Source organism: Izhakiella australiensis (genome assembly GCF_002006995.1).
Lineage (GTDB): Bacteria > Pseudomonadota > Gammaproteobacteria > Enterobacterales > Enterobacteriaceae > Izhakiella > Izhakiella australiensis.
Genome location: NZ_MRUL01000001.1, coordinates 115344 through 172098 on the forward strand (window position 1 = coordinate 115344; position 56755 = coordinate 172098).

The 56755-nt window shown below is 55.6% G+C and carries 53 protein-coding genes (2 of these 53 only partly in view); 35 read left to right on the forward strand and 18 right to left on the reverse strand.

Annotation, left to right across the window (positions count from 1 at the left end; all coding sequences use genetic code 11):
* Positions 1-6: the 3' portion of a Na+/H+ antiporter gene (locus BTJ39_RS00510; RefSeq protein ID WP_078000707.1), read on the forward strand. 1650 nt of this gene lie to the left of the window's left edge; 6 of the gene's 1656 nt are visible here — the last part of the coding sequence; the start codon falls outside the window, past its left edge; its stop codon occupies positions 4-6.
* A gap of 93 nt (positions 7-99) precedes the next feature.
* Here the strand turns inward: BTJ39_RS00510 and BTJ39_RS00515 are convergent, their stop codons facing one another.
* Complete coding sequence (locus tag BTJ39_RS00515) at positions 100-1002, reverse strand: LysR family transcriptional regulator (RefSeq protein WP_078000708.1); 903 nt, start codon at positions 1000-1002, stop codon at positions 100-102.
* A gap of 99 nt (positions 1003-1101) precedes the next feature.
* Between BTJ39_RS00515 and BTJ39_RS00520 the strand changes: the two genes are divergently transcribed.
* The 3 genes from BTJ39_RS00520 (at position 1102) to BTJ39_RS00530 (ending at position 2884) form a co-directional block, all read left to right on the forward strand.
* Complete coding sequence (locus BTJ39_RS00520) at positions 1102-1530, forward strand: CidA/LrgA family protein (protein ID WP_078000709.1); 429 nt, start codon at positions 1102-1104, stop codon at positions 1528-1530.
* Complete coding sequence (locus tag BTJ39_RS00525; protein WP_078000710.1) at positions 1523-2221, forward strand: LrgB family protein; 699 nt, start codon at positions 1523-1525, stop codon at positions 2219-2221. Before BTJ39_RS00520 ends, BTJ39_RS00525 begins: the two co-directional genes overlap by 8 nt.
* Before the next feature lie 117 nt (positions 2222-2338).
* A complete protein-coding gene (locus BTJ39_RS00530; protein WP_078000711.1) occupies positions 2339-2884 on the forward strand; it encodes a YfaZ family outer membrane protein in 546 nt (181 codons plus the stop codon).
* A gap of 39 nt (positions 2885-2923) precedes the next feature.
* On the opposite strand, the gene BTJ39_RS00535 is transcribed toward BTJ39_RS00530, so the two are convergent.
* The 3 genes from BTJ39_RS00535 to acs form a co-directional block, all read right to left on the reverse strand.
* Positions 2924-4573: a cation acetate symporter gene (locus BTJ39_RS00535; RefSeq protein ID WP_078000712.1), complete on the reverse strand. Its 1650-nt coding sequence runs from the start codon at positions 4571-4573 to the stop codon at positions 2924-2926.
* Positions 4570-4881: a DUF485 domain-containing protein gene (locus BTJ39_RS00540; RefSeq protein WP_078000713.1), complete on the reverse strand. Its 312-nt coding sequence runs from the start codon at positions 4879-4881 to the stop codon at positions 4570-4572. Before BTJ39_RS00540 ends, BTJ39_RS00535 begins: the two co-directional genes overlap by 4 nt.
* A 224-nt stretch (positions 4882-5105) precedes the next feature.
* Positions 5106-7061: an acetate--CoA ligase gene (acs, locus tag BTJ39_RS00545; RefSeq protein ID WP_078000714.1), complete on the reverse strand. Its 1956-nt coding sequence runs from the start codon at positions 7059-7061 to the stop codon at positions 5106-5108.
* 517 nt (positions 7062-7578) lie between these two features.
* Between acs and gltP the strand changes: the two genes are divergently transcribed.
* On the forward strand, positions 7579-8883 hold the full coding sequence (gltP, locus tag BTJ39_RS00550; protein WP_078000715.1) for a glutamate/aspartate:proton symporter GltP: 1305 nt from the start codon (positions 7579-7581) through the stop codon (positions 8881-8883).
* Between the two features lie 208 nt (positions 8884-9091).
* A complete protein-coding gene (locus BTJ39_RS00555) occupies positions 9092-10738 on the forward strand; it encodes a dihydroxyacetone kinase subunit DhaK (protein WP_078000716.1) in 1647 nt (548 codons plus the stop codon).
* A gap of 36 nt (positions 10739-10774) precedes the next feature.
* On the opposite strand, the gene sbmA is transcribed toward BTJ39_RS00555, so the two are convergent.
* Positions 10775-12007, reverse strand: coding sequence for a peptide antibiotic transporter SbmA (gene sbmA, locus BTJ39_RS00560; RefSeq protein WP_078000717.1), 1233 nt, complete (start codon positions 12005-12007; stop codon positions 10775-10777).
* A 438-nt stretch (positions 12008-12445) separates the two neighbouring features.
* On the opposite strand from sbmA, the gene BTJ39_RS00565 reads away from it, so the two are divergent.
* Entirely contained in the window at positions 12446-14905 is a 2460-nt protein-coding gene (locus BTJ39_RS00565; RefSeq protein ID WP_078000718.1) for a sensor domain-containing protein, read from the forward strand.
* A gap of 182 nt (positions 14906-15087) precedes the next feature.
* Positions 15088-15618, forward strand: coding sequence for a GNAT family N-acetyltransferase (locus tag BTJ39_RS00570; RefSeq protein WP_078000719.1), 531 nt, complete (start codon positions 15088-15090; stop codon positions 15616-15618).
* A 121-nt stretch (positions 15619-15739) separates the two neighbouring features.
* Here the strand turns inward: BTJ39_RS00570 and BTJ39_RS00575 are convergent, their stop codons facing one another.
* The 4 genes from BTJ39_RS00575 to BTJ39_RS00590 form a co-directional block, all read right to left on the reverse strand.
* On the reverse strand, positions 15740-17152 hold the full coding sequence (locus BTJ39_RS00575; RefSeq protein ID WP_078000720.1) for an MFS transporter: 1413 nt from the start codon (positions 17150-17152) through the stop codon (positions 15740-15742).
* A 307-nt stretch (positions 17153-17459) separates the two neighbouring features.
* A complete protein-coding gene (gene hcr, locus BTJ39_RS00580; protein ID WP_078000721.1) occupies positions 17460-18428 on the reverse strand; it encodes an NADH oxidoreductase in 969 nt (322 codons plus the stop codon).
* A 10-nt stretch (positions 18429-18438) separates the two neighbouring features.
* Positions 18439-20091, reverse strand: coding sequence for a hydroxylamine reductase (gene hcp, locus BTJ39_RS00585; RefSeq protein ID WP_078001230.1), 1653 nt, complete (start codon positions 20089-20091; stop codon positions 18439-18441).
* A gap of 175 nt (positions 20092-20266) precedes the next feature.
* On the reverse strand, positions 20267-20806 hold the full coding sequence (locus tag BTJ39_RS00590) for a GNAT family N-acetyltransferase (protein WP_078000722.1): 540 nt from the start codon (positions 20804-20806) through the stop codon (positions 20267-20269).
* Between the two features lie 375 nt (positions 20807-21181).
* Here BTJ39_RS00590 and BTJ39_RS00595 point away from each other — a divergent pair, with 375 nt between their 5' ends.
* The gene (locus BTJ39_RS00595; protein WP_078000723.1) at positions 21182-22012 is read left to right on the forward strand and encodes an SDR family oxidoreductase; all 831 of its coding nucleotides are present in this window, start codon (positions 21182-21184) and stop codon (positions 22010-22012) included.
* 30 nt (positions 22013-22042) lie between these two features.
* Here the strand turns inward: BTJ39_RS00595 and BTJ39_RS00600 are convergent, their stop codons facing one another.
* Positions 22043-23053 carry a zinc-binding alcohol dehydrogenase family protein gene (locus tag BTJ39_RS00600; protein ID WP_078000724.1) on the reverse strand — a complete coding sequence of 337 codons (1011 nt, stop codon included), beginning with the start codon at positions 23051-23053 and terminating at the stop codon, positions 22043-22045.
* Between the two features lie 104 nt (positions 23054-23157).
* Here BTJ39_RS00600 and BTJ39_RS00605 point away from each other — a divergent pair, with 104 nt between their 5' ends.
* Both BTJ39_RS00605 and BTJ39_RS00610 read left to right on the forward strand, forming a co-directional pair.
* A complete protein-coding gene (locus BTJ39_RS00605) occupies positions 23158-24075 on the forward strand; it encodes a LysR family transcriptional regulator (RefSeq protein ID WP_198412924.1) in 918 nt (305 codons plus the stop codon).
* Between the two features lie 13 nt (positions 24076-24088).
* Positions 24089-25000: a DMT family transporter gene (locus BTJ39_RS00610; protein ID WP_078000726.1), complete on the forward strand. Its 912-nt coding sequence runs from the start codon at positions 24089-24091 to the stop codon at positions 24998-25000.
* A gap of 38 nt (positions 25001-25038) precedes the next feature.
* Here BTJ39_RS00610 and tspO read toward each other — a convergent pair whose 3' ends face one another.
* Positions 25039-25491, reverse strand: coding sequence for a tryptophan-rich sensory protein TspO (tspO, locus tag BTJ39_RS00615; RefSeq protein ID WP_078000727.1), 453 nt, complete (start codon positions 25489-25491; stop codon positions 25039-25041).
* Positions 25492-25710: 219 nt separating this feature from the next.
* Between tspO and BTJ39_RS00620 the strand changes: the two genes are divergently transcribed.
* Positions 25711-25932 (forward strand): hypothetical protein, encoded by a 222-nt coding sequence (locus BTJ39_RS00620; RefSeq protein ID WP_078000728.1) that lies wholly within the window; start codon positions 25711-25713, stop codon positions 25930-25932.
* A gap of 70 nt (positions 25933-26002) precedes the next feature.
* Entirely contained in the window at positions 26003-26548 is a 546-nt protein-coding gene (locus tag BTJ39_RS00625) for an immunity 42 family protein (protein ID WP_078000729.1), read from the forward strand.
* A 300-nt stretch (positions 26549-26848) separates the two neighbouring features.
* On the opposite strand, the gene BTJ39_RS00630 is transcribed toward BTJ39_RS00625, so the two are convergent.
* From BTJ39_RS00630 to BTJ39_RS00640, 3 genes are all read right to left on the reverse strand, one after another.
* Positions 26849-27604 carry a hypothetical protein gene (locus BTJ39_RS00630; RefSeq protein WP_078000730.1) on the reverse strand — a complete coding sequence of 252 codons (756 nt, stop codon included), beginning with the start codon at positions 27602-27604 and terminating at the stop codon, positions 26849-26851.
* Entirely contained in the window at positions 27604-27792 is a 189-nt protein-coding gene (locus tag BTJ39_RS00635) for a hypothetical protein (RefSeq protein WP_078000731.1), read from the reverse strand. The genes BTJ39_RS00630 and BTJ39_RS00635 overlap by 1 nt, the downstream gene beginning before the upstream one ends.
* A 119-nt stretch (positions 27793-27911) precedes the next feature.
* Positions 27912-28808: an AraC family transcriptional regulator gene (locus BTJ39_RS00640; protein WP_078000732.1), complete on the reverse strand. Its 897-nt coding sequence runs from the start codon at positions 28806-28808 to the stop codon at positions 27912-27914.
* Between the two features lie 225 nt (positions 28809-29033).
* On the opposite strand from BTJ39_RS00640, the gene BTJ39_RS00645 reads away from it, so the two are divergent.
* Positions 29034-29792, forward strand: a complete 759-nt coding sequence (locus tag BTJ39_RS00645) for an SDR family NAD(P)-dependent oxidoreductase (RefSeq protein WP_176110190.1) — start codon at positions 29034-29036, stop codon at positions 29790-29792.
* A gap of 21 nt (positions 29793-29813) precedes the next feature.
* On the opposite strand, the gene BTJ39_RS00650 is transcribed toward BTJ39_RS00645, so the two are convergent.
* The 3 genes from BTJ39_RS00650 to BTJ39_RS00660 form a co-directional block, all read right to left on the reverse strand.
* Positions 29814-32006, reverse strand: a complete 2193-nt coding sequence (locus tag BTJ39_RS00650) for a putative bifunctional diguanylate cyclase/phosphodiesterase (protein ID WP_078000734.1) — start codon at positions 32004-32006, stop codon at positions 29814-29816.
* A gap of 85 nt (positions 32007-32091) precedes the next feature.
* Positions 32092-32910, reverse strand: coding sequence for a Cof-type HAD-IIB family hydrolase (locus BTJ39_RS00655; RefSeq protein ID WP_078000735.1), 819 nt, complete (start codon positions 32908-32910; stop codon positions 32092-32094).
* A 106-nt stretch (positions 32911-33016) separates the two neighbouring features.
* Entirely contained in the window at positions 33017-34138 is a 1122-nt protein-coding gene (locus BTJ39_RS00660) for a GntR family transcriptional regulator (protein WP_078000736.1), read from the reverse strand.
* A gap of 416 nt (positions 34139-34554) precedes the next feature.
* Between BTJ39_RS00660 and BTJ39_RS00665 the strand changes: the two genes are divergently transcribed.
* The 14 genes from BTJ39_RS00665 (at position 34555) to BTJ39_RS00730 (ending at position 49700) form a co-directional block, all read left to right on the forward strand.
* Positions 34555-35127, forward strand: a complete 573-nt coding sequence (locus BTJ39_RS00665) for an SIS domain-containing protein (RefSeq protein ID WP_078000737.1) — start codon at positions 34555-34557, stop codon at positions 35125-35127.
* A 10-nt stretch (positions 35128-35137) separates the two neighbouring features.
* Positions 35138-35611 (forward strand): VOC family protein, encoded by a 474-nt coding sequence (locus tag BTJ39_RS00670; protein WP_078000738.1) that lies wholly within the window; start codon positions 35138-35140, stop codon positions 35609-35611.
* Between the two features lie 30 nt (positions 35612-35641).
* Positions 35642-36628, forward strand: a complete 987-nt coding sequence (locus BTJ39_RS00675; RefSeq protein WP_078000739.1) for an autoinducer 2 ABC transporter substrate-binding protein — start codon at positions 35642-35644, stop codon at positions 36626-36628.
* 57 nt (positions 36629-36685) lie between these two features.
* Positions 36686-38167 (forward strand): sugar ABC transporter ATP-binding protein, encoded by a 1482-nt coding sequence (locus BTJ39_RS00680; protein ID WP_078000740.1) that lies wholly within the window; start codon positions 36686-36688, stop codon positions 38165-38167.
* A gap of 23 nt (positions 38168-38190) precedes the next feature.
* A complete protein-coding gene (locus BTJ39_RS00685; protein WP_078000741.1) occupies positions 38191-39198 on the forward strand; it encodes an ABC transporter permease in 1008 nt (335 codons plus the stop codon).
* 11 nt (positions 39199-39209) lie between these two features.
* The gene (locus BTJ39_RS00690) at positions 39210-40232 is read left to right on the forward strand and encodes an ABC transporter permease (protein ID WP_078000742.1); all 1023 of its coding nucleotides are present in this window, start codon (positions 39210-39212) and stop codon (positions 40230-40232) included.
* On the forward strand, positions 40229-41140 hold the full coding sequence (gene mak / locus BTJ39_RS00695) for a fructokinase (RefSeq protein ID WP_078000743.1): 912 nt from the start codon (positions 40229-40231) through the stop codon (positions 41138-41140). The genes BTJ39_RS00690 and mak overlap by 4 nt, the downstream gene beginning before the upstream one ends.
* A gap of 104 nt (positions 41141-41244) precedes the next feature.
* Complete coding sequence (locus tag BTJ39_RS00700) at positions 41245-42243, forward strand: aldo/keto reductase (RefSeq protein ID WP_078000744.1); 999 nt, start codon at positions 41245-41247, stop codon at positions 42241-42243.
* A gap of 70 nt (positions 42244-42313) precedes the next feature.
* Complete coding sequence (locus BTJ39_RS00705) at positions 42314-43222, forward strand: LysR family transcriptional regulator (protein ID WP_078000745.1); 909 nt, start codon at positions 42314-42316, stop codon at positions 43220-43222.
* A gap of 141 nt (positions 43223-43363) precedes the next feature.
* Positions 43364-45514, forward strand: a complete 2151-nt coding sequence (locus tag BTJ39_RS00710; protein ID WP_078000746.1) for a TonB-dependent receptor plug domain-containing protein — start codon at positions 43364-43366, stop codon at positions 45512-45514.
* A gap of 2 nt (positions 45515-45516) precedes the next feature.
* The gene (locus tag BTJ39_RS00715) at positions 45517-46365 is read left to right on the forward strand and encodes a heme/hemin ABC transporter substrate-binding protein (RefSeq protein ID WP_096777664.1); all 849 of its coding nucleotides are present in this window, start codon (positions 45517-45519) and stop codon (positions 46363-46365) included.
* Positions 46365-47702, forward strand: coding sequence for a heme anaerobic degradation radical SAM methyltransferase ChuW/HutW (gene hutW, locus BTJ39_RS00720; protein ID WP_078000747.1), 1338 nt, complete (start codon positions 46365-46367; stop codon positions 47700-47702). Before BTJ39_RS00715 ends, hutW begins: the two co-directional genes overlap by 1 nt.
* Positions 47703-47775: 73 nt before the next feature.
* Positions 47776-48399, forward strand: coding sequence for an NAD(P)H-binding protein (locus BTJ39_RS00725; RefSeq protein WP_078000748.1), 624 nt, complete (start codon positions 47776-47778; stop codon positions 48397-48399).
* A gap of 203 nt (positions 48400-48602) precedes the next feature.
* Complete coding sequence (locus BTJ39_RS00730) at positions 48603-49700, forward strand: YncE family protein (RefSeq protein WP_078000749.1); 1098 nt, start codon at positions 48603-48605, stop codon at positions 49698-49700.
* A 151-nt stretch (positions 49701-49851) separates the two neighbouring features.
* Here BTJ39_RS00730 and BTJ39_RS00735 read toward each other — a convergent pair whose 3' ends face one another.
* Positions 49852-50664 (reverse strand): DeoR family transcriptional regulator, encoded by an 813-nt coding sequence (locus BTJ39_RS00735; RefSeq protein WP_078000750.1) that lies wholly within the window; start codon positions 50662-50664, stop codon positions 49852-49854.
* A 278-nt stretch (positions 50665-50942) separates the two neighbouring features.
* Between BTJ39_RS00735 and agaV the strand changes: the two genes are divergently transcribed.
* The 7 genes from agaV to BTJ39_RS00770 all read left to right on the forward strand — a co-directional run.
* Positions 50943-51416, forward strand: coding sequence for a PTS N-acetylgalactosamine transporter subunit IIB (gene agaV, locus BTJ39_RS00740; protein WP_078000751.1), 474 nt, complete (start codon positions 50943-50945; stop codon positions 51414-51416).
* 10 nt (positions 51417-51426) lie between these two features.
* Positions 51427-52206 carry a PTS N-acetylgalactosamine transporter subunit IIC gene (gene agaW / locus BTJ39_RS00745; RefSeq protein WP_078000752.1) on the forward strand — a complete coding sequence of 260 codons (780 nt, stop codon included), beginning with the start codon at positions 51427-51429 and terminating at the stop codon, positions 52204-52206.
* Positions 52196-53074 (forward strand): PTS N-acetylgalactosamine transporter subunit IID, encoded by an 879-nt coding sequence (gene agaE / locus BTJ39_RS00750; RefSeq protein ID WP_078000753.1) that lies wholly within the window; start codon positions 52196-52198, stop codon positions 53072-53074. The genes agaW and agaE overlap by 11 nt, the downstream gene beginning before the upstream one ends.
* Before the next feature lie 13 nt (positions 53075-53087).
* A complete protein-coding gene (gene agaF, locus BTJ39_RS00755; RefSeq protein WP_078000754.1) occupies positions 53088-53522 on the forward strand; it encodes a PTS galactosamine/N-acetylgalactosamine transporter subunit IIA in 435 nt (144 codons plus the stop codon).
* 425 nt (positions 53523-53947) lie between these two features.
* Positions 53948-55096, forward strand: a complete 1149-nt coding sequence (locus tag BTJ39_RS00760; protein WP_078000755.1) for an SIS domain-containing protein — start codon at positions 53948-53950, stop codon at positions 55094-55096.
* Positions 55097-55109: 13 nt separating this feature from the next.
* The gene (kbaY, locus tag BTJ39_RS00765; protein WP_078000756.1) at positions 55110-55967 is read left to right on the forward strand and encodes a tagatose-bisphosphate aldolase subunit KbaY; all 858 of its coding nucleotides are present in this window, start codon (positions 55110-55112) and stop codon (positions 55965-55967) included.
* 275 nt (positions 55968-56242) lie between these two features.
* On the forward strand, positions 56243-56755 hold the 5' portion of the coding sequence (locus BTJ39_RS00770) for a PTS transporter subunit EIIC (protein ID WP_078000757.1). Its footprint extends 849 nt past the window's final position; only the first 513 of its 1362 coding nucleotides appear in the window; its start codon is at positions 56243-56245; its stop codon lies off the right edge, out of view.

The window sequence follows — 56755 nt, forward strand, 5'->3', positions numbered from 1 at the left end:
CACTAACCCACTAAAGGGCTGGCGCCAGCAGTGCTAAAAACGGGGCGCCAGGTGCCGCCAGGCTGCGCGCGCTATCTGGCGTTCCGTATGGCGGGTTGCCTATAGCGAAAGGCGCGGCGCCTCTCCCGGCCAGAACTCACGGCAGCAGGCGATCCAGGCCTGGGCGCTGCGCGACAGATAGCTGCCTTCACGCCATATCAAACCCAGGCGCCAGACCAAATCCGATTCCAGCGGCAGCCACAGCAGCTGGTTTTTATCCAGCCGCTGGCAAATAGGCTCTGGCATAATCGCCACGCCCATGCCCGCCTGCACCATCGCTGCCAGGAAGTCCCACTGTCCGCTGCGCACCGCAATTTGCGGGGTGAATCCGGCCGCCTGAAAGGCACGCATCAGCTGGCGGTTAAGGGAAAACTCTTCGTTGTATATCAGTATCGGATGGTTGGCCAGTTCGGCCAGCGGTATCAGACTGCGGCGCAGCCATTCATCGGTACGTGGCACCAGCACGCACAGCGGGTGAGTCATCAGCGGCAGGGCATTCAGCGCAAACTCCTCTGCCAGCGGCAGGGCGGTCATGGCAATATCCAGGCTGCCGTTCATCACCGCCTGCTGCACCGTCAGGCCGCCGAATTCGGCAATCTTCAGCTCCACGCCGGGATAGCGCTGGCGAAAGGCGGAAATAGAACCGGCTATTTGCATGCCGACCATCGGCGGTATCCCTAAGCGCAGCTCGCCGGTTTTCAGCTCGGTTAAATCGCTTAGCTCGGCCTCCAGCTGCTTAAATTCCTGCAGAATGGTCAGGCCGCGCTGATACACCGCCTGCCCGGTATCGGTCAGGTGCAGCTTGCGCCCTTCGCGTAGTAGCAGGGTGCAGCTCAGCTCATCTTCCAGCTGCTTTAACATTTTGCTGATGGTGGGCTGAGTGACATACAGCTGTTCGGCAGCACGGGTGAAGCTCTGCTGGCGGACGACTTCGACAAAATAACGTAACGCGCGAACATCCATAATCATTCCTGAACGGCATAGTTTAAATAATATTAAGTCATTTTTTTCACGGTTTGTCCCTCCGTTATACTATCTGCATCACAAAACGAGGGAGAAATAATGTCACTCGCCTTGCATTCACCACGCCCGCAGTGGAAACAACGGTTCCAGGTGCCGGTACAGGTTGCGCTATATATCGGTTTGTTTGCGGCCGTCAGCCAGCTGGTCAGCTGGCTGAACCTGCCCTTACCGGCGAATATCGTCGGCATGCTGCTGCTGCTGGCGTTGATTTCCCTGCGCATCCTGCCGCTACGCTGGGTGAAAGCCGGTGCCGCCTGGCTGCTGGCGGAGATGCTGTTGTTTTTCGTTCCGGCAGTGGTTGCGGTGGTGAATTATGCCGACCTGCTGAAGGTAGAAGGCTGGCGCATCGTGCTGGTTATTGTCCTCAGTACCTTGCTGGTGCTGGCCTCAACGGCGCTGGTGGTTGAACGCGTCAGCCGCTTTGAACGCTGGCTGGCAACGCGCAAACGAGCGAAACGCCATGAGTGATTTCTTCATCAGCCTGAGCTGCCTGCTGGCGACGCTGGTTATCTACTATCTCAACAAAAAGCTTTATCGCCGTTGGCATACCTTGCTGCTGATGCCGCTGGTGATGACGCCGCTGATCCTGGTGGCGCTATTGCTGCTCACCCATATCAGCTGGCAGAGCTATATTGGCGACAGTCACTGGCTGCTGTGGCTGCTGGGGCCGGCAACGCTGGCCTTTGCCGTTCCGGTTTACGAAAATCTACCGCTTATCCGCCGACATTGGCTATCGCTGACCGCCGGGGTGATCACCGCGACGCTGGTGGCGGTGTTAAGCTCGGTCTGGCTGGCGCGGCTGCTGACGCTGCCGGAACAAATTCAGCGCAGCCTGGCGGTACGCTCAATTACCACTCCCTTCGCCCTCGCCGCCGCAAAACAGATTGGCGGTCAGCCTGATTTAGTGGCGCTGTTTGTGGTGATCACCGGCGTGTTTGGCATGGCTATCGGCGACGTGTTATTCCTGCGCCTGGCGATCAAACAGGGCATGGCGAAAGGGGCCGGGTTCGGCGCGGCATCCCACGGCGCCGGTACGGCCCGCGCCTACGAACTGGGCCAGCAGGAAGGGGTGGTTTCCAGCCTGGTGATGATGCTGTCCGGTATCGTCACGGTGGTCATTGCGCCTTTTATCAGCCATCTGCTCTGGACTAGCGTGTAAAAAAGCGTCAATACCCGGCGCCAGTTTGTTGCATTTGTTAGCAATCGTCTGATTGAGCTGCGACTCTGCGCCGTTTATTCTTGCGCCGCAAAGGATCATGAATCAGTGGAGAGAAAAATGAAAAAAGTGGTGGCATTAACCGGTGGTCTGGTACTGCTGGCGGCGGCGACTTCTGCTCAGGCGATCGATGGCAGTGTGACAGTAGGCAAAAAATACACCAACATTAACGCCGGGCTCGGCACCAGCACTCCAGGCCTGTTTTTGAACGGTAACTGGATGCGCAGTAATGATGATGGCAATCTGGTTGGCTTGGGATTGGGCTATAACTTTGCTTACGATGGATTGATGCTGTCGCCCGGCGTGAGAACAATGTACGTTAACCCGCGCGATAGCAAAGATGGCTATGCCAATGCCATCGGTCTTGGCGCCAGGTACGCATTTAATAGTCAGTTTGGCGTTTATGGCAGCTACTACTGGGCGCCGGAGTCATTCTCGCATAACATCGACTCTTACCAGGATATTCAGGGCGGCGTGTCCTTTAGCCCGATTTCGATGTTAACCCTCAATGCCGGCTATCAGTATCTGGTGCTAAACGGCGAACACAATAATAAAAATAACGTACTGGCCGACGGTCCCTATATCGGTGCGTCCCTGCACTTCTGATGCCTTAATCCAGCCAGCCTGACGGCTGGCTGGATTTTCTCAGTGTTTCCCCTGTTGAATGCCGATGCCGGTCTGCGAACGGACGAACTGCACGCGGAAGCGGGCGCGTTCAGCGGCGGCGTTTTCCGAATGGTCGGTGATGGAAAATAGCCAGGTTGCGACGAAAGCCACCAGCATGGAAAACAACGCCGGATATTCATAAGGGTAGATCGGCTTGGCGTGGCCCAGCACCTGCACCCAGATCGTAGGGCCGAGGATCATCAGGATCACCGCCGTCAGCAGCCCCAGCCAGCCACCGATCATCGCTCCGCGCGTGGTCAGCTTCGACCAGTACATCGACAGCAGAAGGATCGGGAAGTTACAGCTGGCGGCTATCGAGAACGCCAGTCCCACCATAAACGCAATGTTCTGTTTCTCAAACAGAACGCCCAGCGCAATGGCGACAAAGCCAAGCAGCACCACGGTAATTTTGGATACCCGCAGTTCTTCAAGCTCGGTGGCTTCTCCTTTGCGGATCACGCTGGCATACAGATCGTGGGAGACGGCGGAGGCGCCTGCCAGCGTCAGCCCGGCAACCACCGCCAGGATGGTGGCAAAAGCCACCGCTGAAATAAAGCCAAGGAACAGATTCCCGCCCACGGCGTCGGCCAGATGAACCGCCGCCATATTGGTTCCGCCGATCAGCTGGCCGCTGGCATCTTTAAATGCCGGATTCGCGCCGACCAGCACGATGGCGCCAAAGCCGATAATAAAGGTAAGAAAGTAGAAATAGCCCATAAAGCCGGTGGCATAGAACACGCTTTTACGCGCTTCGCGCGCGTCGCTGACGGTAAAAAAGCGCATCAGGATATGGGGTAAACCGGCGGTACCAAACATCAGCCCCAGACCCAGCGAAAGTGCGGAAATCGGATCGTGTACCAGCCCGCCGGGTCGCATAATCGCCGCGCCTTTGGCATGGACGGACATCGCCTCGCTAAACAGCGAACTGAAGCTAAAGCCGACCACTTTCATCACCATGACCGCCATAAAGGTCGCGCCAAACAGCAGCAGGACCGCTTTGATAATCTGTACCCAGGTGGTTGCCAGCATGCCGCCAAACAGGACGTACAGCACCATCAGGATGCCAACCAGCACCACCGCGACCAGGTAGTCGAGACCGAACAGCAGTTGAATCAGCTTGCCAGCGCCGACCATCTGGGCAATCAGGTACAGCGCCACCACCACCAGCGAGCCGCAGGCGGACAGGGTGCGAATTGGCTTCTGTTTCAGGCGATAGGAGGCGACGTCGGCAAAGGTGTAGCGGCCAAGGTTACGCAGTCGTTCGGCGATCAGAAACAGAATAATCGGCCAGCCGACCAGAAAGCCCAAAGAATAGATCAGTCCGTCATAGCCCGAGGTATAGACCAGCGCGGAAATGCCGAGAAAGGAGGCGGCAGACATAAAATCGCCGGCAATGGCCAGGCCGTTTTGCAAACCGGTAATATTGCCGCCGGCGGTGTAATAATCGCTGCGCGATCGGGTTCGTTTCGATGCCCACCAGGTAATAAACAGGGTGGCGGTGACAAAAATCACAAACATCACGATAGCTTCAACATTAGTGCTGCGCTGCTGGACGGCGCCGCTGATGCTGTCGGCGCCCCAGGCGATGCCAGGCAGCAGCAGCGCCGGAAGAATGGCTGATTTTTTCATTCTTTCACCTCGCTCAGCAACTGCCTGGTCAGACGATCAAACTCGCCGTTGGCGCGCCATACATACACGCCGGTCAGCAAAAAAGAGATAACGATCAGCCCGACGCCGATCGGAATGCCGCGGGTTACGCTGGTACCGGCATGCAGCGGCGTTCCCAGCCAGCCGGGGGCGAAAGCGATCAGTAAAATAAAGCCGATGTAGAGCACCAGCATAATAAGTGACAGCAACAGGGCGAAAGACTGGCGCTTGCGCACCAGCGTCTGAAAGCGCGCAGAGCGCTCTATCCGCTGACAGAGGATATCGTTCATTCATGGTCTCCAGAAGTAAGTTGGGTTTTCACCACAACCGGAGCAACGTTCCCAACGAACGTAACTGCGCACCGGAGGACATCGGCTGTTGTTATCGCTTTTTTTTAAATTCGGACGAGGATCGGGGAGTGGCAGATGTTCAGCTGTCTGCGAAATTCCCGGCGGGCCTCGTTACAACATTCAGCGAACAGTAAAAAGCCCCCTCCAGCAGGAGGGGGATGAAATCAGGGCATTTTAATCGCTTGTTTCTCTTCCAGCAGTTTTTCAACCACGCCAGGATCGGCCAGGGTTGAGGTATCGCCGAGATTGCTGGAATCACCGGAGGCAATCTTGCGCAGAATGCGGCGCATGATTTTGCCTGAGCGGGTTTTCGGCAGCGAGTCGGTCCAGTGCAGGATGTCCGGGGTTGCAATCGGGCCGATCTCTTTACGCACCCATGCGCGGACCTCGGCGTACAGCTCCGACGATGGCTCTTCACCGTGATTCAGCGTGACGTAAGCATAAATTGCCTGGCCTTTAATGGCGTGAGGGATGCCCACCACAGCCGCTTCGGCAATTTTCGGATGCGATACCAGCGCAGACTCAATCTCTGCCGTTCCCAGACGGTGACCGGAAACGTTCAGCACGTCATCCACGCGTCCGGTGATCCAGTAGTAGCCATCTTCATCGCGGCGGGCGCCGTCGCCGCTGAAATAGCGGTTAGGGAAGGTAGAAAAATAGGTTTGTTCGAAGCGTTCGTGGTCGCCAAACAGCGTGCGCGCCTGGCCCGGCCAGGAGTCGTTAATCACCAGGTTGCCCTCACAGGCGCCCTGCTGCGCATTACCTTCATTATCCACCAGCGCAGGCTGCACGCCGAAGAAAGGGAAGGTCGCGGAGCCGGCTTTTAACGCCGTTGCACCCGGCAATGGCGTGATCATAAAGCCGCCGGTTTCAGTCTGCCACCAGGTATCGGAAATCGGGCAGCGCCCGTTACCAATTTTATTGTGAAACCACTCCCAGGCCTCAGGGTTAATCGGCTCGCCGACCGAACCGAGAATACGCAGACTATTGCGTGAGGTTCCCTCAATCGCTTTGTCGCCTTCGGCCATCAGTGCGCGAATAGCGGTCGGGGCGGTGTACAGGATGGTAACCTTGTGCTTATCAACCACTTCCGCCATACGGCTTGGCTGTGGCCAGTTGGGAACGCCTTCAAACAGCAGCGAGGTGGCGCCGCAGGCCAGCGGGCCGTACAGCAGATAGCTGTGGCCGGTTATCCAGCCGACGTCGGCAGTACACCAGTAGATATCATCAGGGTGGTAATCGAAGACATATTTAAAGGTTGTTGCCGCATACACCAGGTAGCCGCCGGTGGTATGCAGTACCCCTTTTGGTTTACCCGTGGAGCCGGAGGTATACAGGATAAATAACGGGTCTTCGGCGTTTATCTCCGCCGGCTGGTGGCTGTCGCTGGCCTTAGCCATCAGATCGTGCCACCACAGGTCGCGCCCCTGCTGCCAGTCGACTTCGCCGCCGGTGCGACGGAAAACGATGGTTTTGCCGACCGAAGTGACATTAGGATTGGCCAGCGCGCTATCGACGTTTTTCTTCAGGGGGATTTTACGGCCGGCGCGGATGCCTTCATCGGCGGTAATCACCAGGCGCGCGCTGGAGTCGACGATGCGTCCGGCGATCGCTTCCGGCGAAAAGCCGCCGAAAATCACCGAGTGGATAGCCCCGATGCGGGCACAGGCCAGCATTGCTACCGCCGCTTCCGGCACCATCGGCATATAGATAGCAACCACATCGCCTTTTTTAATGCCCTGTTCGCTTAACACGTTGGCAAAACGACAAACATCGCGATGCAGCTCGCGATAGGTCACGGTTTTACTTTCTTTGGCGTCATCGCCTTCCCAGATCAGGGCCGGGTGATCGCCACGGGTTGCCAGATGACGGTCGAGGCAGTTAGCCGCCAGGTTCAGGGTGCCGTCTTCATACCAACGAATATTAATATTTCCCGGGGCGAATGAGGTGTTTTTCACCCGGGTATAAGGCTTGATCCAGTCAAGTATTTTGCCCTGCTCGCCCCAGAATGCCTCCGGGTCCTGTACCGACTGCTGATACATCGACTGGTACTGCTCTGCATTAATCAGGGTGTCAGCCGCGATAGCGGGCGGCACCGGATATTTTTTAATCAGGCTCATGACTGGCTCTCCTTGTGAATGTTAATAGTATGTCAATGGAGTGCGAAGGGAAGCGACAGAATAAAGCTTTGTTTATTTTTGAGTATTGGATCACGACATGTATGCGGTATGACATTTTTCTTGCTGAAAACTATCCGCCTGCCGGATGTCCCGCCGGGTCTGACAGACGACAGCGTTGCGCAGAAAAACAGCGAACAGATTGCAGCGGGATTATCTGCCGATCGGTGTTTTGCACAATTATGCGTATAAATATTTTTTTTATTACCATTTATAACAAAGGGTTAGTAAGTTAAATTTACATTTAGCTTATTCTGCTGTCATTTCGTGCTGAAAATGCCCTTTTATCCGGGGTTGCATTTCTGTTAGGGGAGGTGGTACTTATCAGGGCCCTAATTTTTAGGGGCAGTTATCCATTTTACCCACGGGCCAGTTTGGTTTTAGTTCATCTTACCAGGGGTGTAATTTCCTCCGCATACGCTACGTGGAGGTTGGGTTTTGTTAAGGAAGTAAATGCATTATGAAAACTGTAAAAGTTAGTCTTGCCTGGCAAATTCTCATTGCGCTGGTGCTGGGCGTCATCGTGGGCGCCGTTTTGCATAATCAGCCGGAAAATCGTGACTGGTTGGTCGCTAACATCCTCAAGCCTGCCGGCGATATTTTTATCCACCTGATCAAAATGATCGTTGTGCCTATCGTGATATCGACGCTGATCGTCGGCATTGCCGGCATGGGCGACGCGAAAAAACTTGGCCGTATTGGGGTAAAAACCATCGTTTATTTTGAGGTGATTACCACCATCGCCATCGTGGTGGGCATCACGCTGGCAAACGTGTTCAAACCCGGCATCGGCATTGATATGTCAGCCCTGACGACGGTTGATATCTCGCAGTATAAAGCCACCACTGAACAGGTCGAAAACGCGCCGCACAGTCTGGTTACTACCATTCTGTCGCTGATCCCGCAAAACATATTCGCGGCCATCGTTAAAGGCGACATGCTGCCGATTATCTTCTTCTCCGTGCTGTTCGGCCTGGGCATGTCATCGCTGCCTTCTGAACACCGTGAGCCGCTGGTGCAGGTGTTTCGTTCTGTCTCCGAAACGATGTTTAAAGTGACTCATATGATCATGCGTTACGCGCCGGTCGGGGTGTTCGCGCTGATTGCGGTAACCGTCGCCAGCTTTGGCTTTGCCTCGCTGTGGCCGCTGGCGAAGCTGGTTATCCTGGTGTACGCCGCCATCCTGTTTTTTGCCTTTGTTATTCTTGGCGGTGTGGCCCGGCTGTGTAATCTGCGTGTGACGACGCTGATGCGTATTTTGAAAGATGAGCTGATTCTGGCCTATTCCACCTCCAGCTCGGAAACGGTACTGCCGCGTATTATGGAAAAGATGGAAGCCTATGGCGCGCCGAAAGCCATCACCGGCTTCGTGGTGCCTACCGGCTATTCATTCAATCTTGATGGTTCCACGCTCTATCAAAGCATCGCCGCCATTTTTATCGCCCAGATGTACGGCATTGATTTATCAATAGGCCAGGAGATCATCCTGGTTCTGACCCTGATGGTGACGTCCAAAGGGATCGCCGGCGTGCCGGGGGTTTCCTTCGTGGTACTGCTGGCAACCCTTGGCAGCGTCGGTATTCCGCTGGAAGGGCTGGCATTTATTGCCGGCGTGGATCGGATTATGGATATGGCGCGAACCGCGCTAAACGTCATTGGCAACGCGCTGGCGGTTCTGGTGATCGCCAAGTGGGAAAACCAGTTCGATAAGCAACAGGCGCTGGCTTATGAGGCCAGGCTCAAGCATATCACCTCTCCATCCTGACCGACGGCGGCGCTGGCGCTTGCCCCACCAGCGCCGCCGGTTTCAGCATCGGCGCGCTGATTCAGTCCTGTGCGCCGTCATCCTCTTGTTATCTGCTTTTGTCAAAAATGCCACGGCGTTCCCCTTTAGCATGCGCTAAATCAACTATCCTTAAGCCTTTCACACTGTTAGCGCCATTTGCGCCATAACCCACACCAGGAGACCTGTAATGAGTCATTTTTTCATGAACGATAAAAATCATCTGGTCAACGAGGCAATTGAAGGCCTTATCCAGAGCGCCCCTTATCACAACATCAGCCGCCTTGACGTCGGCGATGATATCCGCGTTGTGGTGCGTCGTGACTGGGACAAAAGCAACGTTGCGCTGATCTCCGGCGGCGGCTCCGGTCATGAGCCGGCTCATGCCGGGTTCGTAGGTAAGGGGATGCTTACGGCGGCGGTGTGCGGCGATATATTTGCCTCGCCAAGCGTTGATGCCGTGCTCAGCGCCATTGTGAACGTTACCGGCGAAGCGGGCTGCCTGCTGATTATTAAAAATTACACCGGCGATCGGCTTAACTTCGGTCTGGCGGCGGAAAAGGCGCGGGCGATGGGCTTTAAGGTCAATATGGTGATTGTGCGTGACGACATTGCCCTGCCGGATAACCCCCAGCCGCGTGGTATTGCGGGTACCGTGCTGGTACATAAGGTGGCAGGCTATGCGGCAGAGCAGGGGCAAAATCTGGATCGGGTGACGACGCTGGCGCAGCAAACCATTGATGCCACGGCCAGCATTGGCCTGGCGTTCGCCACCTGCCATCTGCCGGGTGAGGATCGTGATGAGCGCGTCAGCGCTGGCGAGAGCGAGCTGGGCATGGGCATACACGGCGAGCCTGGCGTAACTACCCTTGCCACCCAGAATAGCCGTGAGATCGTCGCGGCCATGACCGAAAAGCTACTGCAGAAGATCCCCCAGGGCCAGCGAGTGGTGCTGCTGCTGAATAATCTCGGCGGTTTCTCGATGCTGGAAATGGCGCTGTTGGCAAAAGAAACGCTGGCCTCTGCGTTGGGCAAACAGGTCTCCCATTTAATTGGTCCGGCGACGCTGGTTAGCGCGCTGGATATGAAAGGCTTTTCTCTGACAACCCTTGTGCTGACCTCCGAACTGGAAGAAGCGCTCTGCGCTCCGGTGGAAACCAGCGGCTGGCAGCCGATGTATAAATATCAGGCTCAGCAGTCGCTGCAAGGTAAAAAGGTCAGCGTGCAGTCGGCGTTTACGCCGTCGGAAAATCAGCAACATGCCGCGATGCTACGTACCATTTGCGACACCCTAGTGTCGCTGGAGAATCAGCTTAACCAGCTGGATGCTAAAGTCGGCGATGGCGATACCGGTTCCACCTTTGCCGCGGGTGCCGGCAGGCTGCTTAGCGCGCTGGATAACGGTAAGTTGCCGCTCAACGAGACCGATAAGCTGTTGATTCACGTCGGCGAGCAGCTGGCGGTAGTGATGGGCGGCTCCAGCGGAGTACTGATGTCGATTCTGTTTACCTCCGCCGGGCAGAAGCTGTCCGAGGGCGCCGACTTCGCCGCGGCGCTGGCATACGGCCTGGAGCGCATGCAGCATTATGGCGGCGCGCGTCCGGGCCATCGCACCATGATCGATGCGCTTGATCCGGCCTTTAAGGCGCTGCAGCAAGGGGCTTCAATCGGTGAGGTCGCGCAGGCGGCACGCAAGGGCGCGGAAAGTACGGCGTCCATGCAGAGCGCCAAAGCAGGCCGTTCATCCTATCTGAATGCGCAGAGTCTGGATGGCGTTAAAGACCCCGGCGCCAGCGCGGTTGAAAGCGTCTTTGCCGCACTGGCGAAGCAAGCCTGAGGAGATGTCGCGGGGCGCGGCGATGCGCCCCGCCGATTACTTCAGTACGCCCTCACTAAGATGCGTCTCGCTGTCGTTCAGCACCTTCTCAAAGCTGCGCAGACGTTTATAGATAGACATCAGTTCCACCAGCGTCGGCCATGAGTTAACCAGATACTGGAAAGAGCTTCTTACCTGATCGAACACGTTGGTGATCTGCTGCATCAGGCCGAGGGTGATGGCCCCGGCGGCAATAGTCGGAAACAGCACGACCAGCCCAAACAGGTTGTCTGCCTGCAAATAGAGGTAGCGGGCAACGTTGAAGTAGAGGTAGTGGAAATAGAGGCGGAAATAGTTTTTACGCACGTTATAAAACAGCGTACGTAACGTGGGCGGCTGCGCGCGGCTGTGGTCATCTTCGCCGTAAACCAGCTCTTTACGATAGGCGGCTTCGACGCGCTGGTTAATAAATGACAGACCCGGCAGCTTGATGCCCACCATGCCCAGAAGCACGGTGCCGAACAGCGACCAGAAAACCGCCGCCCATACCAGACCATAAGGAATCTCACCCAGTATCGGAATGGATTTTACGTGACTGGATAGCTGAACCAGCAGCGGCAGAAACGCGATCAGCGTCATAACCGAGCTGATCAGGCTGACGCCAAGTCCTTCAAGGGTTGAGGCAAAGCGCATGGTGTCTTCCTGCACACGCTGCGCGGCACCCTCGATCTCGCGCAGGCGCGGCCAGTAGTGGACGTAATAATTGTTCATCGCGGTACGCCAGCGGAACACGTAGTGGCTGACGAAAAAGGCGTTGCCGACGCCGATTACAATCGCCATCGTGGCAATCGACAGGAAGACCAGCGCGCCGTCATACAGCTGGGTAATCTCAACGCTATTGGGCTTGGAAAGCGCCTGCTGGATTAAATCGTAAAAGGGGTTGTACCAGGCGTTGATAGCGACGCTTACCTCAACGGAGTACCAGACGAGAAAGATAATCAGCGCTGAGCCAAAAATCGACCAGCGCTGCCAGGGATGCGGCGACAAGATTGCCCAGAAGACGTAAAACAGCAGCACCCACCCCCAGTACCAAGCATAAAACCATAGCATTTGCGGCGCCAGAAAGCGCATGGCGCTAACCGGTAACGGCTTTCCCGTGCTGCCAGCCATGCCGGGAAACAGATTGATCAAGGTGCTGGCACCAAAAAACCATAGCAAGATTGCCAGCGCAAAAAAGACAACCACACTGCTGAAGAACAGCATCGGCCTCGGAAAAAACGATTTAAACATGAGCACTCCGCTGCAAATAAATGGGCATGTAACGCCATTTTATGTAAAGCATCTGAATAGCATTGTTTCTATTAATTACAAGCCTCATCAGGCTTATTTTCACGTTATGAAATTTCATTAAGTTGGCTTTTATTTTTATATTATTCGCATATTTGGTTGCTGCAAGGTATTCATCTGACTACTTGAACAACAAATAAACAAAATTATTGCTGAATGTTTGTAATCCGCTGCCGATAAGCTAACTGAAGAACACCGCCAGCTTAGGATTTTTCTTGTGTTACGGGCCATTTTCAGTTTATAGCTACTGCTGCTAGCAGGACATTATAAAAAAATAACATTCCAGTCAGCCCAGCGGCTAATAATATTTATTCGCGTTTGATTACGCGCGGCAATAAACCTTTTCGTCTTCCGGATGAAAAGTGACCAGGCGAAAGAACAATGAGTGAAACGTCAGACGTTACCTATAGGCTATTAGTTCAAAGTATCGTGAACTATGCCATTTATCTGTTAGATACCGATGGCAATGTGGTGAACTGGAACTTCGGCGCACAGCGGGCCACGGGATATCAGGCTGGGGAAGTTATCGGTAAGCACTTCTCTTTGTTTTACAACGAGCAGGACCGCATGGCGCAACTGGCTGACGAGCAGCTGAAAGTCGCCCGTGCCCGTGGTCATTCCGAAGATGAAGGCTGGCGCTTGCGTAAGGATGGCAGCGCCTACTGGGCTCATGCTTCGATCGATGCGGTGCAAAACGATCAGGGCTTGCTCATCGGCTTTGTCAAAATTACCCGCGACTACACTGAACGTCAGCGTCTTCAGCGTGAGCAGGATCTGCGCTTCCGGCTGCTGGTGGAAAGCGTCACTGACTATGCTATCTATATGCTGGATCCGCAGGGTCGGGTGGTTAACTGGAATGCAGGTGCGCACCGGGCAAAAGGTTACCTCAGTGAGGAGATTGTTGGTAAACACTTTTCCATTTTCTACAGTGCCCAGGATCGGCTGGCGCGGGTGCCGGAAACCAATCTCACCATCGCCCGCGTTCAGGGACGATTTGAAGATAAAAACTGGCGTTACCGTAAAGACGGCAGTGCGTTCTGGGCTCACGTGGCAATTGATGCGGTGCATGACGATCGGGGCCAGCTGATCGGCTTTGTTAAAATCACCCGTGACTGCACGGAAATGCGCGAGTATGAGCAGCAAATACTGCGCGCCAAAGCGTTAGCTGAGCAAAACAGTGAAAAAGCGGCCGCGATGTCGAAATTTCTCGATTCGATCATCACCAATATCCCTTCATGCGTTATCGTCGAGGATGTGGTCTCCGGCGAGGTTCTGCTGGCAAACAGCCGGGCTGAAGGATTACTGGGCCTTTCTACGCATCTGCCTGATGGCAGTAAGATGAAAGATCTGGTGGCGGACGAGATGTTCAACTTCTTTGCCGCACTCTCAAATGCTGTTCAGCGCAGCGGCGGCGTACACCGCAATGAACAGCTGATGGCGACCAGCGCCGGCGATCGCATTATCAGCTGCAGCGCGTCGATGATTCACGGGAATGACGCCCATACCAACTATGCGCTGATGATTGCTGAGGATGTCACCGAGCAGCGTGCCGCCGATGCACGCATTCGCCATATGGCGCATCACGATAACCTGACCAGTCTGCCAAACCGCATCCTGTTTAATCAGCGGCTGAAAGAGGCGCTGCACCGCGATCGCGAAGCGGGCAAAATCACGGCGGTGCTTGGGCTGGATCTGGATAATTTTAAAAACGTCAACGATGCGCTGGGCCATCAGGTGGGCGATGACCTGCTGCGCGCCGTGGCGGGGCGTTTACGCGGCGTGCTGCGCGTGCAGGATACCCTGGCGCGTAACGGCGGCGATGAGTTCTCTATCGTGCTGCCCGGCCTCAGCCAGGCGAGCGATGCGGATGAAGTCGCCCGACGGCTGATTGAGACCGTTCGCCCCAGCTTCAGCGTTGATGGCCACAACCTGACGGTTGGCGTGAGCATTGGTATTGCGGTTAACAGCGACGAACCGCTGCCCACGGATACCCTGCTGCGCCACGCCGACATGGCGCTGTATGTCGCTAAGCGCAACGGGCGCGATCGCTATGAGCATTTCTCGCCAGAAATGGATGAAGCAGCACGCAAGCGTTGCCTGGTCGAAATGGATCTGCGTGAGGCTATCACCCAGCACCAGCTCCGGCTCTATTATCAGCCGATTACCCAGGGCAGTCAGGGGGAAATCGTCGGCTATGAAGCGCTGATGCGCTGGCACCATCCGGTTAAGGGCCTGATCATGCCGCTGGATTTCATTCCCGTTGCTGAGGAAACCGGCCTGATCCATAGCCTGGGCGCCTATGCGCTGCACGAAGCCTGTCGCGAGGCGGCCAGCTGGCCCCATGACCAGAGCGTGGCGGTTAACCTGTCGCCGATGCAGTTTAAGAACAGCGCGCTGGTAACCACCGTTGAGGCCGCGCTAAAAGAGAGCGGGCTGGCGCCGCACCGCCTTGAGGTGGAGATAACGGAATCGGTGCTGCTGGATAACAACATGACCAATATCCACACGCTACAAAAGCTGAAAAACCTCGGCGTGCGTATTGCGCTGGACGACTTTGGTACCGGTTATTCGTCTCTGAGCTATCTGCGTTCGTTCCCGTTCGATAAAATTAAAATCGACAAATCGTTTATCAGCGATATGCAAGACAGCCGCGAATCGCTGGCGATTATCCGTGCTATCACCGGGATGAGCCGTAGCCTGGATATTCAAATCACCGCAGAAGGGGTGGAAAATGTTGAGCAGTTTAAGCGCCTGCAGGAAGAAGGGTGCTCACTGTTTCAGGGCTACTATTTTGGCCGCCCCCAGCCGTCGGAGCTGCTGCTAAGAAGGGATGCCCCTTAGGCGCCCGCTTAGCCTTTGCGCGCGGGATCCCGGCGCTATTGCAATACTGTGACCGGCAGACGCATTCGCGCCTGCCGTTTTTCTGTTGCGCAATGCCAGGCAAGAAGAGACATTGCAACCTACGCCGGCATCACTTAAAAAGGATAAAGGGTAAATTATTTCTTCGGCATAAAGGCGATATGATGAGTTTTCTTATTGAAACAGAACGTCTCAGGCTGGAACCCTTTAATAAAAGCCATATCAACGGCTTACGTGCTATGGATAGCGACCCGGAAATCCTGCGCTATATCAGCAACGGCGTGACGAAAAGCCATGATGAGACCATGGAAACCATACAGCGGGTGCAGACGCGTTGGCAACAGTACGGTTTTTCATGGTGGGCGATGTGTGACAAGCAGAGCGGCGAGGTCGCTGGCGCCGCCTGTTTGCAACACCTTGCCAATCAGGATGGCGCGCCGCTCGAAATTGGCTGGCGTCTGCGCAAAGAGTTTCACGGTAAAGGATTGGCCACTGAAGCGGCAAAAGCGATCGTCGATTTTGCCGTTGAGCGGGTTGGCGTAACCTATCTTGTTGCCGTTGCCCACCCGGATAATCTGGCTTCCCAGCGCGTGATGCAGCGCCTTGGAATGATCTATAAAGGCATTGAGGTACACTACGATGAGCCATGCGTAGTGTACGAACTGAAGGGGCTGACAAACGCGACCGAAAAATAATCAAAGCGGCGACGCTGCCTGGGTTGCGGATAAACGGCGTTAGCGGTTATCTGCTGATATTCAGGTAGCGTCGCCGCGTGCCTTTTCAGCTATCGGCTGGGCAGTAAGGCGCCAAAAATCATCAAATCTGTTCCAGCTCCAGCCCGCGGGTTTTCGGCCCGAAAACCCCGATGGTGAACATCACAATCAGCATGCTGACCACGATAAAGGTGATGACGGCGCCGGCGCCGGCATATTGCAAAATCAGCCCGATAAGTATGCTGCTGAACACCGTGGAAAGTCGGCTGAACGAGTAGCAGAAACCGACGGCGCGCGCCCGGATATGGGTCGGGAACACCTCAGTCTGGTAGGCGTGGTAGCTGTAGGTTAGCCAGGCGTTCGACCAGGTGATGCAAAAGCCGCAGAAAATCAGCATCAGCGGGTTATTTTGCAGCGCAAACAGCGTGCCGAATATCACGGTCATCAGGCAGGACAGTACGATTTGCCATTTGTTTTCCATGCGATCGGCAAAGCGACTGCAAATCAATGAACCCAGCGGATAGGCCAGCGTGATAAATACGGCGTACAGCAGGCTGTGCGTAATGCTGGCGCCCTTACCGGAAAGCAGCGCTGGCAGCCAGTTGCCGAAGCCAAAAAAGCCGATCGCCTGAAAGAAGTTCATCACCACCAGCATCAGCGTACGCTGGCGGTATTCCGGGCGCCAGATATCGCGAAAGCGGCCCAGTGACTGGCGGCTTTGCAAATGGGCCTTCTCGGCGTCAATCGACAGCGCCGCGGTAGCGGTGAGCCCGCAGCGCCGCTCCATGCCGTTGACCACCTGATGCGCCTCGTCGAAACGCCCTTGCTGCGCCAGCCAGCGCGGCGATTCGGGGAGGTTCTTCCTGATAAACCAGATAATCAGCGAGCAGACGGCGCCGGCAATCACCACGTACCGCCAGCCGGTTAATCCGAAGATCGTCTGCGGTACCAGCCACCAGGACATCAGCGCCACGGCGGGTACCGATAGAAACTGGACAAAAAAAGCGAAGGCAAAGGCGCGGCTGCGCATATGGCGCGGCACGCATTCGGTGAGGTAGGTGTCGATGGTTACCAGCTCTACGCCGAGGCCGATCCCGACCAGAAAGCGGAAGAAGATCACCCCTTCGGCATGACTTTGAAACGCCATGCATAGCGACAGTAAACCGTAGCCAATCAGCGCATACATGAAGGTCATGCGCCGTCCCAGGCGGTCAGCGAAAGGCGCCAGCAGGCTGGCGCCGATAAACAGGCCGAGAAAGGTGGCTGAAGCGAAGGCGGCCTGGTCAGATATGCCAAATACGCCGGCGCTGCCAGTATGAAATATATCTTCTGCCAGTAAACCCGAACTAATATATCCCGTCTGGAATAGATCGTAGAGTTCAAAGAAACCGCCCAGCGATAATAAAGTAATAAATCGCCACAGGCCGCCGGAGGCGGGCAGGGAGTCAATTCTTTGCGATAAGGTTTTGTTTACAGAGCTATTATTTGAATTCTGGCTTGCAGGTGGTGTTTGCATTTCTGGTAATCAGCCTCGGGGGTAGCAGAATTAATTATGGCTTCCGGGTTTATATTTCCCCAGTTTAACGTTCTTCTGATTATCCTAAAGCTTTAAAGCAGGATTTAAATTTTGAATTGTGGAAGATTTTGCCAAATTAAAGCACAAAATAATGGAATTGTTGGCTATCAGTCATTTGTCTGCCGTGATGACCGGGAGCATCCGGGCTGGCAGAGCGGGAGCGTGAACGGCGCGTTGTTTGGCGCACGGGCGGGATAATTCCAGCAGCAGCGGGATTGAATCCTCGCCGCTGCTGGCGAAGCGGGCGCTAACCCAGAACCAAATCGCCTTGCGGATAACAGCAGCAGGACAGCACATAGCCTTGCTCAATTTCCTGTTCGCTCAGCGTCATGGTGCTGGTTACCTGGTAATCCCCGGCGGCAACTTTGGTTTTGCAGCAGCCGCAGACGCCGGCCCGGCAGGCCGTATTTACCGCTACCTGATTACTTTCCATCGCCTCCAGCAGCGTACTGCCGACGGTGGCAAAAAATTCGCGGGCAGGGCGCAGGCTGGTAATCTTCAGACCGCTGGCTGCGGCTTTGGCGACCGGCGTGAAGAATTTCTCTTTGAATAGTCGGTTGACCCCAAGGGATTTCGTCAGACTTTCGACCTGTTCCATGTAAGGCGCCGGACCGCAGGTCATCACGGTGCGCGAGGCAATGTCAGGTACGGTTTCCAGCAGCTCGCGCGTCAGGCGGCCGCTGACAAAGCCTGAAGTCGCATCATTTTCCGCCACCAGCGTTACCGGATACTGGCGCCACTCATCGGAAAAAATAACCTCCCGGGGTGAACGAACGCTAAAAATCACCCGTACGTCCGACTGCGGTCGGTACTTAGCCAGCCAGCGGCACATCGACATAATCGGCGTTACGCCACAGCCCGCGGCCAGCAGCAAAAAGCGATCGTTGCGTTGGTCATCGCAGGTGAAGTCGCCCTGGGCGTCTGACAGCCAGATGTAATCGCCGCGTTTCACTGCGCGGGTCAGCCACTGCGAACCCGCTCCCCCTTCAATCTGGCGCACGGTGAGGGTGATGTACTCACTGACGCCAGGCGTTGAGGAGAGCGTATAAGCGCGCAGCGTTTCGGCGCCATCGCCGATGCTCACTAACGCATACTGGCCCGCGCGATAAGGGTAATAATCGTGACACAGCAGTGACAGCGTCCAGACGTCCGGGGTTTCCTGAACGATATGATGAACCTGCATGCGCCACGGGCATTGTGAAGCGAGTATCGACATGCTTTGCTCCTTATGCGTGCAGCAGCAGCTGCATATCCTGCGCGACGTTGGTTACCTGACGCAGACCAAATTTTTCGTTAAGCACGGCCAGCAGGTCCGGGGTTAAAAAGCCCGGCGCGGTGGGACCGGTAACGATATTGGTCACGCCCAGCGATAGCAGCGTCAGCAGAATAACGATGGCTTTTTGCTCAAACCAGGAAAGCACCAGCGACAGCGGGAGATCGTTGACGCCACAGCCCAATTTTTCAGCCAGGGTGACGGCGAGAATTATCGCGGAATAAGCATCATTACACTGGCCGGCATCCACCAGCCTTGGCAGGCCTTCAATATTGCCGAAGTCGAGCTTGTTAAAGCGGTATTTACCACAGGCCAGCGTCAGGATCAGGCAGTCATTCGGTACGCTGGTGGCGAAGTCGGTGAAGTAGTTACGCTCGCCGCGCGCGCCGTCGCAGCCGCCGATAAGAAAGATGTGGCGCAGCTTCTCGCGGCTGACCAGATCAATCAGGGTATCAGCGGCGCCCAGCAGCGTCTGGCGGCCAAAACCGACGGTAATTAAATGTTCAATTTCGCTGTACGGGAAGCCAGCCAGCTGCTGCGCCTGATCGATCACCGGCGTGAAATCATCGCCTTCAAGATGGCTGACGCCGGGCCAGCCGACGATGCTACGAGTCCAGATACGCTTGTCATATTCGCCAACCGTCGGATCGATAATGCAGTTAGACGTCATGACGATTGGGCCCGGGAAGCGGGCGAATTCAACCTGCTGGTTTTGCCAGCCGCTGCCGTAATTGCCGACCAGGTGTTTAAATTTGCGCAGCTCAGGATAACCGTGCGCCGGTAGCATTTCGCCATGGGTAAAGACGTTGACGCCGGTGCCTTCAGTTTGCTTTAACAGATTAAACAGATCTTTCAGATCGTGGCCTGAAATCAGAATGCATTTACCGGCGACAGCCTTCACGTTGACCTGAGTGGGGGTCGGATGCCCGTATGCGTTGGTTTCGCCCGCGTCCAGAATGCTCATCACGCTGAAGTTCATCTGGCCGATTTCCATCGCGCATTCCAGTAAGGCATTCATGTCTGACGGCCAGCTGCCGAGCCAGGCCATAATCTTGTGGTAGCGGGCGTAAATATCATCGTCGTACTGGCCCAGTACGTGCGCGTGCTCCATATAGGCCGCCGCCCCCTTCAGGCCGTACAGGCAGAGCAGGCGCAGGCCGAGTATATTTTCACCAATCGCCGCTTTATCCTTATTAGGCGTAAAGGCGGCGGCCTGGCGCTGTAGCTCGCCGAGGTCACTGCTGACCAGACGCAGATCTGCCATTGGGTTGCTCACTGCTGCGGTGGGATCTTTCATCAGGCACATCGCCTTCAGCGCTTCGCGCATTGCCACGGCTTCACGGGCATAGGCGATGATTCGCGGTGAATCAAAGTTTACGTTAGTCAGGGTTGAGAAAAAGGCGCGCGGGGCAAAGCTGTCAATCTCATGATTAATAAAGCCATACTCACGCGCTTTCACCGCCCAGGCGGACAGACCCTGCAAGGTTGCGATCAGCAGGTCCTGCAAATCAGAGGTTTCGGCGGTTTTCCCGCACATCCCCTGCGACCAGGCGCAGCCGTTGCCGGCCGGCGTTCTTATCGTTTGCTCACATTGCACACAAAACATGGTCATACCTTTAAAGTTGTATTTATTATGCATGTTTAAGGTTACGCTTTAGCCTGAGCCGCTCAAATACATTTTTAATACAACTTAAGGGTAAATTGATTTAGCGCAAATTCAGCTAACAGGAAGACCAACGAAGAGCAAAGCTTGTCCTATTGAATTAGCGGGTAAGGGCACCTCAGGCCGCGCTGCGTGCGCGCATCTTCAGATAATCTTCGCGCAGCATACCGTAAATCAGCGTATCCCAGCGCTGTCCATCACTCGCCTGAACGTTGGCGCGCCTGATGCCTTCATACACAAAGCCAAGCTTCTTGTAGGTGCGGATTGCCGCGCTGTTAAAGCTGTATACCGAAAGTTCAAGCCGCTGCATGTTGATATCGGCAAAGAAAAAATCCACCACTGGTTTTAGTAGCGGCCAGGCCATCCCTTTGCCGCGCCACGCCGGATTGATGACCACCCGGGCCAGCACCGCCATGCGCTGATTGCGGTGAAAATGCAGCTGCGCCGAGCCGACTAACTCGCCCTGAACGCGGCCGGCAAAGGTGATGTCCGGCGCGCCCTCGGGCGACATACTGTCCCCGTTGGTGAGCGAATGCAGGAACGCCTCGCTGAAAGGAAAAGCCAGTTCGGGACCGCCAAATTGCAGCGCCTCATCCGCGTGGGTAAACCAGCGGTTGAACGCTGGCAGGTCAGTTTCGCTAAAAAGGTCAACGTCCATAGCAGTGTCTTCGGATCTAAAACCGTTGAGTGTCAGCGGATATGGATAACTTCGCCACAGAAAAATCCGCAGCGGGGCAGATTTCAGACTATTACCAGGCCCGTCGGCGCTGAAATCGCCAGCTTAGCCGCAGGGTATGCCGCGATGATGCGGGTTTGCTAAACAAAGCGGAAGTTAAATAATTTACTGAGGCGGATGAATAATTTTTGTCAGAGCCTGGCTGCTTTGCTGTGGAGGCGCAGTGCATCATGCCATTGCCAATCGCAAACGCTGATTACTGCCTTTTTTTCACTAACTCATGCAATATTGGTGGGATAGTTAAGATAATCCCGTCGCGTTAGCCTGTTAAGACACCCTAACAAAAGGCATTATGCAATGGCGACGACAAACTGGTTTATAACCGGAACCTCCACCGGCCTCGGCCGCCTGATGGTCGAACAATTACTGGCACGCGGCGACCGCGTAGCCGCAACGCTGCGTAACCCCGCGCAGCTTGATGATTTGCGCAGTCAGTATGGCGATCGGCTGTGGGTTGCGGCGCTGGACGTCACTGATCATCAGGCCATCCGGCGCGTTATCGCTGACGCGCATCAGGCGCTGGGACGACTGGACGTGGTGGTCAGCAACGCGGGGTTTGGCGTGCTGGGCGCCGCCGAAGAGGCGAGCGATGAGCAGATTGATCAGATTATCGCCACCAATCTCACCGGCTCTATCCAACTGATACGCGCCGCGCTGCCGCTGCTGCGCGGCCAGGGCGGCGGCCATATTATTCAGGTCTCCTCCGAAGGCGGCCAGATGAGCTATCCCGGCTTCAGCCTCTACCATGCCACTAAGTGGGGCATTGAGGGCTTCGTCGATTCGGTCGCCCAGGAAGTTGCCCCGTTTAATATTCGCTTTACCCTGGCTGAACCGGGACCAACCGCCACGCAGTTTGGCGCCAGCCTGGTGATGCCGCAGCCGATGGCCGAGTATGTCACCACGCCCGCAGGCATCATCCGTGATGCCATAAACGCGGGGAAAATCGCGATTCGCGGCGATGCGCAGAAGGTCGCCAGCGCGATGATAAGCGCTGCCGATAGCCCTAATCCACCGCTGCGGCTTGCGCTGGGTGAGACGGCGTTTACGTCGGTGAGCAATGGGCTCAGCGCCCGCCTGGCAATGGTGCAGGCGGGGCGTGAAATCAGCCTGTCCACCGACATTGATTAACGCCTCGGTGGCCGGGCAATCTGCGGCGGGTTAGCGTGTCAGCACCACTTTGCCCAGCATGTCGCCTTTCTCGACCAGAGCATGGGCTTTTTTCAGGGTTTCGAGGTTAATCCCCTGCAACTTTTCCGTCAGGGTTGGCCGGATGCGCCCCTGATCGACCAGCAGCGCCAGCTTGTTCAGTAGCTGGTGCTGCTTCACCTGTGAATCGGTCTGGAAAATAGAGCGGGTAAACATCAGCTCCCAGTGAACCGACAGCGATTTCAACTTAAATGGCGCAATATCCAGGGTTTTCGGATCGTCAATCAGCGCAAATTGCCCTTCCGGACGCAGGATATCAACGATTTGCGTCAGGTAAGCCTGGCTGTTATTCAGCCCGACAACGTGCGTTACCTCGTTAATGCCGAGCGCTTCCAGCTGCGGGCGCAGCGGTTCGGCGTGGCTAATGACGTGATGGGCGCCGCGCTCGCGCACCCACTGCTGCGAGGCCGGACGTGAGGCGGTGCCGATAACGGTCAGCCCGGTAAGCTCGCGCGCCAGCTGCAGCAGCACCGAGCCAACGCCACCGGCGGCGCCTAATATCAGCAGGACGCCAGCTTCTACCGGATCGCAGTGCTGAACCTGCAGGCGGTCAAACAGCAGCTCCCAGGCGGTAATGGCAGTCAGGGGCAGCGAAGCGGCCTCGGCAAAATCCAGCGTTTGTGGCATGGCGCCGACCAGCCGCTCATCCACCAGCTGCTGTGGACTGTAGCTGCCGTGACGGCGCATGGCGCCGGCATACCAGACGCGATCGCCTGGCTTAAAGCGGCTGACCTTGCTGCCGGTGGCTAAAACAATGCCCGCCGCATCCCAGCCGGGAATGCGATACTCGCCGGCGGCGGGCTGCGAATTGGCGCGCACTTTTACATCCACCGGATTGATCGCAATAGCTTTAACATCAATTAGCAGGTCGTGTTCGCCCGGCTGCTGGTCCGGCATGTCGATCTCCACCAGTGAATCAGCGTGATCCAGCGGCAGAGCCTGATAAAAACCATATGTCTTCATGTGAATATCTCGCAGATTAAACAGTACCGTCCTACTTTGCCCTGTTCAGCAGGGAAGAAAAACGCGCTACACTCACTAACACTTTCGTCAAAATCGCGAAAATCATGCGCCTTGAAGATCTGCAGCTTTTTGTTCAGGCTGCCGACGCGGGAAACTTCTCTCGCGTCGCGCGTCAGCTCAATATCACCCCGGCCTTCGTCAGCGGCGCGATTCTGCGGCTGGAGAAATCCCTTGGGGTACGGCTGTTTATCCGCAATACCCGCAATCAACGCTTGTCCGATGAAGGCGCCCGCTATTTACCCCATGCCCGGCTGATGATTACCGCGATGCAGCAAGGCGAGCAGTCGCTGCGCGCCGCAGAAAGCAGCCTGCGCGGCACGCTGCGCCTTTCCGCTCCCTCTGATTTTGGTCGTAATTTGCTGTTGCCCTGGCTGGATGAGTTCCTGGCGCAGCACCCGCAGCTGACCGTACAGTTACGTATTAGCGATCGCTCGGTCGACCTGGTCAGCGAGCCGCTGGACGTGGCGATTCGCTATGGTCAGCTCAGCGATTCGTCGCTGGTGGCCTGGGCGCTGGCGCCGGAGATCCGGCGTACGCTTTGTGCGGCGCCCGACTGGCTGCTTCGCCATACGCCGCCGCGCAATCCCGAAGATCTGATGGAACATAACTGCCTGGGCTACGTCTGGCGTGAACAGGCCTATCAGCGCTGGCGGTTTTTGCTGCCTGACGGAGAAAAAGTGGTCAGCGTACGCGGCGATCGCTTCAGCGATGATGCCGACGTGGTGCGGCGCTGGGCGCTGTCCGGTCAGGGGCTGGTCTATAAGTCGCGTCTCGACCTGCTGCCGGATATTATGGCGGGACGGCTGGTTGAGCTGTTCCCGCCGGAATGGGGCGAACCCGCACCGCTGCAGCTGGTGGCGGCGCACCGCGCTCAGCTTACGCCGGCGGTACAACAGCTGAAAAACTGGTTGCAGCAGCAATGCGCGCAGCTGCTGCATAGTGAAAATCAAGGCATGGATTAACAGGATTTAGCCAATGCAAAAATCGGATATAGCAAGGTTACTGTTTCTGGCGGCGCTCTGGGGTGCCAGCTTTATGTTTATGCGCATTGCCTCCCCTGCTTTCGGGGCGATAAATACCGCTTTTTTACGGGTATTTTTTGGCTTTTGCGGCCTTGCGACCATTCTGCTGGTCATGAGGGGCAGCTTTCGCTTTGACGGCAAAATGAAGCAGGTGCTGCTGCTGGGTGTAATTAACTCCGGCATCCCTTTTTTGATGTACTGCATTGCCGCTCAGCTGCTACCTGCGGGCTATTCAGCCATTTTAAACGCCACCACGCCGATGATGGGCGTTATGATCGGCGCGCTATTTTTTGCCGAAGCGCTGACCCTGAAAAAAAGCGCCGGGGTTGTCACCGGCTTGCTTGGCATCATTCTGATTACTACGACCGGCAATGCCAGTGAAGCCCACATACTGCTGCCTGGCATCGTCTGCTGTTTGATCGCGACGGCCTGCTACGGCGTGGCGGGATTTCTCACCCGACGCTGGATTAATCAGCGCGGCGGGCTGGATGCGCGCACCCTGGCGATGGGAAGCCAGCTTGGCGCCACGCTGTTTTTGCTGCCGTTTTTTATCGGCTCGCTCACCACGGGTCCGCAGGTGCAGTGGGGGCAAAGCGAGGCCTGGCTGAGCGTACTGGCCGTCGGCTTTTTATGTACTGCGGCGGCCTATATATTCTATTTCCACCTGGTTGCCAGCATTGGGCCACTTCGCTCGCTGACGGTTACCTTCCTGATCCCGCCGTTTGGCGTGCTCTGGGGATGGCTGTTTCTCGATGAAGCCTTGCCTGGCAGCTTTTTTATCGGCGCCGCCGTTATCTGCCTTGCAGTCTGGCTGGTCATTACGCCTTCGCGGGCCGAGCGGGCTAACCAGCCGCAGGTGAAATAAAACCGGGCTGGCGACGGCGCGCGGCTATCGCCGGGCGGTTATTGTGACCCGACGCGATTATTCAGCAAAATAGAGAAATTAAGCGCGCAGGCCAGCGACAGCCAGAGCAGATAAGGCAGCAGCAGCAGGGCGGTGAGGGCATCCAGTCGCAGCGCCAGCCATACCATCGCCGCCACCGTCAGCCAGAGCAGGGCGAGGACCACCATGCCGGTCAGAATGCGATGAGCGCCGAAAAAGACCGGGCTCCACAAGGTATTGAGCGCAATTTGCAGCGCCCATAGCGCCAGCAAGGTTTCGCTGCCGGGCAGCTGCGTCAGCCGGTAGCCCGCCCAGGCAAGCAGCAGATAAATCAGCGACCAGCTTAGCGGAAACGCCCAGTCGGGCGGGGTAAAACTGGGTTTTTTTAACGTGGTGTACCAGTAGCCGGGTTTGAAAATCATCCCGGTAGAACCCGCCGCGGCGCAGGCCAGCAGGAACAGAAAAAAGGTCATCGTCGATCCTTACGCGTTTAATCATATCTGCAATAAGCGTAGTCGGTTTGTAATGGCAGCGTTGGAATGGCTGCTTTTGGGCGGGGAGCCGACGTTTGCACCTCACTAACGAACTTAAATATAAAATCTTTCCAGTTTCGCAGTGGCTATGATGGAATGTATTGATATGATATCTATGCAAAATGAATTAATTTAATTAGTTATGGAGCCTTGCAAATCATGGCTATTGTGTTTATTCCTGCCCTTGTTGCGCTGCTTGAAGCCAAAGAGAAGGACTTCGGACGAGAATTGACCCGAGAGGATGTTGAGTCGATACGAGATAATGCTACTGCTATTGAGTTACCAGCAGAGATTGCCAGAGACATGAACAAAAGCCGAGGCTACCCCGATATTGATGCAGAAAATGTTTGGGATGAGTGGTCACTACATAAAAAACTATGAATTCTAAAAGCATTGATGTGCTGCGAACAGAACTTCTCTAAATCGGTAAACTATTCGATAAAGGAATATTATGATTTTCGGTGATCCCTATCGCTTTGCAATCTGGATTGAACATGTTCCGCAGTGGGGCGATTCTATAAAGAATGGTTTCTTTTATTTCTTTTTGAACGGGAGTATGTACCCTGGTGACATCCGCACATCGACCTTATTCGTTGATTATGATGATGTTATTGATCCTGAAAATGCTCTTGTAGCTATGCCATGCGATGATGAAATATTTAATGCATCAACAGATAAAGCTTTTGAATCTCTGTATAAAATGGCTTACCCACAACCCACGCCAGAGAATGAATATCCTGAAGGAATTTGCAAGTTCAATGCTTCACCCACGATAATTTTAGAATCCGGAGCATGTTTTTTTGCCGTTTCGAACAAAGACTTCGTTAGAATTTTAGGTGGTAAGGTATCTGAATTAGTTGATTGTGGCGATAGGCGCGATTGGCATGACATAGAACACCTTGTTATAGAAGATATAACTATAGAGAAAATTGAAGTTAATAAAATAATTTCAAGCTTCAGAGAGCACACAGCTTCTTTATTACAGTTAGATCGCTAATGACGTTCAAGGGGCAGGAGTTTTGCATTTAAAATACTTATATATTCATCTGAGAAAATAACATCAAGGGCGCTTGTAACGGACCCTGTAAATGATTCTGTGTATCCGCCATCGTATTAAAGGTGATCGCTCAGACGCTCACCGAACTCGATAATAAAACGACTCATCTCCTGCCGCTCAACAGACATCAGCACTTATCTTTAACACGCCTGGCGCGACCTGATAGCAGCGACAGGCTAAAAATTAGCTTTGCCCGCTATCAGATCGCGCAGCACTGCATTCTGTTATAGCCCACACCCGCTAGCCATCGCCGGTCAGCACGCTGGCGCTGGCCGGATCGAATAGCGAAATGCTCTCTACCTGATCCAGCATAATCACCTTGCGAAAGGACATCGCGGAGCGCGGCTCGGAAGTAAACGAAATTTGATGGCGGCGATACCAGCGGGCGTAGTTGTGCTCAACGTTAAAATTGAGCTTTTCGCTGTCGCGGTAGCCGCTAAGCATCGGTACCAGCACCAGGTTGGCCGTTGCCGGATTAGCAAACGAGGCCGTCTGGATCATGCCAATATAGATGCGGCGTGATTTTAGGGTGACCCAGGCAAGCTCTCCCTGTTCCATACATTGCAGTAAAATACCCTCGACGTCGTTGGCGCGCGACACGGCTTTATACAGCCGGTGACGCCCGCTGGTATCCAGCCTGGAGCCGGGGGCGAGGTTGGAATAATAAAAGCAGAAGGCAATGGCGAATCCCTGCATCAGCAGCACCGGTCCTTGCAGGCCAAGAAAGCTCCAGGTCATCAGGTCGGCATGCCATTCCGCGTGTTTTGAGATATGCAGGGCGGGGATTTGATTGTTTGTCGCCGAGGCCAGCAGCAGCAAAAGCCACAGCAAGCCGGTAGCGACAATGCCCTGCATCACAAACAGGCAGCCATAGAGCGCTACCAGAAAGTAAAGATCCCAGCCGCTGGTGCGGCGAATGCGGATGCGCGATGACAGGTCGCTGTTGGTATACCAGTAGCCGCAAACCATCAGCACCATAAATATCGCCGTTCCCATCAGTAGGCTTCCAGCTGGTCGACGTGCTTAAGAAAATCTGCTTCGACGTCCGGGCAGGCAATATTGACCGAGGCGTTGCCATCTTCATCGATCATCAGCCGCTGTTCGGCCTCTACTGACGCTTCGCGCTCCTGCTGGTTGCTGACGTTAAACAGGTCCTGCGGGCTGGAGAAAAGATGTCGAAACATAGCGCTACCTTTATTGCTGATGAGCTGTAAGGGTAGCAACAATGCGCATCAGCGAAAGGAAGTTGACCGTTTTTTATCTGTTCAGGGCCTGGCGTGCTGATGTGGTGACCCGGCGAGGTTTATCCTCGCGTAGTGCCTGCCTGGCGTTTCAGCTGGCTGATATCGCGCGCCGGCGGGTTGCCGAACATACGCGAATATTCGCGGCTGAACTGCGACGGGCTTTCATAGCCAACCTGCCATGCGCTGGCGGCGACGTCATGCTGGCCGGACAGCATTAAATGGCGGGCTTCAATCAGCCGCAGCGTCTTCTGATATTGCAGCGGGCTCAGGGCGGTCACCGTTTTGAAGTGAGCATGGAAGGTCGATACGCTCATTCCGGCCAGCTGTGCGAGCTCTTCAACCGGCAGGTTTTCGCAATAGCTGGCGCGGATTTTGTGTATCACTCGCGCAATACGATTCAGCGGGCTGCCGCTTTGCGCCAGTTCTGCAACGCGCTCGCCGCCCGGCGCGCAGAGTACGCGGTACAACACTTCTCTCAGCGTTTGTTCCGCCAGTACCGCGATGTCCTGCGGCGTTTCCAGCAGGCTGAGCAGGCGCAACAGCCCTTCGCCCATGGCGACCGTCTGGTCGCCGACAAAAACCCCGCGTTGACTTTTGCCGCTGCCGTTTAGCAGATGAGGCGCCTGCGCCAGCAGGGAAGAGAATAGCGTTGGCTGAATAGCCATGCTGATAAGCAGATAGGGCGCATCCGGCGTGGCATGGGTTATCTGATTTAGCATCGGCAGATCAACCGAAACGGCCAGGTGCTGTCCCGCCTGATAACCATAGATCGCATTGCCCAGCATTACCTGTTTGCTTCCCTGGACGATGAAACACAGGCAAGGTTGATAAACGCTGGGCAGGGGCGCGGCCACGCTGTTGGCTCTGAACAGGGTCAGTCCGTTAATCGCGGTGGCGTTTTCGCCTTCATCCGGCGCATAGCGCTGGCAAAGTGTGATTAACGGCTGCCTGAGCATAAGCTTTTCCCGCTAAGTTGATGAGGATGGTAAGTCATAGTTTTGGGCAAATAAGTAAACACCACTTTCACTGATAAAGCTATCCTGTCACGGGATCTTATTCAGTGGTCAGAGAATCAGGCAGAAAACTCCCCGAACCAGGCATTCATTCGCCGCTGGCGGCGCGTTAGGCTTTATCTCATCACGCGCGGCGTTGGCCTGCGCGCTTAGCCAACGGGAGACAAGATTATGAGCAAAGTTGTTATTATCACCGGTGCCAGCCGCGGGCTGGGTAAAAGCATGGCGCTGAACCTGGCGGATAAAGGCCGCGATATCATCGTCACCTATCACAGCCAGCAACAGCAGGCGCTGGATGTGGTGCGGGAAATTGAGCAAAAGGGGCGTAAGGCGGCGGCGTTAAAGTTAGATATTCATCAGGCGGCAAGCTTTGATGCTTTTATCGCCGAGGTTACTGGCACCCTGAAGACGGTTTTTGGGCGCAGTGATTTCGATTATCTGATTAATAACGCCGGAAGCGGGCTGTTTGCTAGCTTTATGGAAACCAGCGAGTCGCAGTTTATGCAAATGATGAATGAGCATATTAAAGCGCCGTTTTTTCTCTCCCAGAAACTGCTGCCGCTAATGGTTGACGGCGGACGGGTGCTGAACGTTTCGTCGGGCCTGACGCGCATTACCTATCCGGGCTTTTCGGCCTATTCAATTATGAAGACCGCCGTTGAAGCCCTGACGCTGTACATGGCGCGCGAGCTGGGGGCGCGCGGCATTACGGTGAATACCGTGGCGCCGGGCGCGATTGAAACCGACTTCGGTGGTGGCGTGGTGCGCGATACGCCGGAACTTAACGCCGAGTTTGCCGGCATGACGGCGCTGGGCCGCGTTGGGCTGGCGCAGGACATCGGCGGCGCAGTGGCGGCTATTCTCGATGACCAGGCGGGCTGGGTTAACGCCCAGCGCATTGAGGTCTCAGGCGGTCAGACCATTTAAGCGTGTCACGCGTTGGCCCGCTTAAGCCGGTGGGTTGCTATCATCATCGACTATTTCCGCCGCCAGCAGGGCGTTGATTTCCTCTGGCGGCTGGGCGCGATGGAACAGATAGCCCTGTAAGCGATCGCAGCCGGCGGCGACCAGCGCCTGATACTGCTCGCGGGTTTCCACGCCCTCGGCAGTGATGCTGAGATGCATCGCGTGGCCGAGATCGACCACCGCCCGCACGATAGCGGTGGCATTGTCCACCAGCCCCAGTGGCTGGATAAAAGCGCGATCGATTTTGATGGTATTCACCGGAAAACGACTCAGGTAGCTAAGGCTGGAATAGCCTGTGCCAAAATCATCCAGCGCCAGATGAAAGCCGCGCTCGCGCAGCGAGCATACCAGCGCGTTAGCTTCGTGTTCGTCGTCAATCAGTATGCCTTCGGTGATTTCCAGTTCTATCTGCTGCGGCGCAATACCCGCGTTGGCCACCAGTTGCATCAGCTGTTCAATAAAATTACGCGATCGCAGCTGCAACGGCGACACGTTCACCGCCACGATCAGCTGCGGCCAGCGCTTCGCCATGGTAAATGCCTGCTTCAGGATCCACTCACCGAGAGGAATAATCAGACCGGTTTCTTCAGCCAGCGGAATAAAGGTCGCGGGTGAAATCATGCCCTGCTGCGGGTGTTGCCAGCGCACCAGCGCCTCCAGGCCGACTATTTTTTCGCTATGGGTACAGATAATCGGCTGATACCACAGCATTAACCCCTGGTTATGCTCCAGCGCTTCGCGCAGCTCGCTTGCCAGCAGCTGACGGTTTTTGACCTCGCTATCCATGCTGGCTTCATACAGGCAAAACTGACCGCGCCCGCGAGATTTCGCCGCATAGAGCGCAATATCAGCCTTGCGCATTAGCTCGCGCCGGTTAAGACCGTGTTCCGGGGCCAGTACCATGCCGATACTGACGCCAGTATGCAGCTGGATATTCTGGATCAGCAGCGTGGTAGTGAGATCGTCGATTACCTGATGGCAAAATGCCTCAGCGCGATGGCGGTCGGCAATATTGCTCAGCAGGATAACGAACTCATCGCCGCCCAGCCGGCCGACGATTGCCGTCTCCGGCAGCAGGGCGGTTAAACGCTGTGAGACGGCGACGATCAGCGCATCGCCAATCGGGTGGCCCCAGGTATCGTTAATCATTTTGAAGCGGTCGAGATCGAGCAGCAGCAGCGCCATCGCCTCGCCGCTCGGCGGCAGCGCCGCCAGCAGCTCGCTCAGTCGGGTATTAATCAGCGTGCGGTTTGGCAGGCCGGAAAGCATATCGTGGGAGGCCAGATGCTGAGCGCGGGATTCGCTTTCCCGCAGCTGATGCAGCGAGTAGGCCAGTGAATGGGAGGCGCGCGCCAGCCGCCGCATCATTAACAGACATAGCAAGACGATGATCACCAGCACTACGGTGACGAAGGGCAGCATCACCAGCTGGATCTCTCTGCCGGGCCGCATCGGCGCCCAGCTAAGATAGCTGACCGGGGTCTTTAAGGTCGAATCGAGCCGAAAGCCGCTGCCTGCGCCTTCTTTATCCGGGTCATTGAAGTGAAAGTCCTGCAGTACGCCGCGAATTTCCAGTGCCGAAAAGAAGCTGTCTTGCAGATAGCGGATCCGCAGCAGGCGGTATGTCTCGCCGCCGTCCGCGGCTTTGATATCGCCCAGCGACAGTTCAGCCACCTGATTGTGCAGACGAATAATGTCAGACAGTACCGCAGAGGGATGGCGCTGAAAATAGCTCAGCCAGGGTTGTAGCGTACTGGCGTTGCGCGCCCAGTCAGCAGGGGTTGCCGGTTGCCCTTTACGCCAGCCCGCTAAGCGCTGGTTACTGGCGTCGAGCAGCCAGACCTCATCTGCGCCCTGCATGCGCCACAGCGTTTCTCCCAGATAGCTATTGCGCCACTTATCATCGGCAGGGGTGTTGCCCAGATGCTGGCGCAGGTCGTCCCACTGCGACAGCGACTCATGGTGCTGGCGCCAGTTGCTGATATCGAGCGTCAGCAGATTTTTAACCACCTGCTGCTGCTTCTCCAGCGCCTTTCTGTCGGCAATGGTAGCAATCTCTGTCAGCACCAGCGCTGCGCCAATCATCACAATCAGCAGCACCGCTATCACCGGGAGCAGGACATTTCGCTGAAAGTCGCGACGCAGGCCGTCGGATTCAGTCATTTCTTTGGGCATTCGCTCAGCTACCAGCCGGTTAGCAATGGTGATCCATTTTGCATTAAGAATGGCGCGTTCGGTAGCGACATTTTATTGCATTACGTCAGGCTTCGTGTCCAAATGGATACTGCGCCGCCAGAACTCGATCGATCACCGCCAGCACGCCTTCCTGATTATTGTTGCCAGCCTGATAGCGCGCAATTTTTTTGATCTGCGGCTGCGCATTCTCCATGGCGAAGCTGAACCCGGCCTGAGCCAGCATTTCCGCGTCGTTGCCGCTATCGCCAATCGCCAGCACCTGATTATCCTCAATGCCGAAGTGTTGCTGTAACAGGGACAGCCCGTGCGCTTTATGCACGCCGGGAATAATCAGATCAACAAAGCCAAAGCCGCTGGAAACCGGCCTGGCGATGCCATCCAGCGCATGACCAAAATGCTCAAGCAGCGCCGGTATATCCTGGTCCGGCAGGTTAAGCGAAAATTTGAACAGGGTGTCGTTAATGGCGTAGGGATCGCTGATTTTTTGCAGGCGGTGATAATGGCGCGACATCAGCTTAAGCAAGTCGCTGCTGACATTTTCATTAACCCAGGCGCTCTGCTTGCCGCAGATAACCGGGGTGATGGCCGGCAGCGCGTCCAGTTCGTGCAGGATGGCCGTGACGTTTTCGCGACTGAAAGCGCCGCAGAATAGCTCGACGCCTTCGCCGATTACCCAGGCGCCGTTTTCCGCCACAAAGCTGATTTCATCAGCCAGTTCGGGGAAAAAGCTCAGTAGCTGGTAATACTGGTTACCGCTGGCAACCGCAAAGTAGATGCCGCGCGCTTTCAGCTCCCGGTACTGGTGGGCGAAACGCTCGCGGTTGTACTGTTTCGCATCATCGAGGAAAGTACCGTCCATATCGACAGCGATCATTTTTATCATGCTGGAGTTCCTTAAAAGAATATTGCCCGCTATTTTGCCTCGCCCGGCCGCCAGAAAATAGCGAACAGATGCGTGCCAGCGTTCCTCTTTTCATTCCACCATAATGCTATCCGGCATTTTGTCCACAGGAGGCACGCACAATCAGCGTTCCGCCCAGCTGTAAATGACGCGGTGCGTCGTCGGGGTATTGCAGCCGGGTAAGCATGGCGAAAATGGCGCTGCGTGCTATTTCTTCGAACGGCTGCTTCCAGGTCGTAAGGGGGATACCCATCAGGGCCGAGTATTCATTATTATCAAATCCGACGACGTTAACGCTATGCCCGCTCTGGCTGCAGGCCGCCAGCAGCTTCATGGCGGTAAAATCGTTAGCGCAGACCACATCGGTCATCCCGGCGCTGAGCAGGTCGAGCAAGAAGGCGCGGTCGTTAAGATCGCCGGCATGTTGCCAATCGGGCAGCGGCGCGATGCCGCTTTCCAGCAGCGCCAGCTGATAGCCCATACGCCGCATGGCAACGGTATTGGCTGAAAACTGCTCGCAGAGAAAGTCGATACGGCGCGGTTTGCTATTGAGCAGATGGCGCGTGACCATGGTTCCCGCGGCGATATTATCGATACCGACCAGATCCCACTGGCTGCGCGCCGGCCAGGCTTCAACGTCGCCGTCGAGCAGCACCACGCCAATGCCGTAATGCGCCAGCTTTTCCAGCATCAGCCTGTTGATTTCCGGTGCGGCGGGATGGAATTCTATCGGAATAAAAAACACGCCTTTTACGCCATTTTTCACGTAGCGTTCCACCACTTCGTCCATTTTACGGATCACCGCCTGACGGCTGGCGCCGTGACCAAGGGCAATCACGCCGTTCCACACCAGGCTGAAGTTGAACTGTTGCGAAAGAGAGGCGATGCAGCGGAAGATTTGTTCGAACAGAAAGCCGCTTTCATTCTCTTCCATACGCGGCGCGAGAATGCCCAGTGAAAGTTCATCTGCGGGCACCGCCAGCGAGGGGGTATCGGCAAAGGTCACGTAGTGCCCGGATCCCTGAGTGCTGCGGATTAAACCTTTATCGCGCAGGGCGCTGAGCGCTCGCGCCAGCGTCGGGCGAGAAACGGCATACTGCTGGCACAGGCTATTTTCCGTGGGTAAACGCTGCCCCTGACCATAAAGTCCGCTACGGATGCGTTGCTCAAGATCCTGTGAAATCTGCGCCAGTTTATTCGTTCTCGCCATAATGCCCTTTTATCCCGTTCAATCCGTATCCCCTTTTGGCAACGAACCTGCACCCGTATTTAGCGGGGAAAAGCCGCCTCACATTAAGGGAGCCGCTGGTTAAAATCAAGCTGGCTTAAATTGCAAATTTGTAAATTAAAATGCTAGGCAAATATTCATAATTAGTTATTTAAGATCCGGGTAGCTTTTTTCCTGAATGCTGCTGTCATATTTTGATGTTTCCTGTGATTAAGGTCACTTATTTCGCTTAATTAGCGGGGTTTTTTGGTCTCGTTTTTTCAAAATGTGATCAACTCCTAAAGAATTAGTAAAAATATTTCGTATGTTTTTGCTCGCTAAGTAATCTTTTTATTTTATAAATTTGATAAGTAAAGGCGTGCCGCGACTGCGGCGCCAACCCAGGTGAGGTATTGCGAATGGCGACATATCAGGAACTGGTTGAAACGGTACTGGCGGAAAACCGCGAAACGCTGCTGAAGGTCGATCCTCAGCAAATTGAGCAGCTAATGGATGAAATCTGTAAGGCGAAAACTATCCAGCTGTACGCCATGGGGCGCATGCAGCTTTCAGTGCGTGGTTTTGCCATGCGCCTGAAGCACATGGGTTTCGACAGCTATGTGGTTTATGACACCACCTCGCCTTATCTCGGTAAGGGCGATTTACTGATCGTTCACTGTGCGGTCACCAACGTCGAACTGAACATTATCAAACTGGCGAAGGAAGCGGGGGCGCGTATCGTTCTGCTGACCGCCCATCCGGAAAATCAGCACGGCCAGTATGCCGATCTGGCGGTACGGGTACCGGGACAGATTTTCGGCGGCGCAGAGGAAGTGGCCTCTATTCAGCCGATGTCGACCCTGCTGGAGCAGGCGCTGTTCCTGTTTACCGATATCGTCACGCTCAAACTGATTGAGAAATGCAATATCGATATGGCGGCGATGAAAGCCAGCCATACCAACCTTGAAGGTCTGCCGCATAAGTTTGCCTGAGGAGGCGCAGATGAAAGACGGTGACATCATACAGATTGCCCATCTGGTGGAAGACCTGGATGCGGCAATGCAGCATTACTATCAGGCGTTCGATATCGGCCCCTGGGATGTATATACCTACGGCCCACACAATATTCGTCACTCCGAGTATCGCGGCAAGCCGGCTGAGCACGTTTACCAGATAGCCGTCTGTTGGATTAACGGCGTGCAGATGGAGCTGATGCAGCCGGTATCGGGCTACAGCATCTACGACGAATATATCGAAAAGCACGGCTACGGCCTGCACCACATGAAGCTCTACTTTGCCGACTGTGAGAAAGCGCTGGAGCGTTATAAAGCCCGCGGTTACGAGGTGGTACAAAGCGGCAACATCGGCGATGACGTTTTTTACTATCTCGATACTGAACAACGTTTTCAGGGGGCAGTGATTGAGATCGGCAACGCCGGCGCTATCCCGCAGCCTGAACGTCGTTACCCTGCATAAAAAATAATAGCCCTGCCACAGGAGAAAATAATGAAAACCTCTCAGCGTTTTGCCCTCAGCCTGCTGCTGGGTACCGTGACCCTTTGCGCTTCGGCGCTGGCCACGGCAGCTGACCAGTACACCATGGTTGGCATTCCCAAGCTGCGTTCCGCCTGGTTTAACGACTATGAAACCGGTCTGAAAAAGGCGGCAAAAGATTTTGATATCGATGCTTACCAGCAAGCACCGGCTTCTGCCGATGAAGCCCAGCAGGTGCGCATTATTGAAGACAGTATTACCCAGGGCGCCAATGCGCTGCTGGTGGTGCCGAACAATGCCAGCTCAGTGGAGCCGGTATTTAAGCGCGCCCGTCAGCAAAAAATTGTGGTCATCACCCATGAATCGGTCGGACAGCCGGAAGCGGACTTCGACGTTGAAATGATCGAAAACCAGAAGTTTGGCCGCTACATGATGGATGAGTTTGCCAAACATGCCGGCGGTAAAGGCGAGTTCGCCATTTATGTCGGTTCGCTGACGGTACCGGCCCATAACGTCTGGGCGGACGCGGCGTTAAAAGAGATGAAAGAGAAGTATCCAAATATGAAAGTGGTTGCCGATCGTTTTCCGGTGAGTGAGGACCGCAACGCGGCACGCCAGAAAACTCTCGAACTGCTGTCGACTTACCCGGATCTGAAAGGCGTGCTGGCTTTCGGCAGCCAGGGCGGTCCCGGCGCGGCTCAGGCGCTGCGTGAGAAAGGGCTGGTCGGTAAGCTGACGGTTATCGGCACCACCTCGCCGAAAGAGAGCGCCTCCTTCCTGAAAGACGGTTCAATTACCGAATCGATCCTCTGGAGTCCGGGTGAAGCCTCTTACGCCATGTCTTACATCGCCAAAATGATCCTCGACGGCAAGCGCGATCAGATCAAACAGGGGCTGGAAATTCCGGGCCTCGGCAAACCGATGATCAACGGCGAGAACATCATTTTCGATAAGCCGCTGACGGTTACGAAAGAGAACTACAGCAAATATAACTTCTGATGTCTGGCGGGCGGGGTAACCCGCCCGTTTTGGTATGCTGTGCAACGGAGGAGTCCCATGCAATTTCTCGCCGCGAACAACGTCAGCAAGCGGTTCGGCGGGGTTACCGCCTTAGATAATGTCAGCTTCGACATCAGTGCCGGTGAGATTCATGGCCTGGTGGGCGAAAACGGCTGCGGTAAATCAACGCTGATGAAAATTATTGCCGGCGTGCTGGAGCGTGACAGCGGTAGCCTGACAATTAACGGCCAGCCGGTGGAAAAATACAGTCCGATGGCGGCGGTAGCCGCGGGCATCGGCATTATCTATCAGGACCTTTCGCTGTTTCCCAATCTGACGGTGCTGGAAAATATCTATATCAGTCAGATGCTGAATGATAAGAAAAAGCTGGTGCGTGAAGCCAGCTACCGCACCCGGGTTGAGGAAATTATCCAGCAACTGGGGATTTCACTCGATCTGGAAGCCATGGTTGAGGAGCTGCCGATTGCCAAACAGCAGCTGGTGGCGATTGCACGCGCGCTGGTTAACCAGTCGCGGCTGATCATTCTCGACGAACCTACCACTGCACTGACGCGCGCGGAAATCAACCGCCTGTTTGCGCTGCTGCGTCAGCTTAAAGCGCAAGGCATTGCCTTTATTTTTATCAGCCACAAGCTAAACGAACTGCTGGAAATCTGCGACCGGGTTACCATGATGCGCGACGGCCGTCTGATCGATACCGTCGCCACCGGGGCGCTGACCAGCAGTCAGATTGAGTCGATGATGCTGGGCTACGAGCTAACCTTTGCCGCCCGTGAGTCCCATGCCAGCGATGAGGTGCTGCTCAGCGTGCGCAATCTCAGCAAGCGCAACAGCTTTAAACAAATTAGCTTCGATTTGCACAAAGGCGAAGTACTGGGCATCGCTGGCCTGCTCGGCGCCGGGCGTACCGAACTGGCGATGGCGCTGTTTGGCATTGAACCGGCGCAGCAGGGGGACATAGTGCTGTCTGGCAAAGCGCTGAAGATTCGTCGCATTCAGGATGCCGTTAAAAATGGCATTGCCTACGTGCCTGAAGATCGGCTGGCGCAGGGGCTGGTGATGGAGCAGAGCATTGCCGCGAACGCGGCGGTTTGCACCCTTGACGATTACCTGACGCCGCTGCGGCTGATTAACGGCCATAAAATGCGCAGCATGGTCGAGCGAATGCTGAAGGGAATGCAGGTGAAATATGGCAGTCAGGATCTGCCGATTCGCATGCTATCCGGCGGCAATCAGCAGAAGGTGGTATTGGCTAAATGGCTGGCGATGAAGCCGAAAGTGCTGATCCTCGACAGTCCGACGGTTGGCATCGATGTCGGCGCCAAAAGCTATATCTACCAGACGGTAAAAGAGAAGGCGGCGGAAGGCATGGGGATTATCTTTATCTCCGACGAGCTGCCGGAGCTGCTGGCAAACTGCGATCGCATCGTGCTGATGCGCCGGGGCCGCTTTGGTCAGAGCTGGTCTGCCGAAGAGATCGACAATGACCGCTTGCAGCATGCGCTGGAAGCGCACTAGCGCAACACCGGGGGAGAATACCAATGGATATCGTTAAGCTGTTGAAGGCGCGTGAAACGCTGCTGCTGGTGCTGATTATCGTGCTATCTGTGGTCATTACCAGCCTTAATCCTACCTTTATGACCTTTGATAACCTGACCAGCCTGCTGAAATCATGGACCGTGCTGGGGATCTTCGCGCTGGGCGTGACGCTGATCCTGCTGTCCGGCGGCTTCGACGTTTCATTTACCGCCATCGCTCAGGTGGTGCAGTACGTGGTGGTGTTTTGGTTTTTGCAAATCGGGCTGGATAACGTCTGGCTGGCTATTTTGTGCAGCCTGGTGCTGGGGGCGCTGATGGGGCTGGTCAACGGCGTCATCATTTACTACTTCCGCATTACCGCCATTATCGTCACCATCGCCACCAACAGCCTGTTTTACGGCGCGCTTTACGTCGTGACCCAGGGCGACTTGATCTACGACATCCCGCCTTCTCTGCTGCGGCTGGCGGAGATTAAAGTGTTTACCATGCAGGCGGCCAACGGCGCGCTTTACGGCCTGAGCCTCGTCACCTGTATTTGGTTCGCGCTGGCGATTTTTCTGCACCTGTTTTTAAAACATACGGTGCTTGGGCGTAGCATCTATGCGGTTGGTGGCAACGCGCTCTCCGCCGAACGGGTGGGTTTTAATCTGCGGCGCAGCACGCTGTTTATTTATACCTTCGTTGGGGCGATCTCCGGCTTTGCCAGCATGATTCAGGTGTCGATCGTGCAGACGGTTATTCCCAACTCGATTGTTGGCTCGGAACTGCAGGTGATTGCCGCCGTGGTGCTCGGCGGCGCGTCGGTAACCGGCGGGCGCGGATCGGTCTTCGGCACCCTGCTGGGCGTGCTGCTGTTCGCCATTCTCAGCAACAGCCTGACGCTACTGAAGGTCTCGCCATATTATTACAATGTGTTTACCGGGCTGGTGATCCTGTTCAGCGTTACGCTGAACGCGCTGCAACTTTTGCGGCAGAAGCGCAGCCAGATCCGGGTGGTGGTAGAACAATGAGGAGCGGAACCATGAAAACCTATGCCCCGGCGAAGCTGCGCCTGTCTGCCATTTTTGCCGAGAATTTATCGCTGTACGTGGTGATGGCGGCGGTGTTTGCGCTGATGTTTGTGCTTAATGGCGAGAAGTTTATTCGCCCGCAAAACCTGATCTCAATGGCCTATCAGCTGCCGATCGTCGGTCTGCTGGCCATCGGTATGATGATTTCGATGCTTTCCGGCGGGATTAATCTTTCAATCATTTCCACCGCCAATCTTAACGGCATTATGATTGCGCTCTGCCTGCAGCATTTTTCCGGCGCAGGAATGCAGCACGCCGGCGGCGGCATCGTGGCGCTGGCCTTCGGCCTGGCTCTGCTTTCCAGCCTGCTGGTTGGCGCGCTAAATGGCCTGCTGATTTCTTTACTGAAGATCCCCGATATTCTGGTGACCCTCGGTACCATGACGCTGATTTCCGGCCTGAACGTGGTGCTGACGCGCGGCTATACGCTGTCGGGCTTTCCGGATAGCGTGCTGTTCATCGGCAACGGCGACCTGTTCGGTATTCCGGCGGCGCTGCTGCTGTTTATCGTCGCCAGCTTTGTTGCCTCAATCGTGCTTAATCGCACCCGTTTCGGCTTTAATTTATACATGATGGGTTCCAATGCCACCGCGGCGCAATATGCCAATATCAGCCTGGTGAAAACCAGCGTGATGCAGTACGTGTTCTCCTCGTGCTTTGCCGCGCTGACGTCGCTGGTGATGATTGGTCAGCTCAACTCGGTGAAAGCCAGCTATGCTGACTCCTATTTGCTGGTGGCGGTTCTGGCGGCCTTTCTCGGCAAAGTCAGCCCTTTTGGCGGCTTTGGCCGGGTTTCCGGGGTGGTGCTAGCGGTGATCATCTTGCAGCTTATCTCCAGCGGCCTTAACCTGATGCGCCTCGATCCGTTCATGATCACCGCGACATGGGGGGCGATAATTATTTTGATCATTGTCAGCCGCGGCCTGTTCTCACAGATCCGCCTGCGGTTGGGCAAAAAGGAGACGCAATCATGATGTTCGGCATCGATTTAGGCGGCACGAAAACCGAGGTTATCGCGCTGGATGAAAACGGCGTTGAGCACTTTCGTCAGCGCCAGCCGACGCCGCGTGATGACTACCGCGCCACCCTGCAGGGGATCGCCAGCCTGCTGGCGGAGGCTGAGCGCCATACCGGGGTGCAGGGCAGCATCGGCATCGGCATTCCCGGTACGATTTCAACCCTGACCGGCAAGGTCAAAAATGCTAACTCCACCTGGCTTAACGGTCAGCCGCTGCACCGCGATCTTGAACAGCTGGTAGGGCGTTCGGTATCCCTCGCCAACGACGCTAACTGCCTGGCAATTTCAGAAGCGACCGACGGCGCCGGCGCCGGCAGCAAGGTGGTGTTTGCGGTGATTATCGGCACTGGCTGCGGCGGCGGCGTCGCGCTGCGCGGCGGCGTGTTCGGCGGCGGTAACGGCGTGGCGGGGGAGTGGGGGCACAATCCGCTGCCCTGGCAGGATGCCGAAGAGCGCGCCTTTGCCCGCGACGTGCCATGCTACTGCGGTAAACGTGGCTGCAACGAGCTGTTTATTTCCGGCACCGGCTTTGAAACCACCTGGCAGCGTCTCGGCCAGCCGAAGCTAAAAGGCAGTGAGATTATGGCCCGCCTGGCGCAGGGCGATAAGCTGGCGGAGCAGGCGCTATCGCTGTATGAACAGCGGCTGGCAAAAGCGCTGGCCAACGTGGTTAACCTGCTGGATCCGGATGTCATTGTGCTGGGCGGCGGCATGAGCAACACCGACCGACTTTATCAGACGCTGCCCAATCTGATGAAAGAATGGGTTTTCGGCGGCGAGTGCGCAACGCCGGTGCGTAAAGCGCAGCACGGTGACTCCAGCGGCGTGCGCGGCGCTGCCTGGCTACCGAAGCTGGCGCTTTAGTCGGGAGTTGCTGAACTGATACCTTATTCGTATCACTCAAGTTGAAATTCTTCTGGCCGTCCTGAAGGTGAATACTGGCGGCAACCAACAGAAGGAGAGTGACTATGAAAATGCGTATGTTAGGCCAGCAAATGGCGGTTTCGCAGATCGGCTATGGTGCCATGGGACTTAGCGAGTTCTACGGCGCCAGCGATGAGCAGCAGGCTTTACGGGTGCTACAACGGGCGTTGGAAACCGGCGTCACCTTACTGGATACCGCCGACATCTATGGCCGTGGCCACAATGAGCGGCTGCTAGGCCACTTTCGCGCCCGGCTATCTGCGGGCGATCGTTCCCGGCTTAAGATCGCTACAAAATGCGGCATTGAACGCCCGGAAAACCAGCAGTATGCCCGGCGTATCAACAACCATCCAGATTATATCCGCCGCTGCTGCCATCAATCACTGCAGCGGCTTGGCGTTGAGCAAATCGATCTGTTTTATCTTCATCGTATTGATCCTGAAGCAGATATTGAAGTCAGTATGGCCTGTCTGGCACAGCTGGTAGGTGAAGGCAAAATTGCCCACGTTGGCCTGTCAGAAGCCTCAGCGGCGACGCTTAACAAAGCCCATCGCGTCTTTCCGATCACCGCGTTGCAAACGGAATATTCACTGTGGACGCGCGATATTGAAGTGGATGTTCTGCCGGAGGCAAGGCGGCTGGGGATAGGCGTGGTCGCCTATTCGCCGCTGGGGCGCGGATTTCTCACCGGCAATTACCGTCATCCTGACAATTTCAGCGCTGATGATTTTCGCCGCAGCAATCCGCGTTTTAGCGCGGAAAATATGCAAAAAAACGCGCGTCTGCTTGAGCTGCTAGAGGTTTTTACGCAAAAGTATCGCTGCACCTCAGGTCAGTTGGCGTTGGCATGGCTGCTGGCGCAGTATGACCATCTGGTGCCCATCCCCGGTACCCGCACTTTGCGCTACCTGGATGAAAACGCCAGTGCCGGCGATATCCTTCTGCAGGCGGCAGATTTGCTGGCGTTAAATCAACTTTTACGCGGCGTTGAAATCGCCGGCGAGCGATATACGGCAGAGGGTATGAAGGGGATAAATGCCTGAAAGCAGAAGCTGACAGTGCGGGATTTTTAGCGCAACATTCTTCCCGGGATGAGTTGAAGGATACACGTGGATGGTAAAAGCATGGCATAAAATGCCGTCGGTAAAGCAGCTGCAGTGCTTCTGCGCCGTCGTCGAGGAGCTGAACTTTCGCCGGGCGGCGGAGCGGTTAAATATGAGTCAGCCGCCGCTTACCCGTCAGATCCAATTGCTGGAGGCGCTACTCGGCTGTCCGCTGTTTTATCGCGATACGCGCCAGGTCAGTCTCACCGCCGCTGGAAAAATGCTGGCCGGGCGGGCCGCCGATCTGCTGCTGCAACTTTCCGCCTTGCGCGATGAACTAAGCGTGGCGGCACAGAGCGTGCGCATCGGCGTGACGCGCACCCTCGATTTCAGCCAGATTGCGCCGGTAAGTTCGGTGCTCGAGGAAAAAAAAGACGCGGTAGAAGTTAACGCTCACCAATTTTCTTCCCGCCAGCTGCTGGCGCGAATGGCGCAAGGCGAGCTGGACCTGGCGCTGATCGGCGAAAAACCGGCCGTTTGTCCGCCCGGACTGCGGTTTCTGCCGATCTGGCGCGAACCGCTGATGTTGGCGCTCCCGTCAGCGCATGGCGCTAGCCTGCAGCCGACGGTCAGCCTGACGGACGTCGCCGATCTGACGCTGTTCTGGTTTGCCCGCAGCGATAACCCGGCTTATTACGATAAGTGCGAGGGGGTGTTTAGTCAGCTCGCGACACCGCTGAAGCGTCAGCCGGAGCCAGCCGATACGCTGATGATGCTGTCGGCCATCGCTCAGGGCAATAATATGGCGCTGATCCCCCAGTCACTTTGCAAAATGACGCGTGATGGACTTTGTTACCGAACATTGGATGAAACCAGCAGCGCGCTGCTGAATATCGACATCTGGCTGGTCATGCAGCCTGATGAGCGTCGCCTGCCGGTGCTTGACGTAGCAGGTGCGTTGCAGGCAGTGGTGGCTTAACGCGCTGATTGCGAATGCCTTTTTTGATAGTTGATTCAAATCAAAATAGTTTTTGAAATATGAGTTAACCGGTAGACATCATTGCCTGTCTTTCTATATATGTAAATGAGATTTATTATCATTATTAGAGGGATCTAATTCATGTCATCACCGGTTTCTTTGCGGCATTTTGCGCTGTCCGTGCTGTCGCTTTTGGTAACCGACGCCGCGTCGGCCGCGCCAGTAATTACCCCGGAAAAAAGTAAAAATTACCAGGATACGATGGTCGTTAGCGTCAACCGTTCGGAAAGCAGCCTGTGGCAAAGCCCGGCAACCATTCAGGTTATTGACAACAGGGCGTTGCAAACCTCCACTAAATCCTCCCTCGCTGACGATCTGCAGGATATTCCCGGCGTGGAGGTGACCGATAATGCCCTGGCAGGGCGCAAGCAAATTCGAATTCGCGGCGAGGCCTCTTCAAGGGTGTTAATCCTGATAGACGGCCAGGAGGTCACTTATCAGCGGGCCGGGCAAAATTACGGCGTTGGCTTGCTAATAGATGAGTCGTCTCTGGAAAGAATTGAAGTCATTAAAGGGCCATACTCGGTCCTTTATGGCTCACGAGCAATTGGTGGCATCGTTAACTTCATTACTAAAAAGGGCGGAGATAAGCCGCTGGCCGGCGTGGTGAAAGCGGTCTACAACTCCGCCACCGCCGGCTGGGAAGAGTCCGGCGCCGCCTGGGGCAGCATTGGCCGTTTCGATTATCGTGTTAACGGCAGCTACTCCGATCAGGGTGACCGCGACACGCCGGATGGCCGGCTACCGAACACCCATTTTCGTAATAACGGCCAGGGCGTGTGGCTGGGCTATCATTTCGACCACCATAAATTTGGCCTGTCGCTGGACCGCTATAAGCTTTCCAGCCAGAGCTGGCTGGACAATTCACGGGGCGCTTTCGATGATTTCAGCGTTAAAATTCCCAAGCTGGAGCGGGAAAAAATTGGTCTGTTTTATGACTACCATGCTGATGGCGATGTGCTGAAAAAGATCCACATCGATGCTTATAGCCAGACAATCGAACGTAAATTTGAGAATCGGGTGGCAATAACCCAGCTGATTCCCAGCCCGATGATCAAAGCGCTTAGCGTTAAAAATCAAACGCATACTCACGATAAACAGTACACGCAGGGTCTGACTCTGCAATCTGATTTTGCCCTGCCGGCGCGTAATAACCTGGTGGTGGGCGCGCAATATCAGCGCGATAAAATCAGGCAAACCAGTCGCGTGCAAACCAGACAAACGGCGGCAACGGGTTTTTTTGATAACCTGAGCCGTACGCTTTCGCGTAATCAGTCCGAACAGCGTAGCGTTTCGCTATATGCGCAAAACGAATGGCGACTGGCAGATAATTGGGTCTGGTCTTTTGGCGCCCGTCAGTACTGGTTGTCATCCCGATTAACCGACGGCGATGCGCAAACCAGCCGCAACGGCGCACCCGGCCCGCGCATAGCCATGGCGAAAAGATCGACCAATGATAACCAGCTGGTAACCGCCACCAGCCTGCGCTACTCAGGCTTTGAAAACGTCGAACTGCGCGCAGCTTTTGCGCAGGGCTATGTATTTCCTACTTTAACCCAGCTGTTTATGCAGACCTCGGCGGGCGGAGGCATAACCTATCCTAATGCGACGCTGAAAGCGGAACGTTCGAATAATTATGAACTGGGTGCGCGTTATAACGGCAACCTGTGGCTGATTGACGGGGCTATGTATTATTCCGACGCCAAAGACTACATCGCCACGCGCTCCTGCTCGGGTGAAGCGCTCTGCGCCGGGAACTTCAGTTCATCACGCGGCGGATATTACTATTATGCCAACGTCGATCGCGCCAGTACCTGGGGACTGGAGCTGACGGCGGAATATAACGGCTGGGCGGTTTCACCTTATCTGAGCGGTAATATTCTGCGCCGCCAGTTCCAGGGCGCCGCCATCGATACCTGGAAAACCGGCGAGCCTCTGGCAACCGGGCGCATGGGGATCAGGCATACGCTGATACTGGATGCGCTAAACGTGACTTCCGATTTCTATCTGCGCGCCGCCGCCAGCGCCAAAGATAATACCGGTAAAAATGAGGTTCGCTATCCCGGCTGGGCAACGCTCAATCTTGCGTTTAATACCGAATTTGGCGCCGACGATCAGTATCAGGTGAATCTGGCGCTAAACAATCTGACCAACAAACGCTATCGCACTGCCCATGAGTCGATTCCCGCCGCAGGGTTTAATGCGGCGATTGGCCTCGTCTGGACGTTTTGATCATGACGTTGCTCAGGACGATATTGGGCCTGCTGATGCTGTGCTGCGCCGTTAACTCGCATGCAGCAGAGCGGCTGGTGGTAGCCGGCGGGTCGCTGGTCGAGTTGGTTTACGCCCTCGGCGCCGGATCTTCAGTGGTGGCGGTGGACCAGACAACGACCTTTCCGCCGCAAACCGTGCGCTTGCCCCATATCAGCAACTGGCAGCAGCTCAGCAGCGAAGGCATTTTATCGCTGCGCCCCGACTGCTTTATCACCTGGCAGGACGCCGGGCCGCCGCTGGTGTTAAAACAGCTGCGGGCTAAGGGGGTGAGCATACTGGCGCTGCCGCGCGTTCCGGCGACCGTGGAACAGCTGTACGCCAATATTCGCCAGCTTGCGCAGCGTCTGCATCGGGTGGCGAGCGGCGAAGCGCTCATAAGCCGCATCCGCCACAAGCTGACGCGCGCTATCGACGGCAGTCGGCGGCATACCACCCCGCTACGCGGCATATTTATCCTTGCGCCGGGCGGTGGTGCGCCAATGGTGGCGGGGCAGGGGAGCGTTGCCGATGCGATCCTGCAGCTTGCCGGCGTACGCAACCTTGCGCAGCACTGGCAGTACAAACGCTACAGCGCTGAAGCGCTGGCGGCGGCTAATCCTGATGTGATCATCGTTACCCGCGAAATGTATCAGGGTGGCCTTGCCCGCCTGCGCGCCATCGGCGGCATTACCTATACGGCCGCGTGGCGGCATAAACGTATTGTCGTTATCGATCAGTCGCTTATTTTAGGCATGGGGCCGCGCGTTGCCGATGCCGTGCACATATTGCATCGCCAACTCTGGCCCGGGCAAAAGGACCTGGAAAACTGATGACATTAGCCAAAGCTACGCTTGATTTAGCTGCGCATTTTGCCGATGAAACCGGACAGCCATTCAAAGATCGCGAGGCGAGAATGCCCTGGCGCAGCTCGCAGCCGCTGGCAAAAGAGGAGATCGACGCCCGCTGGCTGGCGCTGATTAGTCAACCCTCTGCGCCGCGTAAGCGGCTGGCGTATCTGCATATTCCGTTTTGCGCCACCCACTGCACGTTCTGCGGCTTTTATCAAAACCGCTATCAGCAGGATAGCTGTGAACGCTATGCCGATGCGCTGATACGTGAAATCGAACAGGAAGCGGACAGCGAGCTTCATCAGTCGGCGCCGGTTCATGCCGTCTACTTTGGCGGCGGCACGCCTTCGGCGCTGGCCGGTCGGGATTTGGCGCGCATTATAACCACGCTTCGCCAGCGGCTGCCGCTGGCGCCGGACTGTGAAATTACCGTGGAGGGGCGGGTGCAGGGTTTTGACGATAGCCGGATTGATGCCTGTCTTGACGCCGGGGCAAACCGTTTTTCCATTGGCATTCAGACCTTTGACAGCAAAATCCGCAAAAAGATGGCGCGTACTTCCGATGGTCCTGGCGCGAGGGCGTTTATGGCCGGACTGGTGCGGCGCGATCGCGCGGCGATAGTATGCGATTTACTGTTTGGATTGCCGGAGCAGAGTCGTGCATCCTGGCTGCAGGATCTGCATATTGCCCGCGATCTGGGTCTGGATGGCGTCGATCTTTACGCACTTAATTTGCTGCCGCAAACCCCCCTCGGCAAAGCCGCCGCCAGCGGGCGGGTCAGCATTCCCTCAGCCGCCAGCCGTCGCGATCTCTATCTGCAGGGCTGCGATTTTATGGCCGATGCCGGCTGGCAGTGCATCAGCAACAGCCACTGGGCGCGCACAACGCGTGAGCGCAACCTGTATAACCTGCTGATTAAGCAGGGCGCCGATTGCCTGGCCTTCGGTTCTGGCGCCGGAGGGTTGCTTAACGGCTATTCATGGATGGGGATACGTAATCTGGATGAATGGCACGCCGCCGTTGCCGCCGGAAAGAAGCCGCTAATGGCGATGATGCGTTCAGTAGATAACGGCCGGCGCTGGCAGCATAAGCTACAGGCCGGGGTAGAGGTGGCCCGTATTCCCCTTGACGAACTGACACCTCACGCCGGGCAGCTGGCGCCGCTGCTGCGCCAGTGGCACCGCGCTGGTCTTACTCAGGACGCATCTGCTTGCCTGCGGCTGACCAATGAAGGTCGCTTCTGGGCCTGCAATATTCTGCAATCACTGCAGACGCTGATTCAGACACTCAATACGCTGACGATAGAAAATAAATCATAAAGGAGATTTCAATGAGTCCTGCTTCATTACGGGCGTTTTTGGCAACGCCGCCGGACAGTACGCTGGAGGATGTATGAATAGCTGGCTTATTTTTGGCGCGGGGGGCAGCGGCGTCGGGGCGCTAACCGCAGATCTGGCGCTGATGGAGCGTCGTCATGTGGTTGCTTTAGTGCGTCAGCCTGACGCCGCCGCTCGCCTGCGGCAAAAAGGCGCGCAGGTGATTGACGGTGATGCCTGCGATCCTGAGGCGGTTGCGCTGGCTTGCGAGGCGGCGGGAAGTCAGGTGCTGGCCATTTCGACGATGGGCGGCGACAACAACTATTATGCCCATCGCACGGTGATCGATACGCTGGAGCAGGCCGGACTGTCACGCATGGTGCTGGTGACCTCGCTGGGCTGTGGCGACAGCTGGCCTTTTCTGTCGCCGCGGGCGAAAGCCGCATTCGGTCCGGCGGTGCGGGAAAAATCGCTGGCGGAAAGCTGGCTGCAAACCAGCGCCCTCGATTTTGCCATTTTGCGCCCCGGCGGTTTGCTTAATGGTCCGCCAACCGGCAGCGCGCAGCGTTATCAGCAGCGGGAGATTCACGGTCTGGTCAGGCGTGCCGACGTCGCTGCGCATATTTATCAGCTGGCGCAGCAGCCGGCGTTAAATTGCCAGGTTTACAGCCTGATCGATCCGCTGCTGAAATCCGGTTAAGCGCTTGCTGGCGAAGCCGTGATACCCGCCATGGTTTTTCGCCGTTTTTACGCCTATTTAGCAAATAACGGGAAAATTTTGGTAACAGGCTGCCGCTTGCATTTACATAATTTTTGATAATGAGTATGATTCTCATTCTTTTTACAGTGTCCCCGCTGCGGTTGCATCCCGGTGGGACCGATTAACCCCTGATGGAGTTCAGAATGAAATCTTTACTCAGTACGCGTAAAGCCGTAATGGCACTTGCGGTGGTAGCGGCTCTTAACCTTAGCGCTTGCCAGTCAACGGCAAAAACAGCAAAGGCGCCCGCTGCGGCTGCAACTGCCTCCGCGCCAGCGGCAACTCAGGTTTCCCAGCGCGTTCTGGGCGATGGTCTGTATGAAATGGTCTACGTGCCGCAAGCTCAGGCGCTGTTCGTTGCCGGCTCGGGTGGGTTTAAAAAAGAGGTTAATGGCGGGGTGATTTATCGTCTTGACCCAACCACGTTGGAAAGCAAAGGTGAAACCTATACCGACCTGAAGAACTTTGGTACGGCGATGGACCCTGATGGCAGCGTATTTTACACCACCAACACCTTAGACGGCGGTATCACTAAGGTCGATGCGCAGAGCGGTAAGGTGTTGCAGCGGCTGATGTTTAATCAGAAAAACGATAAGGGCAATCCGGTTGGCGCGCGTGAAATCCTGTGGCACAAGGGTAATCTTTACGTCGGCGGCGTGGACAATCCTGGCGTAATTTGGGTCGTGGATGCCAAAACCATGAAGCTGAAAACGCGCATTCACAACGCTGGAAAATGGGTCACAGGGATCATCTATTCTTCACTTAATGACCGTATCTACGCCGCTAACGGCAGCGGTACCATTCTGGTCATTAACCCGCGCACCAACAAAGTTGAAAAACGCTGGTCGGCGGGCGACGGCAAAGAGTATCTGTTCCTGAATATGGCAGAAGATCCGGCAACCGGTCGGCTGTTCGTGACGGATAACTCTAAAGCGAAAACCACCCTGGTGTTCGATGAGCACAGCGGCAAAGTCATCAAGCGTCTTGAAGGTGACGCGCTGGGTATTAAATTCAACGCTAAACGCAATGAGATTTATATCAGCCAGCGTGAGTCGAAAAAGGTGCTGCAGCTTGATGCCACCACCTACGCGGTCAAAAACAGCTGGTCGTTTGAAAACGCACCAAACAGCCTGCTGCTGTCTCCGGATGGTCAGACCCTGTATGTCAGCATTAAGCAGGGCTTCAATAAAGACCACTCAACGAAAGGCCCGGATAGCGTAGCGCGCATTGCGCTGAAGTAATCGCGCCTTTTGGCCTGACGGCCGTCGTCATGACGGCCTTTAACGCCGGAGGTTCAGCAATGAGCCGCAGGCGTTAACTTTTCTATGCGTTACAACCCGCAAACCGGCGCGGATGTCGTTTTCTTCAGGGGAGTCCGGGCAGGTCTTTCGCTTACTCCTCTTTTACTACCGTAACGCTAATCCCTTGCTTATTCAGGCTCTGCAAAATGTCCTCGCTTACCCCCTGATCGGTGATGATCAGGTCAATGTGCTGAGTATCAATAATTTTGTGCAGGCTTGAGCGATTAAACTTGCTGGAGTCGGTCACCACGATAATGCGCTCGGCGACTTCGCACATCCGGCGATTGATGCGCGCTTCATCTTCGTTGTGGGTACTCACTCCGCGCTCGGGATCGATAGCATCGACGCCGAGAAACAACATATCAAAATGGTAGTTCAGCAATGACTGCTCGGCTCTGTCGCCGTAAAAAGAGAGAGACTGGCGACGCAGGTGGCCGCCGGTCATCAGCAGCTCCACGCCTTCAGCCTCCAGCAGCGCGTTTGCCACGTTCATACCGTTGGTCATCGCAATAACGTCCTGATGATGGCGCAGTAGCCGGGCAATTTCACAGGTGGTGGTCCCCGAGTCGAGGATGACCCGATGGCCTGGCTCTATCAGTTCCGCTGCCGCACGCGCAATACTGCGCTTCAGCGTTATGTTGAGCGCGCTTTTATCCTCAACGGACGGTTCTGCGCCCGACATTATTCCCTCGCAAATTAACGCGCCGCCATAGGCGCGAACCGCAATTCCCTGTTTCTCCAGGAATGCCAGGTCATTGCGAATAGTCACCGTAGATACGCCAAACAAGGCGGAGAGATCGTTGACCTGGACGCTGCCCTGCTGACGCAGCCGCTGAATAATCTGTTCGCGTCTCTCGCTGGTGCCGATGACGCGTTTCTCCGCTGCGGAATCGGTGGTTTGCATAATCGCCTCTTACTAAAAACTTTCGTTTCATTTCGATTCACCTATTAAGGCTTTTCTTTTGACGGAAAGCAAGCCTTGCCGCCGCGATAAACGTGATATTGCTTGCAGTTGGGATCTTTCATTACGTTGCTTTTGTGAAACCGATCGGAAAATAGAATTCTTTCGTTTTGTTTTAAATACGCATGATTCACACTGTATGAAATAAAACGAAAGATAAATGCAATGGACGCTTAACGAATTACCCTTCATTTAGCCGTAACCAGTAAAGGATACAGAGAATGCCAAATATCGTTTTAAGTCGTATCGATGAACGGTTGGTCCATGGTCAGGTAGGTGTTCAATGGGTCGGGTTTGCCGGCGCAAACCTGGTTCTGGTCGCCAATGACCAGGTCGCCGCCGATCCGGTACAGCAGAATCTTATGGAGATGGTGCTGGCGGAAGGAATAGACGTTCGTTTCTGGCCGCTGCAAAAAGTTATCGACAACATTCATCGCGCCGCTGAGCGTCAGAAGATCCTGCTGGTCTGTAAGAATCCGGCTGACTTTCTCCGGCTGGTTGAAGGCGGCGTGCCGGTGACGCGCATTAATGTCGGCAACATGCATTACGCCGAGGGAAAACGGCAAATTGCCAAAACCGTGTCGCTGGATGCGGGCGATATCGCCGCTTTTCAGGGGCTGAAAGCGGCCAGCGTCGGCTGCTTTATCCAGGGCGTACCCACCGAACCGGCAGTCGATCTATTTAAACTACTCTGAGAGGCTTCCAATGGAAATCAGTCTGTTGCAGGCAGTTGCATTAGGCGTGCTGGCCTTTATTGCCGGGCTGGATATGTTTAACGGTTTAACCCATATGCATCGCCCGGTGGTGCTGGGGCCGCTGGTTGGTCTGGTGCTTGGCGATCTACATACCGGCATTCTTACCGGCGGTACGCTGGAACTGGTCTGGATGGGGCTGGCGCCGCTGGCCGGGGCGCAGCCGCCGAACGTTATCATCGGTACCATCGTCGGCACCACCTTTGCGATTACCGGCGGCGTCAAGCCGGAAGTCGCCGTCGGCGTAGCGGTGCCTTTTGCCGTTGCGGTGCAAATGGGTATCACCTTCCTGTTTTCGGTGATGTCCGGCGTAATGTCACGCTGCGATCGCATGGCGGAGAATGCCGACAGCAAAGGCATTGAGCGCGTGAATTATCTGGCGCTGCTGGCGCTCGGTATCTTCTATTTCCTCTGCGCTTTTCTGCCGGTCTACTTTGGGGCTGAACATGCCCGCAGCGCGATTGATTTACTGCCCAACCGCTTGATTGACGGTCTCGGCGTTGCTGGCGGCATTATGCCCGCCGTAGGCTTCGCGGTGCTGCTGAAAATCATGATGAAAAATGCCTACATTCCCTATTTTATTATCGGCTTTGTCGCTGCCGCCTGGCTGAAGCTGCCGGTGCTGGCTATCGCCGCCGCCGCGCTGGCGATGGCGCTTATCGATCTGTTACGTAAAGCTCCGGAGCCTGAGGCCACCGGGACTCAGCATGAGGAATTCGAAGATGGCATCTAATCAAACCGCCCTGGCGGACGCTGCGGCTGACGGTAAGACGCTGCTAAAGGACGTCAATGAAAATACCTATGACGATCAAACTATTGGGGCAGAGCTGACCCGCAAGGATATTAACCGTTTTGCTCTGCGTTCACTGCTGCTGCAGGCCTCTTTTAACTACGAACGTATGCAGGCTTCCGGCTGGCTTTACGGCCTGCTGCCGGCGTTGAAAAAGATCCACAGCAATCCGCGCGATCTGGCACGCGCCATGAAGGGCCATATGGGCTTTTTTAATACCCACCCCTTTCTGGTGACCTTTGTGATGGGCATCGTGCTGGCGATGGAGCGTTCCAAGCAGGATGTGAACAGCATTCAAAACACTAAAATTGCCGTAGGGTCGCCGCTGGGCGGCATTGGCGACGCGATGTTCTGGCTGACGCTGCTGCCAATTTGCGGCGGCATCGGCGCCAGCCTGGCTCTGCAAGGCTCGGTACTTGGCGCGGTGATTTTCCTGCTGATGTTTAACGTTGTGCATTTTGGGCTGCGCTTTGGTTTAGCGCACTATGCCTACCGGATGGGGGTAGCGGCGATCCCGTTAATTAAAGCCAACACCAGAAAGGTCAGCCATGCCGCTTCGGTCGTCGGCATCACGGTCATTGGCGCGCTGGTAGCGACCTATGTGCGCCTGGCTACCACGCTGGATATTAAAGCCGGCGATGCTGTGGTGAAGTTGCAAACCGACGTCATCGATAAACTGATGCCCGCATTCCTGCCGCTGGTATACACCATGACGATGTTTTGGTTGGTGCGGCGCGGCTGGAGTCCACTGCGGCTAATCGCCGTTACCATCGCGTTAGGCGTAGTCGGCAAGTTCGCCCATTTTCTTTAATTAAGGAGGCCGAATGTTAGGCATTATTCTTTGCGGTCACGGCGGCTTTGCGAGCGGCATGGAAAAGGCCATGCTGCAGATCCTCGGCGAGCAGTCACAGTTCATCGCGATCGATTTTCCTGAAACCTCAACGACCGCGCTGCTGACCTCACAGATGGCAGACGCCGTATCACGGCTGGACCAGCAGCAGGATATTGTTTTTCTCACCGATCTGCTGGGCGGGACGCCGTTTCGCGTTGCCTCAACGCTGGCGTTGCAAAAGGCCGGTCGGGAGGTGATCGCCGGCACCAATCTGCAACTGCTGCTGGAGATGGCGCTGGAGCGCGAAGGCTTGAGCAGCGAGGTCTTTCGCTTGCAGGCGCTGGAGTGTGGTCATCGCGGCCTTACCAGCCTTGCTGATGAAATGGGGCGCAGCCGTAAATCAACGAGGGTGGAAGAGGGGATATAACCCCCCTGCCGTTGCTGTCAGCCTTTACCCGGCCTTGCTGGCCGGGCTGCGCGCATCCGCATCTGTCGCCGCTTCCCGGCGCAGGATAGCCATGCCTGCCGCCCGGCTAATTCACCAGGTCCAGTCCTTTCATTACCTATCGTATTTGCCGCTGCTGTGGCCTGGCGCTGTGAGCTGTCGTCAAGCCGTAGCGGGAAATAGTAAAATGACATTGGTTTATTTTCTTAAATAAATCAAATTGTTAATGTGGCACGCCGTAGAAAAGGTGCATTTTCGTTTTATTTCTTTTAGTTTTTTGTTTTCCTTTCGATTTGTTTCGTGTAAATTTTATTTAATCGCATTAAACATGAAGTGAAATGAAACGAAAGAAAGGCTGACATCACGCCAGCGTCTTATGTTGATTTCGCCCAACTAAGGACTGAATTATGCCTGGAGCTAACGCTGTATCCGTTACCGGAACCTGGACTGAAGAAGAGATCCGCCAGCAGCCTGCCAGCTGGCTGACTACCCTGACTAACATTGATAATCGTCGTCAGCAGCTGGACGCGTTTCTGACGCCTCTGCTGGCGAAAGATAATCTGCGCATCGTGCTGACCGGGGCCGGCACCTCCGCTTTTATTGGCGATATGATCGCCCCGTGGCTGGCACGATGCAGTGCAAAAAACTTTAGTGCGGTTGCCACCACCGACCTGGTCACCAATCCGCTGGACTATTTACAGGTCGCACAGCCGCTTTTACTGGTTTCGTTTGCGCGTTCCGGTAACAGCCCGGAAAGTGTGGCCGCGGTGGCGCTGGCTAATCAGCTGGTTACGGAATGCTATCACCTGGTGATTACCTGTAATGAAGCCGGCAGCCTGTACACCAATGCGCAACGCTGCGGCAATACTTTTGCGCTGCTGATGCCGCCGGAAACCCACGATCGCGGCTTTGCCATGACCAGCAGCATTAGCACCATGATGCTCAGCTGCCTGGCGGTTTTCGCCGGCGAGGCCTTTAACCGTCGCACCTTTAGCGCGGTGGCTGACAGCTGTCAGACCCTGTTACAGGGACTTGACGATTTCAGGCAGGGCGTCTTTGGCGAGCTGCCGTGGAAGCGCGTGGTTTATCTTGGCAGCGGCGGCTTGCAGGCCGTAGCGCGTGAGTCGGCCCTGAAGGTTCTGGAGCTTACCGCCGGTAAACTCGCCGCCTTTTACGACTCCCCAACCGGTTTTCGTCACGGGCCGAAGTCGCTGGTAAATAACGAAACGCTGGTGGTGGTATTCATCTCCAGCGACCCCTATACGCGACGTTACGATTTAGATTTGCTGGCTGAATTACGCCGCGATGATCTGGCAATGCGCGTGCTGGCAATCTCCGCGCAAAGCGACGAGGTCATCGTGGCCGGGCCACATATCTTATTGCCTCAGGCTCAGGAATTTAACGATCCTCAACTGGCGTTCTGCTTCCTGCTATATGCCCAGATATTCGCCTTAGCTGAATCTCTGAAAGCCGGTATCACGCCGGACAGCCCCTCGGCAAACGGTACGGTAAACCGCGTGGTGCAAGGCGTAGTTATTCACCCATGGCAGGCGTAAGGGAGATTAAAAAATGGGAATCATTTCAACGAAGTATCTGCTGCAGAGCGCACAGGCTGGCGGCTATGCGATTCCGGCGTTCAACATCCACAATGCCGAAACCATTCAGGCTATTCTGGAAGTGTGCTCGGAAATGAGATCACCGGTGATCCTGGCGGGTACGCCCGGCACCTTTAAGCATATCGGCTTTACCGAGATCTACGCCCTGTGCAGCGCCTTTGCCACGCGTTATAACATGCCGCTGGCGCTCCATCTCGATCACCATGAATCCCTCGACGATATCCGTCGCAAAGTTAATGCCGGGGTGCGCAGCGCGATGATAGACGGCAGCAGCCTGAAATTTAGCGATAACGTCAGTCTGGTCAAATCGGTGGTGGATTTTTGCCACGCGAACGATTGCAGCGTGGAGGCCGAACTGGGTCGGCTTGGCGGGCTGGAAGATGATATGCATGTCGATGAAGAAAGCGCGTTTTTAACCGACACCGAGGAAGCGCGCCGCTTTGTGGAACTCACCGGCGTCGACAGCCTGGCAGTGGCTATCGGCACCGCGCACGGCTTGTACACCAAACGGCCAAAAATTGATTTTCAGCGCCTGGAGGAGATCCGCCAGGTCGTCGACGTGCCATTGGTGCTGCACGGCGCCAGCGACGTGCCGGATGATGATGTACGGCGCACCATCGCGCTGGGCGTCTGTAAGGTCAACGTCGCTACCGAGCTGAAAATCGCCTTCGCGGAGGCGGTAAAAACCTGGTTTGCCGACAATCCGCAGGGCAACGATCCCCGCTACTACCTGCGTGCGGGCATGGACGCGATGAAAGACGTGGTGCGCAGCAAAGTCATCGTCTGCGGCGCTGAAGGCAAAGCTATTTAAGGCGCCATTTTCGTAAAACAGGGCGGGGCTGATAACCGATAGCCGTATGGGGTTATCAGCCCTGCTCTGTTCTGTCTGGCACTGCCCCTCCTTTTACGACGCCATCAGGCGCTTACTGGATTAAACCAGGCCGGAAATCTGCCGCCATTATGGCTATTCGCCGCGAATAAAATATGTGTGACCCATGTCCTTTTTTTCTACAATTTAACTTTCTGTGGAACCGGTTCCAGCATAGGCTGAACAAAATTAAAACAATCCTGGACCAGGTACTTACCATGCGTGAAGCAGATGTAGCCAGTGAAATACTTGATGCTGTTGGCGGAACAGAAAACATCGTTTTACTTGAGCACTGTGCAACGCGGCTGCGGCTGATGCTGGCGGACAGGGCGCTGGTCGATGAAGCAACGATTGAGACTATCGACGGGGTGAAAGGGCAGTTTTACTCAGCCGGTCAGTACCAGATCGTACTCGGCACCGGCCTGGTCAATAAGGTTTTTCAGGCGATGCAGGAGCGCTTCGGCCAGCAGGTTGAGGCTGAATGGCAGAAAAAAGAGCGTCTGCAGCGCATGACCTTGCTACAGAAGCTTTCCAGAACGCTGGGCGATGTTTTTGTGCCAATTATTCCCGTGCTGGTGGCAACCGGCCTGTTTATGGGGCTACGAGGCTTACTGCTGAGTCTTGGGCAGACTTTTCCTGCGGACTGGATGGAGTTCACCAAAGTCCTGACGGATACGGCATTTGCTTTTTTACCGGTGCTTATCGCTTACTCGGTGGTAAAACGCTTTGGC

What these genes read in the sequence shown, in the direction of transcription:
- agaV (WP_078000751.1), top strand. Translation starts at nt 50,943, where the DNA reads ATGCCAAATATCGTTTTAAGTCGTATCGATGAACGGTTGGTCCATGGT.
- BTJ39_RS00675 (WP_078000739.1), top strand. Translation starts at nt 35,642, where the DNA reads ATGAAAACCTCTCAGCGTTTTGCCCTCAGCCTGCTGCTGGGTACCGTG.
- BTJ39_RS00655 (WP_078000735.1), bottom strand. Translation starts at nt 32,910, where the DNA reads ATGATAAAAATGATCGCTGTCGATATGGACGGTACTTTCCTCGATGAT.
- BTJ39_RS00570 (WP_078000719.1), top strand. Translation starts at nt 15,088, where the DNA reads ATGAGTTTTCTTATTGAAACAGAACGTCTCAGGCTGGAACCCTTTAAT.
- agaW (WP_078000752.1), top strand. Translation starts at nt 51,427, where the DNA reads ATGGAAATCAGTCTGTTGCAGGCAGTTGCATTAGGCGTGCTGGCCTTT.
- kbaY (WP_078000756.1), top strand. Translation starts at nt 55,110, where the DNA reads ATGGGAATCATTTCAACGAAGTATCTGCTGCAGAGCGCACAGGCTGGC.
- hutW (WP_078000747.1), top strand. Translation starts at nt 46,365, where the DNA reads ATGACATTAGCCAAAGCTACGCTTGATTTAGCTGCGCATTTTGCCGAT.
- BTJ39_RS00535 (WP_078000712.1), bottom strand. Translation starts at nt 4,573, where the DNA reads ATGAAAAAATCAGCCATTCTTCCGGCGCTGCTGCTGCCTGGCATCGCC.
- BTJ39_RS00670 (WP_078000738.1), top strand. Translation starts at nt 35,138, where the DNA reads ATGAAAGACGGTGACATCATACAGATTGCCCATCTGGTGGAAGACCTG.
- BTJ39_RS00735 (WP_078000750.1), bottom strand. Translation starts at nt 50,664, where the DNA reads ATGCAAACCACCGATTCCGCAGCGGAGAAACGCGTCATCGGCACCAGC.
- BTJ39_RS00685 (WP_078000741.1), top strand. Translation starts at nt 38,191, where the DNA reads ATGGATATCGTTAAGCTGTTGAAGGCGCGTGAAACGCTGCTGCTGGTG.
- BTJ39_RS00605 (WP_198412924.1), top strand. Translation starts at nt 23,158, where the DNA reads ATGCGCCTTGAAGATCTGCAGCTTTTTGTTCAGGCTGCCGACGCGGGA.
- BTJ39_RS00650 (WP_078000734.1), bottom strand. Translation starts at nt 32,006, where the DNA reads ATGCCCAAAGAAATGACTGAATCCGACGGCCTGCGTCGCGACTTTCAG.
- BTJ39_RS00660 (WP_078000736.1), bottom strand. Translation starts at nt 34,138, where the DNA reads ATGGCGAGAACGAATAAACTGGCGCAGATTTCACAGGATCTTGAGCAA.
- hcr (WP_078000721.1), bottom strand. Translation starts at nt 18,428, where the DNA reads ATGTCGATACTCGCTTCACAATGCCCGTGGCGCATGCAGGTTCATCAT.
- BTJ39_RS00555 (WP_078000716.1), top strand. Translation starts at nt 9,092, where the DNA reads ATGAGTCATTTTTTCATGAACGATAAAAATCATCTGGTCAACGAGGCA.
- BTJ39_RS00635 (WP_078000731.1), bottom strand. Translation starts at nt 27,792, where the DNA reads ATGTTTCGACATCTTTTCTCCAGCCCGCAGGACCTGTTTAACGTCAGC.
- BTJ39_RS00630 (WP_078000730.1), bottom strand. Translation starts at nt 27,604, where the DNA reads ATGGGAACGGCGATATTTATGGTGCTGATGGTTTGCGGCTACTGGTAT.
- BTJ39_RS00715 (WP_096777664.1), top strand. Translation starts at nt 45,517, where the DNA reads ATGACGTTGCTCAGGACGATATTGGGCCTGCTGATGCTGTGCTGCGCC.
- BTJ39_RS00680 (WP_078000740.1), top strand. Translation starts at nt 36,686, where the DNA reads ATGCAATTTCTCGCCGCGAACAACGTCAGCAAGCGGTTCGGCGGGGTT.
- BTJ39_RS00620 (WP_078000728.1), top strand. Translation starts at nt 25,711, where the DNA reads ATGGCTATTGTGTTTATTCCTGCCCTTGTTGCGCTGCTTGAAGCCAAA.
- BTJ39_RS00710 (WP_078000746.1), top strand. Translation starts at nt 43,364, where the DNA reads ATGTCATCACCGGTTTCTTTGCGGCATTTTGCGCTGTCCGTGCTGTCG.
- sbmA (WP_078000717.1), bottom strand. Translation starts at nt 12,007, where the DNA reads ATGTTTAAATCGTTTTTTCCGAGGCCGATGCTGTTCTTCAGCAGTGTG.
- BTJ39_RS00565 (WP_078000718.1), top strand. Translation starts at nt 12,446, where the DNA reads ATGAGTGAAACGTCAGACGTTACCTATAGGCTATTAGTTCAAAGTATC.
- BTJ39_RS00595 (WP_078000723.1), top strand. Translation starts at nt 21,182, where the DNA reads ATGGCGACGACAAACTGGTTTATAACCGGAACCTCCACCGGCCTCGGC.
- BTJ39_RS00760 (WP_078000755.1), top strand. Translation starts at nt 53,948, where the DNA reads ATGCCTGGAGCTAACGCTGTATCCGTTACCGGAACCTGGACTGAAGAA.
- gltP (WP_078000715.1), top strand. Translation starts at nt 7,579, where the DNA reads ATGAAAACTGTAAAAGTTAGTCTTGCCTGGCAAATTCTCATTGCGCTG.
- agaF (WP_078000754.1), top strand. Translation starts at nt 53,088, where the DNA reads ATGTTAGGCATTATTCTTTGCGGTCACGGCGGCTTTGCGAGCGGCATG.
- BTJ39_RS00540 (WP_078000713.1), bottom strand. Translation starts at nt 4,881, where the DNA reads ATGAACGATATCCTCTGTCAGCGGATAGAGCGCTCTGCGCGCTTTCAG.
- acs (WP_078000714.1), bottom strand. Translation starts at nt 7,061, where the DNA reads ATGAGCCTGATTAAAAAATATCCGGTGCCGCCCGCTATCGCGGCTGAC.
- BTJ39_RS00665 (WP_078000737.1), top strand. Translation starts at nt 34,555, where the DNA reads ATGGCGACATATCAGGAACTGGTTGAAACGGTACTGGCGGAAAACCGC.
- agaE (WP_078000753.1), top strand. Translation starts at nt 52,196, where the DNA reads ATGGCATCTAATCAAACCGCCCTGGCGGACGCTGCGGCTGACGGTAAG.
- BTJ39_RS00625 (WP_078000729.1), top strand. Translation starts at nt 26,003, where the DNA reads ATGATTTTCGGTGATCCCTATCGCTTTGCAATCTGGATTGAACATGTT.
- BTJ39_RS00530 (WP_078000711.1), top strand. Translation starts at nt 2,339, where the DNA reads ATGAAAAAAGTGGTGGCATTAACCGGTGGTCTGGTACTGCTGGCGGCG.
- BTJ39_RS00610 (WP_078000726.1), top strand. Translation starts at nt 24,089, where the DNA reads ATGCAAAAATCGGATATAGCAAGGTTACTGTTTCTGGCGGCGCTCTGG.
- BTJ39_RS00520 (WP_078000709.1), top strand. Translation starts at nt 1,102, where the DNA reads ATGTCACTCGCCTTGCATTCACCACGCCCGCAGTGGAAACAACGGTTC.
- mak (WP_078000743.1), top strand. Translation starts at nt 40,229, where the DNA reads ATGATGTTCGGCATCGATTTAGGCGGCACGAAAACCGAGGTTATCGCG.
- BTJ39_RS00690 (WP_078000742.1), top strand. Translation starts at nt 39,210, where the DNA reads ATGAAAACCTATGCCCCGGCGAAGCTGCGCCTGTCTGCCATTTTTGCC.
- BTJ39_RS00600 (WP_078000724.1), bottom strand. Translation starts at nt 23,053, where the DNA reads ATGAAGACATATGGTTTTTATCAGGCTCTGCCGCTGGATCACGCTGAT.
- tspO (WP_078000727.1), bottom strand. Translation starts at nt 25,491, where the DNA reads ATGACCTTTTTTCTGTTCCTGCTGGCCTGCGCCGCGGCGGGTTCTACC.
- BTJ39_RS00515 (WP_078000708.1), bottom strand. Translation starts at nt 1,002, where the DNA reads ATGGATGTTCGCGCGTTACGTTATTTTGTCGAAGTCGTCCGCCAGCAG.
- BTJ39_RS00590 (WP_078000722.1), bottom strand. Translation starts at nt 20,806, where the DNA reads ATGGACGTTGACCTTTTTAGCGAAACTGACCTGCCAGCGTTCAACCGC.
- BTJ39_RS00730 (WP_078000749.1), top strand. Translation starts at nt 48,603, where the DNA reads ATGAAATCTTTACTCAGTACGCGTAAAGCCGTAATGGCACTTGCGGTG.
- BTJ39_RS00575 (WP_078000720.1), bottom strand. Translation starts at nt 17,152, where the DNA reads ATGCAAACACCACCTGCAAGCCAGAATTCAAATAATAGCTCTGTAAAC.
- hcp (WP_078001230.1), bottom strand. Translation starts at nt 20,091, where the DNA reads ATGTTTTGTGTGCAATGTGAGCAAACGATAAGAACGCCGGCCGGCAAC.
- BTJ39_RS00725 (WP_078000748.1), top strand. Translation starts at nt 47,776, where the DNA reads ATGAATAGCTGGCTTATTTTTGGCGCGGGGGGCAGCGGCGTCGGGGCG.
- BTJ39_RS00525 (WP_078000710.1), top strand. Translation starts at nt 1,523, where the DNA reads ATGAGTGATTTCTTCATCAGCCTGAGCTGCCTGCTGGCGACGCTGGTT.
- BTJ39_RS00700 (WP_078000744.1), top strand. Translation starts at nt 41,245, where the DNA reads ATGAAAATGCGTATGTTAGGCCAGCAAATGGCGGTTTCGCAGATCGGC.
- BTJ39_RS00705 (WP_078000745.1), top strand. Translation starts at nt 42,314, where the DNA reads ATGGTAAAAGCATGGCATAAAATGCCGTCGGTAAAGCAGCTGCAGTGC.
- BTJ39_RS00640 (WP_078000732.1), bottom strand. Translation starts at nt 28,808, where the DNA reads ATGCTCAGGCAGCCGTTAATCACACTTTGCCAGCGCTATGCGCCGGAT.